General features: G+C 71.0%; 48 protein-coding genes and 1 pseudogene (1 of these 49 running past the window's edge). 18 read left to right on the top strand and 31 right to left on the bottom strand.

From position 1 onward, the window contains the following. Window positions 1-425 precede the first annotated feature (425 nt). Window positions 426-1649 (bottom strand): tyrosine--tRNA ligase, encoded by a 1224-nt coding sequence (gene tyrS, locus G545_RS0111550; protein WP_027070515.1) that lies wholly within the window; start codon window positions 1647-1649, stop codon window positions 426-428. Window positions 1650-1828: 179 nt separating this feature from the next. Here tyrS and G545_RS0111545 point away from each other — a divergent pair, with 179 nt between their 5' ends. Beyond that, window positions 1829-3256 carry a M23 family metallopeptidase gene (locus G545_RS0111545; RefSeq protein ID WP_027070514.1) on the top strand — a complete coding sequence of 476 codons (1428 nt, stop codon included), beginning with the start codon at window positions 1829-1831 and terminating at the stop codon, window positions 3254-3256. 3 nt (window positions 3257-3259) lie between these two features. Continuing rightward, window positions 3260-4420, top strand: a complete 1161-nt coding sequence (locus G545_RS0111540) for an anhydro-N-acetylmuramic acid kinase (RefSeq protein WP_027070513.1) — start codon at window positions 3260-3262, stop codon at window positions 4418-4420. Here the strand turns inward: G545_RS0111540 and G545_RS14610 are convergent. Genes G545_RS14610 through G545_RS0111525 form a run of 3 tightly spaced genes read right to left on the bottom strand, consistent with a single transcriptional unit; the run spans window position 4402 to window position 6894 of the window. Next, a complete protein-coding gene (locus G545_RS14610; RefSeq protein ID WP_052106772.1) occupies window positions 4402-4707 on the bottom strand; it encodes a hypothetical protein in 306 nt (101 codons plus the stop codon). The genes G545_RS0111540 and G545_RS14610 overlap by 19 nt on opposite strands. 35 nt (window positions 4708-4742) lie before the next feature. After that, window positions 4743-6137 carry an MFS transporter gene (locus tag G545_RS14605; protein ID WP_036137231.1) on the bottom strand — a complete coding sequence of 465 codons (1395 nt, stop codon included), beginning with the start codon at window positions 6135-6137 and terminating at the stop codon, window positions 4743-4745. Then, a complete protein-coding gene (locus G545_RS0111525; RefSeq protein ID WP_027070512.1) occupies window positions 6127-6894 on the bottom strand; it encodes an exodeoxyribonuclease III in 768 nt (255 codons plus the stop codon). Before G545_RS0111525 ends, G545_RS14605 begins: the two co-directional genes overlap by 11 nt. Window positions 6895-7022: 128 nt before the next feature. On the opposite strand from G545_RS0111525, the gene pyrE reads away from it, so the two are divergent. Together pyrE and G545_RS0111515 are read left to right on the top strand one after the other, a co-directional pair. Next, window positions 7023-7685 carry an orotate phosphoribosyltransferase gene (pyrE, locus tag G545_RS0111520; protein WP_027070511.1) on the top strand — a complete coding sequence of 221 codons (663 nt, stop codon included), beginning with the start codon at window positions 7023-7025 and terminating at the stop codon, window positions 7683-7685. Window positions 7686-7765: 80 nt separating this feature from the next. Beyond that, a complete protein-coding gene (locus tag G545_RS0111515) occupies window positions 7766-8419 on the top strand; it encodes a hypothetical protein (protein ID WP_036137228.1) in 654 nt (217 codons plus the stop codon). Between the two features lie 21 nt (window positions 8420-8440). Here the strand turns inward: G545_RS0111515 and G545_RS0111510 are convergent, their stop codons facing one another. The 3 genes and pseudogenes from G545_RS0111510 to coaBC form a co-directional block, all read right to left on the bottom strand. After that, on the bottom strand, window positions 8441-10837 hold the full coding sequence (locus G545_RS0111510; protein WP_027070509.1) for a phosphomannomutase/phosphoglucomutase: 2397 nt from the start codon (window positions 10835-10837) through the stop codon (window positions 8441-8443). Between the two features lie 19 nt (window positions 10838-10856). Next, window positions 10857-11315, bottom strand: a complete 459-nt coding sequence (gene dut / locus G545_RS0111505) for a dUTP diphosphatase (RefSeq protein ID WP_027070508.1) — start codon at window positions 11313-11315, stop codon at window positions 10857-10859. 13 nt (window positions 11316-11328) lie between these two features. Continuing rightward, window positions 11329-12581: pseudogene (gene coaBC, locus G545_RS14600) on the bottom strand (bifunctional phosphopantothenoylcysteine decarboxylase/phosphopantothenate--cysteine ligase CoaBC). 99 nt (window positions 12582-12680) lie between these two features. Between coaBC and radC the strand changes: the two are divergent. From radC to G545_RS0111485, 3 genes are all read left to right on the top strand, one after another. After that, on the top strand, window positions 12681-13355 hold the full coding sequence (gene radC / locus G545_RS0111495) for a RadC family protein (protein WP_043711726.1): 675 nt from the start codon (window positions 12681-12683) through the stop codon (window positions 13353-13355). A 66-nt stretch (window positions 13356-13421) separates the two neighbouring features. Then, the gene (gene argS, locus G545_RS0111490) at window positions 13422-15110 is read left to right on the top strand and encodes an arginine--tRNA ligase (RefSeq protein ID WP_027070506.1); all 1689 of its coding nucleotides are present in this window, start codon (window positions 13422-13424) and stop codon (window positions 15108-15110) included. Next, the gene (locus tag G545_RS0111485) at window positions 15111-15890 is read left to right on the top strand and encodes an SPOR domain-containing protein (RefSeq protein ID WP_027070505.1); all 780 of its coding nucleotides are present in this window, start codon (window positions 15111-15113) and stop codon (window positions 15888-15890) included. Window positions 15891-15935: 45 nt separating this feature from the next. Here G545_RS0111485 and G545_RS0111480 read toward each other — a convergent pair whose 3' ends face one another. After that, a complete protein-coding gene (locus tag G545_RS0111480) occupies window positions 15936-16811 on the bottom strand; it encodes an NAD(P)-dependent oxidoreductase (RefSeq protein WP_027070504.1) in 876 nt (291 codons plus the stop codon). Then, the gene (speA, locus tag G545_RS14595; RefSeq protein WP_052106795.1) at window positions 16808-18766 is read right to left on the bottom strand and encodes an arginine decarboxylase; all 1959 of its coding nucleotides are present in this window, start codon (window positions 18764-18766) and stop codon (window positions 16808-16810) included. Before speA ends, G545_RS0111480 begins: the two co-directional genes overlap by 4 nt. Before the next feature lie 153 nt (window positions 18767-18919). Between speA and speE the strand changes: the two genes are divergently transcribed. Both speE and G545_RS0111465 read left to right on the top strand, forming a co-directional pair. Then, a complete protein-coding gene (speE, locus tag G545_RS0111470) occupies window positions 18920-19780 on the top strand; it encodes a polyamine aminopropyltransferase (RefSeq protein WP_027070503.1) in 861 nt (286 codons plus the stop codon). A gap of 143 nt (window positions 19781-19923) precedes the next feature. After that, window positions 19924-20613, top strand: coding sequence for a lipopolysaccharide core heptose(II) kinase RfaY (locus G545_RS0111465; RefSeq protein ID WP_052106794.1), 690 nt, complete (start codon window positions 19924-19926; stop codon window positions 20611-20613). Window positions 20614-20622: 9 nt separating this feature from the next. Here the strand turns inward: G545_RS0111465 and G545_RS0111460 are convergent, their stop codons facing one another. After that, on the bottom strand, window positions 20623-22410 hold the full coding sequence (locus G545_RS0111460) for a DUF4153 domain-containing protein (protein WP_027070501.1): 1788 nt from the start codon (window positions 22408-22410) through the stop codon (window positions 20623-20625). Beyond that, window positions 22394-22732 (bottom strand): P-II family nitrogen regulator, encoded by a 339-nt coding sequence (locus G545_RS0111455; protein ID WP_027070500.1) that lies wholly within the window; start codon window positions 22730-22732, stop codon window positions 22394-22396. Before G545_RS0111455 ends, G545_RS0111460 begins: the two co-directional genes overlap by 17 nt. Before the next feature lie 175 nt (window positions 22733-22907). Here G545_RS0111455 and ubiK point away from each other — a divergent pair, with 175 nt between their 5' ends. After that, window positions 22908-23195: a ubiquinone biosynthesis accessory factor UbiK gene (gene ubiK, locus G545_RS0111450; RefSeq protein WP_027070499.1), complete on the top strand. Its 288-nt coding sequence runs from the start codon at window positions 22908-22910 to the stop codon at window positions 23193-23195. 10 nt (window positions 23196-23205) lie between these two features. Then, on the top strand, window positions 23206-24735 hold the full coding sequence (locus G545_RS0111445; RefSeq protein ID WP_027070498.1) for a YifB family Mg chelatase-like AAA ATPase: 1530 nt from the start codon (window positions 23206-23208) through the stop codon (window positions 24733-24735). Between the two features lie 7 nt (window positions 24736-24742). On the opposite strand, the gene G545_RS0111440 is transcribed toward G545_RS0111445, so the two are convergent. Continuing rightward, window positions 24743-25207 (bottom strand): hypothetical protein, encoded by a 465-nt coding sequence (locus G545_RS0111440; protein ID WP_154656587.1) that lies wholly within the window; start codon window positions 25205-25207, stop codon window positions 24743-24745. Window positions 25208-25267: 60 nt separating this feature from the next. Continuing rightward, window positions 25268-26464: a putative peptide maturation dehydrogenase gene (locus tag G545_RS0111435; RefSeq protein WP_027070496.1), complete on the bottom strand. Its 1197-nt coding sequence runs from the start codon at window positions 26462-26464 to the stop codon at window positions 25268-25270. A 109-nt stretch (window positions 26465-26573) separates the two neighbouring features. Between G545_RS0111435 and G545_RS0111430 the strand changes: the two genes are divergently transcribed. Continuing rightward, window positions 26574-26903, top strand: coding sequence for an NHLP-related RiPP peptide (locus G545_RS0111430; protein WP_027070495.1), 330 nt, complete (start codon window positions 26574-26576; stop codon window positions 26901-26903). 74 nt (window positions 26904-26977) lie between these two features. Continuing rightward, the gene (locus G545_RS15435; RefSeq protein WP_081677867.1) at window positions 26978-27298 is read left to right on the top strand and encodes an NHLP-related RiPP peptide; all 321 of its coding nucleotides are present in this window, start codon (window positions 26978-26980) and stop codon (window positions 27296-27298) included. On the opposite strand, the gene G545_RS14590 is transcribed toward G545_RS15435, so the two are convergent. From G545_RS14590 to aceB, 4 genes are all read right to left on the bottom strand, one after another. Continuing rightward, the gene (locus G545_RS14590) at window positions 27250-29844 is read right to left on the bottom strand and encodes a putative peptide modification system cyclase (protein ID WP_052106785.1); all 2595 of its coding nucleotides are present in this window, start codon (window positions 29842-29844) and stop codon (window positions 27250-27252) included. The two genes, G545_RS15435 and G545_RS14590, sit on opposite strands and share 49 nt — an antisense overlap. Continuing rightward, entirely contained in the window at window positions 29841-30899 is a 1059-nt protein-coding gene (locus G545_RS14585) for a GGDEF domain-containing protein (protein ID WP_081677877.1), read from the bottom strand. Before G545_RS14585 ends, G545_RS14590 begins: the two co-directional genes overlap by 4 nt. A 110-nt stretch (window positions 30900-31009) precedes the next feature. Continuing rightward, complete coding sequence (gene aceA, locus G545_RS0111410) at window positions 31010-32320, bottom strand: isocitrate lyase (RefSeq protein ID WP_027070494.1); 1311 nt, start codon at window positions 32318-32320, stop codon at window positions 31010-31012. 21 nt (window positions 32321-32341) lie between these two features. Beyond that, entirely contained in the window at window positions 32342-33988 is a 1647-nt protein-coding gene (gene aceB / locus G545_RS0111405; protein WP_052347324.1) for a malate synthase A, read from the bottom strand. A 118-nt stretch (window positions 33989-34106) separates the two neighbouring features. Between aceB and G545_RS0111400 the strand changes: the two genes are divergently transcribed. Next, the gene (locus G545_RS0111400; protein WP_027070492.1) at window positions 34107-35060 is read left to right on the top strand and encodes a LysR family transcriptional regulator; all 954 of its coding nucleotides are present in this window, start codon (window positions 34107-34109) and stop codon (window positions 35058-35060) included. On the opposite strand, the gene G545_RS0111395 is transcribed toward G545_RS0111400, so the two are convergent. The 3 genes from G545_RS0111395 to arfB all read right to left on the bottom strand — a co-directional run bounded on the left by G545_RS0111395 (window position 35043) and on the right by arfB (window position 37537). Next, complete coding sequence (locus G545_RS0111395; protein ID WP_154656586.1) at window positions 35043-36395, bottom strand: hypothetical protein; 1353 nt, start codon at window positions 36393-36395, stop codon at window positions 35043-35045. The genes G545_RS0111400 and G545_RS0111395 overlap by 18 nt on opposite strands. Window positions 36396-36463: 68 nt before the next feature. Continuing rightward, a complete protein-coding gene (locus G545_RS0111390; protein ID WP_027070490.1) occupies window positions 36464-37078 on the bottom strand; it encodes a lysophospholipid acyltransferase family protein in 615 nt (204 codons plus the stop codon). A 45-nt stretch (window positions 37079-37123) separates the two neighbouring features. Beyond that, window positions 37124-37537, bottom strand: a complete 414-nt coding sequence (gene arfB / locus G545_RS0111385) for an alternative ribosome rescue aminoacyl-tRNA hydrolase ArfB (protein ID WP_027070489.1) — start codon at window positions 37535-37537, stop codon at window positions 37124-37126. A gap of 99 nt (window positions 37538-37636) precedes the next feature. Here arfB and G545_RS0111380 point away from each other — a divergent pair, with 99 nt between their 5' ends. Further along, window positions 37637-38149 (top strand): DUF2059 domain-containing protein, encoded by a 513-nt coding sequence (locus G545_RS0111380; RefSeq protein WP_027070488.1) that lies wholly within the window; start codon window positions 37637-37639, stop codon window positions 38147-38149. A gap of 18 nt (window positions 38150-38167) precedes the next feature. On the opposite strand, the gene G545_RS0111375 is transcribed toward G545_RS0111380, so the two are convergent. The 7 genes from G545_RS0111375 to G545_RS15685 form a co-directional block, all read right to left on the bottom strand. Then, on the bottom strand, window positions 38168-38923 hold the full coding sequence (locus G545_RS0111375) for a pseudouridine synthase (RefSeq protein WP_231553212.1): 756 nt from the start codon (window positions 38921-38923) through the stop codon (window positions 38168-38170). Beyond that, a complete protein-coding gene (gene ubiB, locus G545_RS0111370) occupies window positions 38920-40593 on the bottom strand; it encodes a ubiquinone biosynthesis regulatory protein kinase UbiB (RefSeq protein WP_027070486.1) in 1674 nt (557 codons plus the stop codon). The genes G545_RS0111375 and ubiB overlap by 4 nt, the downstream gene beginning before the upstream one ends. Beyond that, a complete protein-coding gene (locus tag G545_RS0111365) occupies window positions 40590-41231 on the bottom strand; it encodes a ubiquinone biosynthesis accessory factor UbiJ (RefSeq protein WP_027070485.1) in 642 nt (213 codons plus the stop codon). Before G545_RS0111365 ends, ubiB begins: the two co-directional genes overlap by 4 nt. 10 nt (window positions 41232-41241) lie before the next feature. Continuing rightward, a complete protein-coding gene (oleD, locus tag G545_RS14580) occupies window positions 41242-42264 on the bottom strand; it encodes a 2-alkyl-3-oxoalkanoate reductase (RefSeq protein WP_036136680.1) in 1023 nt (340 codons plus the stop codon). Further along, window positions 42261-43922 carry an olefin beta-lactone synthetase gene (gene oleC / locus G545_RS0111355; protein ID WP_027070484.1) on the bottom strand — a complete coding sequence of 554 codons (1662 nt, stop codon included), beginning with the start codon at window positions 43920-43922 and terminating at the stop codon, window positions 42261-42263. Before oleC ends, oleD begins: the two co-directional genes overlap by 4 nt. Window positions 43923-43951: 29 nt before the next feature. Continuing rightward, entirely contained in the window at window positions 43952-44857 is a 906-nt protein-coding gene (locus tag G545_RS0111350; RefSeq protein WP_027070483.1) for an alpha/beta fold hydrolase, read from the bottom strand. A 615-nt stretch (window positions 44858-45472) separates the two neighbouring features. Further along, window positions 45473-46129 carry a hypothetical protein gene (locus G545_RS15685; RefSeq protein ID WP_154656585.1) on the bottom strand — a complete coding sequence of 219 codons (657 nt, stop codon included), beginning with the start codon at window positions 46127-46129 and terminating at the stop codon, window positions 45473-45475. A 660-nt stretch (window positions 46130-46789) separates the two neighbouring features. Here G545_RS15685 and G545_RS14575 point away from each other — a divergent pair. Further along, on the top strand, window positions 46790-49600 hold the full coding sequence (locus G545_RS14575) for a UvrD-helicase domain-containing protein (RefSeq protein ID WP_081677865.1): 2811 nt from the start codon (window positions 46790-46792) through the stop codon (window positions 49598-49600). 148 nt (window positions 49601-49748) lie between these two features. Next, a complete protein-coding gene (gene csrA / locus G545_RS15430; protein ID WP_407059641.1) occupies window positions 49749-50024 on the top strand; it encodes a carbon storage regulator CsrA in 276 nt (91 codons plus the stop codon). A gap of 118 nt (window positions 50025-50142) precedes the next feature. On the opposite strand, the gene G545_RS0111340 is transcribed toward csrA, so the two are convergent. Then, window positions 50143-51420, bottom strand: a complete 1278-nt coding sequence (locus tag G545_RS0111340) for an acetyl-CoA C-acetyltransferase (protein ID WP_027070482.1) — start codon at window positions 51418-51420, stop codon at window positions 50143-50145. 138 nt (window positions 51421-51558) lie between these two features. Here G545_RS0111340 and G545_RS0111335 point away from each other — a divergent pair, with 138 nt between their 5' ends. After that, window positions 51559-52476, top strand: coding sequence for a hypothetical protein (locus tag G545_RS0111335; protein WP_027070481.1), 918 nt, complete (start codon window positions 51559-51561; stop codon window positions 52474-52476). On the opposite strand, the gene G545_RS0111330 is transcribed toward G545_RS0111335, so the two are convergent. The 3 genes from G545_RS0111330 to ntrC form a co-directional block, all read right to left on the bottom strand. After that, entirely contained in the window at window positions 52473-52973 is a 501-nt protein-coding gene (locus G545_RS0111330; RefSeq protein WP_036136682.1) for a GNAT family N-acetyltransferase, read from the bottom strand. The two genes, G545_RS0111335 and G545_RS0111330, sit on opposite strands and share 4 nt — an antisense overlap. Next, complete coding sequence (locus G545_RS0111325; RefSeq protein ID WP_027070479.1) at window positions 52970-53569, bottom strand: superoxide dismutase family protein; 600 nt, start codon at window positions 53567-53569, stop codon at window positions 52970-52972. The genes G545_RS0111330 and G545_RS0111325 overlap by 4 nt, the downstream gene beginning before the upstream one ends. Before the next feature lie 75 nt (window positions 53570-53644). Further along, a protein-coding gene (gene ntrC, locus G545_RS0111320) for a nitrogen regulation protein NR(I) (protein ID WP_027070478.1) crosses the window boundary here: on the bottom strand, window positions 53645-55025 show its 3' portion. 23 nt of this gene lie beyond the right edge of the window; only the last 1381 of its 1404 coding nucleotides appear in the window; its start codon lies beyond the right edge, outside the window — the gene reads right to left on this strand; it ends in the stop codon at window positions 53645-53647.

Raw genomic sequence — 55025 nt, 5'->3', positions numbered from 1 at the left:
TCAAACTCTTCACTTGAAGTTTTCGACAAATCCCATAAAGAGATCCATCAATGCTTTGAGTGCAGAGCCCGCTCCAGGCATCAAGAACCACTCGCTTGCATCTCTGCAATTGAATTGACTTGTTGCTCTGTTACGAGTCATCTGCTAATGGCAACGGCCACCACCAGACGCCCGCACAAGTCACCTGCGCACACTGTCAAAGATCGTCCGGGGCCGGCCTCAGCGCCTTTCCCGTTTCCCGTCGAGCCAAAGTGCCCGAGGGAGCTGCACATCATACCGCGGTTTTCGTGGCTGTCAACACCTTGTTGACGTCCGTTTGTGCCGCGATCCCCGCCGTTCAGGACCAGTCCGTCGAAGCGGGCCGCGCATTATGCACACCCTTCCGGCGGGTGGGAAGCCACCACGAGGACCCCGAAGGCTTCCGTTCAGGAAGCGACCAGAAGCACCCGTGCGAACGTCCGCTTGCCCACCTGCAGGACGCCCTCGAAGCCCGGGGGCAGCACCCGTTGCGCGTCTTCCACGACGGCGCCGTCTATGCGGACGGCCCGCTCGCGCAACTTGCGGTTCGCCTCGGAATTGCTGGGAGTCAGCCCGGCGGCGGTGAGCGCAGCCGCGATCCGGAGGCCGTCCGCGGGTACGGCGACCTCCTGCAGGGGCAGCGTACTGGTGTCCCCCTCGCCCCGGACCGCGGCGTTCCAGCCGGCGACTGCTGCTTCGGCCGCCGCCGCATCGTGGAAGCGCGCCGCCAGCTCCCGTGCCAGCCGCAGCTTGAGGTCGCGCGGATTGAGCCCGCCCGCGTCGATGGCCTTGCGGGCGTCCGCGGCCTCGGCCGCGCTGATCTCGAAGCTGAGCAGCTCGATCCACTTCCACATCAGCTCGTCGCCGATCTTCATGGTCTTGGTGACGATGTCGATCGCCGGCTCGTCGATGCCGATGTAGTTGCCCAGCGACTTGCTCATCTTCTGGACGCCGTCCAGGCCTTCCAGCAGCGGCATGGTCAGCACCACCTGCGGCTTCTGGCCATGGTGCTCCTGCAACCCGCGCCCCATCAGGAGGTTGAACTTCTGGTCGGTGCCGCCCAGCTCGACGTCCGCCTCCAGCGCGACCGAGTCATAGCCCTGCACCAGTGGATAGAGGAACTCGTGGATGGCGATGGGCTGCTGCGCCGCGTAGCGCTTGGCGAAGTCGTCGCGCTCGAGCATCCGCGCCACGGTGTGCTGGCCGGCGAGCCGGATCAGGTCGTCCGCCCCCATCTTCCCGAACCACTCGCTGTTGAAGCGCACCGTCGTCCGGGCCGGGTCCAGCACCTTGTAGACCTGGTCCGCATAGGTCCGGGCATTCGCGAGTACCTGCTCGCGGTCCAGCGGCTTGCGGGTGGCGCTCTTGCCGGTCGGGTCGCCGATCATCCCGGTGAAGTCGCCGATCAGGAACACCACCTCGTGGCCGAGGTCCTGGAAGGTGCGCATCTTGTTGAGCAGCACCGTGTGGCCGAGGTGCAGGTCCGGGGCGGTCGGATCGAAGCCGGCCTTGACCCGCAGCGGGCGGCCGCTGGCCAGGCGCTCGGCGAGCTCTTCACGCTTGAGGAGTTCGTCCGCGCCGCGCTCGATCAGGGCGAGGGCATCGGCGGGGGAAACTGAATTGGGGGACACGGGCGTACCTGTTAAGAAGATTGAACATTCATGGTCACGACATTGAATCCCGGCTGAGCCAGGACCGGTGTCACGGAATCCAAAAGCCATGACCTTCAAGGGTTTGACGCATAATCCTCGCGTCTCTATCGTACCTTCCGCACGTCGCCTTCACACGGGCGGCCCAGGGGATCTTTTTGATGAAGCCTTCCGGAACCGGTCACGACCGGCGTGAACGCCTGAAGCAACTGCGCGAAGCCGCCCTGCACCGACCGGTGCCTGCAAACGACTACACCCACGGATTCACCGGCCGGTGGTCGAGGCGACAGTGGGCGCAGGCGAGCCTGCTGGCAACCATGGCCGCGCTCACCGCGGCGATCGTGCCCGGCTTCGGTGACCGCCCGACCACGCGCTCGCACTCGGCGCAGATGTCGATGGCCCTGCCGCTGCCTCCGATGCCCGCACCCGGGGAAGCCTCCGCTCCCCAGCAACAGTGGCAGACCGTCGAGATCCGCAAGGGCCAGACGCTCGGCGCGGTATTCCAGCAGATGGGCGTGCCGGCGACGACCATGCACCGCATCCTGGAACAGCCTGGCGCGGAGCAGGCCCTGACGCGGCTGCGCCCCGGCGCCCGCCTGGACTTCGAGATCTCCGCCGACGGCGAGCTGCGCGGCTTCCGCTACCTGCGCGACCGCGACCACCAGGTCGAGGTCACGCTCGCGGACGGTGAGGTCCGGCAGCGCACCATCGAGCTGCCGCGCGAGATCCGCTCCCGCGCGATCACCGGTGAGATCGGTACCTCGCTGTACGCCGCCGCGCGAAAGGCGGGCCTGTCCCCGGCGGCCATCGCCACGATGACCGACGAGATCTTCCAGTACGACATCGACTTCACCACCTCGCAGAAGGGCGACCGCTTCAGCGTCGTCTATGACGAGGTGTGGCGCGACGGCGAGCGGATCGGCACGGGCGAGATCCAGGCCGCGACCTTCACCACCGGCGGCAAGACCTATACCGGGCTGCGCTTCGAGCACGACGGCAAGGCGGGGTACTTCGACCTCGAGGGCCGGCCGCTGAAGAAGGCCTTCATCCGGATGCCGATCCCCTACGCGCGCGTCACCTCCGGCTTCAACCCCTCGCGCAAGCACCCGGTGCTGGGCACCACCCGCGCGCACCGCGGCGTGGACTACGGCGCGCGCACCGGCACGCCGATCATGGCCGCCGGCGACGCGCGGGTGTCGTTCGTGGGCTGGCAGCGCGGCTATGGCCGTACCGTCATCCTCGACCACGGCAAGGGCCACACCACGCTGTACGCGCACATGTCGCGCTTCGGCAACTTCAAGCGCGGGCAACGGGTCAAGCAGGGCCAGACCATCGGCTACGTGGGTTCGAGCGGCCTGGCCACCGGTCCGCACCTGCACTACGAATTCCGCGTCAACGGCGTGCACAAGAACCCGCTCGCCGTGACCCTGCCCCCGCCGGAGCCGCTGAAGGGCCAGGCGCTGGTCGCCTTCCGCGCGGCCACCGCTCCGACCCTGGCACGCCTGCAGCAGGTCGAGGACCGGGCGAACCGCGCTTCGGCCATCGCCCGCACGGAAGACGCCGCCCCGGCGAGCGACAGCAAGGCCTGAGCCATGCCAGCGCGCGCCGGTACCGCGCCCGGCGCGGGCCCGGAGGGCCTGTTCGTCGGCCTGATGTCGGGCACCAGCGCCGACGGGATCGACGCGGCGCTGGTCGAATTCGACGCCGGTGGCCGGTGCCGCCTGGTCCACGCCGCCCACGCGCAGTGGGATCCCTCGGTGCGCGGGCTGCTGCTGGACATCGGGCAACAGCGGATCGAACCCTCGCTGGACCTGCTTGGCACGCTGGACGTCCAGGTGGCCGAGGCTTTCGCCGAAGCGACCCGATCGCTGCTCGAAGAAGCCGGCGTGCCCCGGGGCGCGGTGATGGCGATCGGCTCGCATGGCCAGACGATCCGCCACCGTCCCGCCGGCGCCGCCGGGGACGGACGCCACCCCTTCACGATCCAGATCGGCGACGGCAACGTCATCGCCGAGCGCACCGGCATCGCGACAGTGGCCGATTTCCGCCGCCGCGACGTCGCCGCAGGTGGCCAGGGCGCCCCGCTGCTTCCGGCGCTGCATGCCGCCTTGCTCGCCGACCCCGGCGAAGACCGTGCAGTGCTCAACCTGGGCGGCATCGCGAACCTGACCCTGCTGCCGGCCGGCGACGCGGCGGTCCGGGGCTTCGACACCGGCCCCGCCAACTGCCTGCTCGACGCCTGGTGCGAGCGGCACACCGGGCAGCCCTTCGACCGGGATGCCGCGTGGGCCGCTGGCGGCACCAATGACCCCGGGCTGCTGGAACGCCTGCTGGAAGAGCCGTGGTTCGCGCTGCCGCCTCCCCGCAGCACCGGCCGGGAGCAGTTCCACCTGGAGTGGCTGCAGGCGCGGCTGCGGGGCGAGGATCCTCGCGACGTGCAGGCGACGCTGCTGGAGTTGACCGTCCGGACGGTCGCCGACGCCCTCCGGCGCGAGCAACCGGGGACGCGGCGCGTGCTTGCCTGTGGCGGCGGCGTGCACAACCCGCTGCTGATGGCACGGTTGCAGGCGCTGCTGCCCGGCATGGCGGTGGAGTCCACGGCCGCCGCCGGACTGCACCCGGACTACGTGGAGGCGATGGGCTTCGCCTGGCTGGCGCGGCGCACGATGGCCGGTCTGGCGGGCAACCTGCCCGCGGTCACCGGTGCGCGGGGCGCGCGGGTGCTCGGGGTGGTTTACCCGGCCGCGAGCTGACGCGGCTCCGGTGCCGACTGCGGCTCGTCGCGCGACGCGCCGCCGGCGCGACCGATCAGCGAGAAGCCCGGATCGTCCTGGATCTGCTCCATCGCCGCGATCGCGGCGCGCAGGGCCGCATCATCGCTCGGGTCGAAACGCGGCAACGCCTCGGCCTCGGCGGCCAGCAGCCCGCGCTCGACCAACTGCGCGAGGGCCCGCTCCAGGCTCCACCCCCGTGTCCCGGCGAACCGGCGCACGCGCTCCAGCAGCAGCGGATCCAGTTCCAGTTGAACGTTCCAGCTCATGATCTTCCGCCCTCCTGCCCGCGAGGATAGGCGCGCTACGACCCGTCGCCAACCCGGGGCGTACCCGGGGGTCGTCGGGTCGCCAGCAGTATGCAGAGCAGCACCGCCGGGACGCCCACCGCCGCCGTCCCGGCGAAGAACAGCGAATACGCCTCGAGCAGGCTGCGGCCGGTGGCCTCCAGCTGCTCCACCGCCACCCCCGACAGGCCCTTGAGCAGCTTGCCGAGCAAAGCGTAGAACGAGCTGAGCAGTGCGTACTGGGTCGCCGTGTAGCCGATGTTGGTCAGGCTCGACATGTAGCCCACCAGCGCCACGCCGGCATAGCCGCTGCAGAAGTTGTCGATCACCATCGCCGCGGTGAATACGCCCTCGTCGGCGCCATGCAGGGCCAGGTAGCTGAAGGCCAGGTTCGACCCGGGGCCGAGCACCGCCCCGGCCAGCAGCGTGGCGCCGAAGCCGAAGCGCACCGCGCTCAGCCCCGCGGCGGCCACCCCCAGCACCGTGGCCACCAGCCCGACGGAGCCGCGGACCGCCCCCACGGTTTCCTTGTCGATGCCCAGGTCGGCGTAGAACGGGTTGGCCATCGGACCCATCAGGAAGTCCGGCAGCCGGTAGAGGCTGATGACCAGCAGCATCAGCAGCGCCCAGCGCCCGTGCTGGCGGAAGAAGGCGACGAACGGCCCCACCACGGCATCCAGCATGCCGCGTCCGGAGAGCAACGGGACCGGCGAGGCGATCGCGGCCGCGGAACCGGTGGCCGCCGGCTCCCGGGCATACAGCGTCGCGAAAACGCCGACGCCCATCAGCACCGCCATCAGCGTGTAGGAAACCACCCAGCCGACCTGCGCGGCGATGATCAGGATCAGCGCATCGGTGACCAGCAGCGCGCCGCGGTAGCCCAGGGTCGACGTCGAGGTCAGCAGGCCCTGCTGCTCGGGGCTGTCCGCCGACTCGATGCGCCAGGCATCGATGACGATGTCCTGGGTGGCCGAGGCGAAGGCGACCACCAGGGCGAGTCCCCCGAACACCATCAGCTGGTCGAGCCGCACGCCGGCGAGGACGAGCCCGCCCTCCCCCGGCTGCACCAGCGCCATCCCGACCAGCGCGGCGGCGACCACCAGCTGCGCGAGCATCATCCAGCCGCGCCGCCGTCCCAGCCAGCGCCCGAGGACCGGGGCGTCCAGCTTGTCGACCAGCGGCGCCCACAGGAACTTCAGCGAGTACGCCAGCCCGACCCAGGACAGGAACCCGATGGTCGACAGCTCGATGGCGTTCTCGCGCATCCAGAAGCCGAGCGTGTTGCCGACCAGGTAGATCGGCATGCCGGAGCTGAAGCCCAGCAGCAGCATCGCCAGGACCTTGCGCTGGCGCAGGTTGGCCAGCACGCCTCGCCAGCCGGGCGCCACCGCCCGTGCCGGCTCAGTAGTCATAGTCCACCGTGAACGGCGCATGGTCGGAGAAGCGCGGCTCGCGCAGGATCGACCAGCGCCGCAGGCGCTCGGCCAGTGCCGGGGTCACCAGCTGGTAGTCGATGCGCCAGCCCACGTCCTTGGCGTAGGCCTGGCCGCGGTTGCTCCACCAGGTGTAGTCCTGCCCTTCCGGCTCCAGCGCGCGGTAGGCATCCATCCAGCCATCGCCGCACAGCGCATTGAGCCACTCGCGCTCGGGCGGGGTGCAGCCGGAGTTCTTCTGGTTGGACTTCCAGTTGCGGATGTCCAGCTCGCTGCGGACGATGTTCCAGTCCCCGCACAGCACGTAGTCGCGCCCGCTGGCCAGCCACTGGTCCAGGATCGGCCGCAGCCAGTCCATCACCTCGAACTTGAAGCCCTGGCGCAGGTCGCCCGACGAACCGGACGGGATGTAGAACGAGACCACCGACAGGTTGCCGAAGCGTGCCTCGATGTAGCGCCCCTCGTCGTCGAACGGGGCCCAGCCCAGCCCGGTGCGGATCTCGTCGGGTTCACGGCGGGAGTAGATGGCCACGCCGCTGTAGCCCTTCTTCGTGGTGGCGTCGCGGAAGAAGGCCTTGTAACCGTCGACCACGAACTCCGGCGCGGCCAGCTGGTGCTCCTGGGCCTTGGTCTCCTGCATGCAGAGCAGGTCCGCGTCCTGTTCGCGGAACCAGTCGAAAAAGCCCTTGCGGGCCGCCGAACGGATTCCGTTGGCGTTGAAGCTGATGATGCGCATGTACTGCCGGTCGTCTGCGAGGGGGAAGGCGCGGCGGTGCCGCCGGGGCAGGATAGCGCGGCATCGGGCCGGGCCGGGCGGCGCCGGCCGTTATCATTCCCTGGACCCCACGCCACCGGCCAACTGCCTTGGACGACCACCGCTCACGCTTCCTCCAGCTCGCGATCGAAGCCGACGCCCTGCGCTTCGGCGAGTTCACGCTCAAGTCCGGGCGCACCAGCCCCTATTTCTTCAACGCCGGGCAGTTCAGCTCCGGCGCTACGCTCGCGGGCCTGGCCGGCTGCTACGCCGACGCGCTGGAGGCGGCGGGCCTCGACTTCGACCTGCTGTTCGGCCCGGCCTACAAGGGCATCCCGCTGGCGACCGCCCTTGCCTTCGAGTTCGCGCGGCGCGGCCGCGACCTGCCGGTTGCCTTCAATCGCAAGGAGGCCAAGGCCCATGGCGAAGGCGGTCAGCTGATCGGCGCGTCGCTGCAGGGGCGGCGGGTGCTCGTCGTCGACGACGTGATCACCGCCGGCACCGCCGTGCGCGAGGCACTCGAAACCATCACCGCCGCAGGCGGCGAGGTCGCCGGCGTGGTCATTGCGCTTGACCGCCAGGAGGCGCTGGATCCCTCGCAGGGGCGGCGCTCGGCGGCGCAGGCGCTGGCGGACGAGCGCGGCATCCCGGTCGTCGCGGTGGCGACGCTGGACGACCTGCTTGCATTCGCCAGCGGCATGGCCACGCTGGCCGAATGGCGGCCCGCGCTGGAGGCGTATCGTGACCGGTATGGCAGTTCGGACGGCGGGTGACGCTCCGGCTGGCGCGTTTCTTGCGTGGCTATGACATGCCCCCGCGCATCACCTCCGGAACGTAGACGATCACCAACGCCATGTCCCAGTACCTGCTCCGCCCGCTGCTCCTCGCCGCACTCGCCGGCACCCTGCTGGGGGCCTCGCCCGCCGATGCGCAGCAGCGCGGCGCCGAGAAGCGGATCTATTGCTGGGAGGAGGAAGGCGAGCGGATCTGCGGCGATGCGCTTCCGGCGGACGCGGTGGACAACGCCCGCCGCGAGTTCAGCGCCAGCGGCACCCTCACGCGCACGCTCGGACGCGCCCTGACCGACGAGGAGAAGGCGGCCGCCGAGGCGCTCGCCGAACTGGAGCGGCAGGCCGACGCCGAGGCCGCCGCGCGCGAACGCCAGGAGCGCGCCATGGTGCACGCCTACGACAGCGAGGAGGCGCTGCGGCGGGCCTTCGGTGCCCGCCTGGGACTGGTGGAGGCCGCCGCGCGCAGCTCCGAGCTCGGCATCGAGAGCATCCGTGCCAGCCTGATGGGCCTGCTGCGCCAGGCCGCCGAGGCCGAACTGTCCGGCGAGGCCGTGCCCAAGGCGCTGGCGGCCGGCATCCAGGAGCAGCACCGCGGCCTGCGCCACCAGCAGGCCCTGCTGGAACAGCAGCAGGTCCAGCGCCGGCTCCTCGCCGAGGAACTGGAGCAGTCGCTGGCCCGCTACCGCGAGCTCAAGCAGGCCGCTGCCAACCGTTGAGGCGGGCGGCGGCCGCCCGGGTCAGAACGGGAGCGCCAGTTCCGGGTCCAGCGCCAGCAGCCGGTGCCGGAACTCGCCCTGGATGCGGTCCAGCGCCGCCTGGTCGTCGGCATCGAAGCGCAGCACCAGCACCGGCGTGGTGTTGGATGCACGCACCAGGCCCCAGCCGTCCGGCCAGTCCACCCGCAGCCCGTCGATGGTCGACAGGCGGGCGCCGCTGAAGTCGGCGGCGGCGACGAAGCGTTCGACGAAGCCGTGCGGGTCCTCCCCTGGCGCGACGACCTTGATCTCCGGCGTCGAGATCCCGGCGGGCAGCGCCGCCAGCACCTCGCCAGGGGCTTCCGGCCGGGCCGCGAGGATCTCCAGCAGCCGCGCGGCGGCGTAGATGCCGTCGTCGAAGCCGTACCAGCGCTCCTGGAAGAAGAAGTGCCCGCTCATCTCGCCGGCCAGTTCGGCGCCGGTTTCGCGCATCTTGGCCTTGATCAGCGAGTGCCCGGTCTTCCACATCAACGGGCTGCCGCCATGGCGCAGGATGTAGCCCGGCAGCCGGCCGGTGCACTTCACGTCGAAGATGATCTGGGCGCCCGGGTTGCGCTCGAGCACGTCGGCCGCGAACAGCATCAGCAGCCGGTCGGGGAAGATGTTCTCGCCGTCGCGGGTGACCACGCCCAGGCGGTCGCCGTCGCCGTCGAAGGCGATGCCCAGGTCCGCGTCCAGCCGGCCCACCATCTGCACCAGGTCGGCCAGGTTGTGCGGCTCGCTGGGGTCGGGGTGGTGGTTGGGGAAGGTGCCGTCGATGTCGCAGTACAGCGGGACCACCTCGGCGCCGACCGCCTCCAGCACCTTCGGACCCAGGCCGCCGGCGACGCCGTTGCCGGCATCGACCACGACCTTGAGCGGGCGCTCGAGCTGGACGTCGGTCGCCACGCGCTGGACGTAGTCCTCCCCGATGTCGCGCTTTTCCAGCGTGCCTTCCTGCGGCGCGGCGTGCAGGCGGCCATTGGCGATCCGGTCGTACAGGTCGGTGATGGCATCGCCCGACAGCGTGTGGCCGCCGACCACGACCTTGAAGCCGTTGTAGTCGGGCGGGTTGTGGCTGCCCGTCACCGACACGCAGGACCCGGCACGCAGGTGGAAGGCGCCGAAGTACACCAGCGGGGTGGGTGCCATGCCGATGTCGACGACGTTGCGGCCGGCCCGGCGCAGGCCCTCGATCAGCGACGCCGCCATCTCCGGCCCGGACAGGCGCCCGTCGCGGCCGACCACGATGTCGGACAGCCCCTTCTCGTACATCAGCGAGCCGATCGCCTGGCCGACCAGGACCGCGACCTGGGGCGAAAGGGTGGCTCCGACGATGCCGCGGATGTCATAGGCGCGGAAGATGCCGGGGTCGACGTCGACCGCGGGGGCGACGGCACCCGCCTCGACTTCGGGTGCGGCCTCCTCCGGGGGGCTGTCGCCAGCCGCGGGGGCAACCGAGACCGTGGTCCCGGCCGCCGCCTCCGCGGCTGCCTCCTCCTCGGCTTCGCGCTGCGCCGCCTCGACCAGGGTCGGCGCGTCGGCGCCGGCCTCGGCCTCCTCCGGCCCGGGCGCCACGCCGCGCCGCGCCAGCAGCTTCGGCGCAAGCAGCGCCAGGACCGCGAGGGCGAGCAGGACCAGCGCGGCGATCACCGCCGCGCCGCCCGACAGGCCCCAGGGCGCCGGCGCCACGTACGGCACCGCGGCGGCAATGCGCAGCCCGCTGCCGGGCACGCGGGCACCCAGCGCCTCCGCGCTCGTGCCCAACCGCGTGTCGCCGCGCTCCAGCACGCTGTGCCCGCCCTGCCGCAGCGCCAGGTAGGTGCCGTTCGGGATCGTCGCCCCGGCGACCGGGCCGGTGACCACCTGCAGCGGCAGGTGCACCAGCGCGACCGCCAGCAGGCCGCCGTCCTCGCCACGCACCGGCGCGGCGAGCGCCAGCCGCTCGGCATCGCCCGCGCGAACGACCCACGCCACCGGGGCGTCGGCGGCGAGCGCGGCCTCCATGGCGCCGAGCCGGCCGTAGCCGGCCTCCGGCAGGGCGGCGTAGACCTCGTCGAGGTCCGGCGCCAGCAGCACGCCGTCGACGGCGCCTTCCCAGCCGTCGTCGAGCAGGTCGCCGGCGCGTGCCAGGTCGCCCGCGGCCGCGGCCGCGCGCACCGGCGCCGACGCGACGCGCTCCGCCATTTCCTGCTGCTGCTCGCCGAGGGTGGCGGCCAGGCTGGCCACGACGGCGTCGCGTGCCTCGGTCACCCCTGCCCGCCGTCCGCCGTCCTGTTGCTGCTGCCAGCCGCTCCAGGCCAGCCAGCCCGCGAGCGCGACCAGCAGCACGGCGACCGCGACCAGCAGGGTGCGCAGGCGTGCCGGATCAATGCCGGAGATGTCGATGCTCTTGCTCAATGTCCCGTCCCCCTGTCCCTCAGCGCAGGCCGGTGTGGCCGAAGCCGCCACCGCCCCGGCCACTGGGCGTGAACCCGTCCACCACCTGGACCCGGGCGCGCACCACCGGCAACAGCACCAGCTGCGCGATCCGGTCTCCCGGCTGGATCGTAAAAGGCTGCGTGCCGCGGTTCCACACGCTGACCTGCAGCGGACCCTGGTAATCGGCGTCGATCAGGCCGGTGCCGTTGCCCAGCACGATGCCGTGGCGGTGGCCGAGCCCCGAGCGGGGCAGGATCACCGCGCACATCGACGGATCGCCGATGTGGATGGCCAGCCCGGAGGGGACCAGCTCCACGCCGCCCGGTGCCAGCTCCAGCGGCTGCTCCAGGGCGGCGCGCAGGTCCAGGCCTGCACTGGCCTCGGTGGCATAGGCGGGGAGGTCCCAATCCCGGCCCCAGCGTGGATCCAGGACCTTTACTTCCAGGGTGTGCTGCATCGTTTGTCCTTGCTCACGGGCGCGGGCGCCCGGTCGTGGGGTCCACCAGCCGCCCGGCCACCAGCCCGACCAGTTCGGCCGCGACCGCGGCCTTGGGTGCCGGGCCGATGCGCCGGTGGCCACCGTTCCAGTAGACCTCGAGGGTGTTGTCGCTGGATTCGAAGCCGCTGCCCGGCACGCCGACCCGGTTCGCGCAGACCAGGTCCAGCTTCTTGGCGTCCAGCTTGCCCCGTGCGTTCGCTTCCAGGTTGCCTGTCTCGGCGGCGAAACCGACCACCAGTGCGGGCCGCCGCGGGTGGGCGGCGACGTCGGCGAGGATGTCGCGGGTACGCACCAGCTCCAGTACCAGCCCTGCGTCGCCGGGGCCCTTCTTGATCTTGTGCCCGGACACGGTCGCCGGAGTGAAGTCGGCGACCGCGGCCGCCCCCACGTAGGCGTCCGCAGGGAGCGCCGCCATCACCGCCTCGTGCATTTGCGCCGCCGATCGCACGTCGATCCGTTCCACGCCCGCCGGAGCGTCGAGTGCGACCGGACCGGCCACCAGCGTCACCCGCGCGCCGGCGGCCCGTGCCGCGGCGGCGACGGCGAAGCCCATGCGCCCGCTGCTGCGGTTGCCGAGGAAGCGCACCGGGTCGATGTCCTCGTACGTCGGGCCGGCGGTCACCAGCACGTGGCGGCCGGCAAGCGGAGTGTCCGGCATCAGTCCGCGGCTCCGTCCAGCTCGGCCACGATCTCTTCCGGCTCCAGCATCCGCCCCTCGCCGACCTCGCCACAGGCCTGGCCGCCGGCCGCCGGCCCGAGTACCCGCACGCCCCGGCTGCGGAGCAGTTCGACGTTGGCCCGGGTGGCCGGGTGCGCCCACATCTGCCGGTTCATCGCCGGGGCGACCGCCAGCGGCGCCGAGGTGGCCAGGCACAGGGTGCTGACCAGGTCGTCGGCCAGGCCATGCGCCAGCTTCGCCAGCGTGTTGGCAGTGGCAGGGGCCACCAGCACCTGGTCGGGCCAGCGCGCCAGTTCGATGTGGCCCATCGCGGCCTCGGCGGCCTCGTCCCACAGGCTGGTGCGTACGCTGCGCCCGGACAGGGCCTGGAAGGTCAGCGGGGTCACGAAGCGGGTGGCGGCTTCGGTCATCGCCACCTGCACGCGCGCGCCGGCATCGCCCAGGCGGCGCACCAGCGCCGCGGACTTGTAGGCGGCGATGCCGCCGCAGACACACAACAGGATGTTCCGGTCCCGCACGCGACCCACCAGGAAAACTCCGACGATCCAGGCAGCCGCCAGCTTACCCGACCGGCCGCGCGTGGCCGATTACACGTCCGCGGCGGCACGGCGACAGTGGAGGCCCGCCTGCCTTTCCTTTCCCCAATGCACATCCGTGACTGGCCCGCCGGTGAGCGCCCGCGGGAAAAACTCCTCGCCCGCGGCCCGGGCTCGCTCTCCGACGCCGAGCTGCTGGCCCTGTTCCTGGGCTCCGGGCTGCGTGGCCGCGACGCGGTCACCACCGCGCGCGAGCTGCTGGCCACCCATGGCCCCCTGCGGGCGCTGCTGGACCGTCCGCCGCCGGAGCTGGCGCGCCTGCCGGGACTGGGTCCGGCGCGGGCCTGCACCCTGGCCGCTGCACTGGAGCTGGGCCACCGGCACCTGGAAGCGCAACTGGAACGCGGGGCGACGCTCAGCGACCCGCAGGCAGCCGGTCGCTATTTCGCCCAGCGCCTGCGCGGGCGGCCGCACGAGGTGTTCGCGGCGCTGTTCCTGGACAACCGCCACCGCGCCCTGGGCTTCGAAGAGCTGTTCCGCGGCACCATCGACGGTGCCGAGGTGCACCCGCGCGAGGTGGTCCGCCGCGCGCTGGCGCACAACGCCGCCGCGGTGATCGTCGGCCACAACCACCCCAGCGGGAACCGCGAACCCTCTGCCGCCGACCGGGCGGTCACGGCGCGCCTCAAGCAGGCGCTGGCGCTGGTCGACCTGCGCCTGCTGGACCACTTCGTCGTGGCGGACGGGCCGCCAGTGTCGCTGGCGGCGCGCGGCTGGGTCTGACGCATTCACGCCGGTGCCCGGCCGGAAGCTAGAATGGCCGGTTCCGTGCACCGTGCAGGTCCCTTCGTGAAAGCCTCCCTCCACGCCCTGGTCAGCCGGGCCATCGACGCACTCCGCTCCGCCGGCACCCTGCCGGCCGATGCCGAGGTCCCCGCTTTCGTCATCGAGCGGCCCAAGAACCGGGCCCAGGGTGACTTCTCGACCAACGCGGCGATGCTCCTGGCCAAGCCGGCGCGCAGCAATCCGCGTGCGATCGCCCAGGCCTTGGTGGATGCGCTGCCGGTGAACGCGGACGTGGCCTCGGTGGAGATCGCCGGGCCGGGCTTCATCAACTTCCGCATCAGCGAGGTGGCCTGGCGCCGGCAGCTGGGCGAAGTGCTCGCCCAGGGCAGCGCGTACGGCCGCAACGACACCGGGCTCGGCTGCCGCGCGGGCGTGGAATACGTGTCGGCCAATCCGACCGGGCCGCTGCACGTCGGCCACGGCCGCGCGGCGGTGATCGGCGACTGCATCGCGCGGATCCTGGACGCCAACGGCTGGGAAGTGGTGCGCGAGTACTACTACAACGACGCCGGCGCACAGATCGACAACCTGGCGCGGTCGGTGCAGGCCCGCGCGCGCGGCCTGGGCCCCGACGACGCCTCCTGGCCGGAGGACGGCTACCGCGGCGATTACATCGTCGATGTCGCCCGCGCCTACCTGGACGGCGCCAGCGTGGAGATGGACGGGCAGGTAGTGACCGCGGCCCGCGACGTCGAGGACCTGGACGCGATCCGCCGCTTCGCGGTGGCCTGGCTGCGCCGCGAGCAGGACGAGGACCTGGCCGCCTACGGGGTCGGCTTCGACGTCTACTTCCTGGAGTCCTCGCTGTATGCCGACGGCAAGGTCGAGCAGGCGGTCCGGACCCTGTCGGCCAACGGCCACACCTACGAGGAAGGCGGCGCGCTGTGGCTGCGGACCACGGAGTTCGGCGACGACAAGGACCGCGTGATGCGCAAGTCCGACGGCAGCTACACCTACTTCGTGCCGGACGTCGCCTACCACCTGAGCAAGTGGGAGCGCGGCTACGAGCGCGCGATCACCGAGCTGGGCGCCGACCACCACGGCTCGCTGGCGCGGGTGCGCGCCGGCCTGCAGGCGCTGGACGCCGGCATCCCGCAGGGCTGGCCGGAGTACGTGCTGCACCAGATGGTGACGGTGGTCCGCGGCGGCGAGGAGGTGAAGCTGTCCAAGCGTGCCGGCAGCTACCTCACCCTGCGCGACCTGGTCGAGGAGGCCGGCCGCGACGCCACCCGCTGGTTCCTGGTCGCGCGCAAGCCCGATTCCCAGCTCACCTTCGACATCGACCTGGCCCGCAGCCAGTCGCTCGACAACCCGGTCTACTACGTCCAGGTGTCCCATGCCCGGATGTGCGGCCTGGAGCGCCAGCTGCGCGAGCGTGGCCTGCGCTTCGACCGCGACAACGGCCTGGCCCAGGCGCTGGAGCTGGACGACGAGGCCACCCACGAGCTGGTCGCCGCGATCCTGCGCTACCCCGAGGTGGTGGCCACCGCCGGGCGCGACCTGGAGCCCCACCAGCTGGCCACTTACCTGCTGGAGTTGGCACAGTCCTTCCAGACGTACTACAACGATCACCAGTTCCTGGTCGATGATGCCGATGTGCGCGACGCCCGCCTGGTGCTCGCGGCGGCGACCCGCCAGGTGCTGGCGAACGGTCTTGGCCTGTTGGGCGTGAGCGCCCCCGAGGTGATGTAAGTGGCGGCACGACGTGGCAAGTCCCAGGCGCGGCGCAACACCGGCAGCGGTGGCGGCCTGCCCGGCTGGGCGTGGATGGTCCTGGGGATCCTGCTGACCCTGCTGGCGGTGCTGTTCGTGCCGCGCATGCTGGAGTCCGACGGGGACGGCTTCTTCCGCCCCACCCCCAACCCGGACGCGCAGCCCGCCCCGGCGGCGGTGGACGAGCTGCCGGCCCCGGCGCGGCGGCCGTCCGGCGAAGCCGGCGAGGCAGGCGGCGAGGAACCAAGGCGCGGCTCGCAGTACGACTTCTACACCGTGCTGCCCGGGCGCGAGGTGCCGATGACGGATGCCGAGCTGGCCGCGACCCAGCGCGAGGAGGCCGAGCGGCTGGCGCGCCAGCAGCAGGAAGCCGCCGCGGCCGCCAACAGCGAGGACGCCGCCGAGCTGGCGCTGCCGGCCCCGGTCGCCACCGACAGCCCGACGACGCAGGCCGCCGAGCCGCAGCCCGCGCCCGCCGCGGCCGCGACCGCGACCGCGCCGACCACCGGCCCCGGAATCGGCGACGGCAGCCGATACATCCTGCAGGCCGGCGCCTTCCAGGCCTCCGGCCAGGCCGAGGAGCTCAAGGCCCGCATCGCCCTGCTGGGCCTGACCGCGCGCGTGGAGTCGGCGCGGATCAACGACCGCACCGTCTACCGCGTGCGGATGGGCCCCTACGGCACCGCCGGCGACCTCGCCGAGGCCAAGCAGAAGCTGGCCAATGGCGGCCTCGACGCCATGGCGATCAAGGTCGAGTAAGCCGGCACGCGGAAGCGGTGCCGGCCGGCCCCTTGCGCGGCCCGGCTACTCCGCACCGGCGCGCCTGGCGCCACCACGCTTGAGGTCGATCAGCGAGGAGGTGTCCTCCTCGCCGCGGCGGCGCTCGACCAGTTCCGCGTAGTCGGCCAGTGCCTGCTGCAGGGTGGGCAGCTGCAGGCCCGCGCTGCCGGCGATCGCGCTGGCGATGCGCAGGTCCTTGAGCATGTGCGCGTTCTTGAAGCCGGGTTCGAACCGGCTTTCCAGCATCGTTGCGCCGCGCTTGTCCAGGAACCAGTTTCCGGCGGCGCCTGCCATCAGCGTCGGCAGCAGCACCCGCGGGTCCAGCCCGAGCTTCTCGCCCAGCGCCAGGCCTTCGCACACCGCCTCGTTGATGCCCGCCACCAGCACCTGGTTCACCGCCTTGGTCGCCTGCCCGGCACCGGTGGCACCCATGTGGCTGATGCGCGCGGCATAGGCGTCCAGCACCGGATGCGCCCGCTCGAGCACCTCCGCGTCGCCACCGGCCATCACCGACAGGCGGCCATTGCGTGCGCCCTCGACGCCGCCGGAGACCGGCGCGTCGAGGAAGCCGATGCCCTCGGCGGCAAGCAGCGCGGCGGCACGGTTCGCGGTCTGCACCGACACCGTGGAATGGTCGACCACCACCGCGCCGCGCTTGAGCACCTGCGCCAGGGCGGCCACGTTCTCGAGCACGTCCGCGTCCAGCGACACGCATAGTGCGACCACGACGCAGTCCGCGAAGTTGTCCGCCGAGCGGGCGGCACGGACCCCCAGTTCCGCCGCCAGCGCGTCGGCCTTGGCCTGGGTGCGGTTGCCCACCGCAGTCAGCAGGCCCCGCGCGTGCAGGTGGCGCGCCATCGGGGCGCCCATCGCGCCCAGGCCGATGAAACCGGCCTTCATTTCGCGCCCCCCGCCGGCGCCGTGGCGTCCCGGCGCACCGGCCGGTCCTCCAGATAGGTGTAGCTGGTCAGCCCGGCTTCCAGTGCCTGCTCCAGGCGGGCCGCCTCGTCGGGGGCCAGGTCGGCCTGGGCGATGCGGCCGCGGTAGGCGCGGCGCAGGTCGTCGAGCTTGTAGCCCACGTAGTCGAGCATGACGTCGGCGGTGTCGCCGCGGCGCTGCTGGGTGATCCGCACCCCGTCGCCGTCGATCCGCGCCTCCACCGCGTCGGTGTCGCCGAACAGATTGTGGATGTCGCCCAGGATCTCCTGGTAGGCGCCCACAAGGAAGAAGCCGAGGCAGTACGACTCGCCGTGCGCGATCGAGTGCAGCGGCATCGAGGTGTCCAGCCCCTCGTCCTCGACGTAGACGTCGATGCGGCCGTCGGAGTCGCAGGTCAGATCCTTGATCACACCGCGCCGGTCCGGGCGCCGGTCCAGGCGGTCGATCGGCATGATCGGGAACACCTGCCCGATCGCCCACACGTCGGGCATGGACTCGAACACGCTGAAGTTGACGAAGTACTTGTCGACCAGCCGCTGGTTGAGTTCATCCAGCACGGACTGGTGTCCCTTCTCGCCCGGGTCCAGCCGCGCGCGCACCTCATGGGCGACCAGGTAGAACAGGTCGTCGATCCGCGCGCGGTGCACCAGGTCGATCTGGCCCAGCGCGTAGGCCGCCAGCCCTTCGCTGTGGAAGTGCGCGGCCTCGTGGAACAGTTCCACCGGCGGGCGGTGGCCGAGCTCGGCGTGGATCTCGCGCAGCTGCCGGATGACCTGCGGCTCGTCGTCGTGCACGTCGGGCACCCGGCCGTGCGGCGCCTGCTCGACCTCGCTGACGTTGGCGATCAGCACCGCGTGGTGGGCGGTCATGGCACGCCCGCATTCGGTGACGATGCGCGGCGGTTCCAGCCCGTGCTCGGCACAGGCGGCGGACAGCGGCTGCACGATGTTGAGCGCGTACTGGTCGACGCTGTAGTTGATCGAGCACTCGCTGCGCGAGCGGGTGCCCTCGTAGTCCACGCCCAGGCCGCCGCCCACGTCCATGTAGCGCAGCTTCGCGCCCAGCGCGGACAGCTCGACCAGGTAGCGGGTCGCCTCGCGCATGCCGCCGGCGATGTCGCGCACGTTGGAGATCTGGCTGCCCATGTGGAAGTGCAGCAGCTGCAGGCAGTGGCCCATGCCGCTGTCGCGCAGCTGCTTCCACAGGTCCAGCAGCTGGCGCGGGGACAGGCCGAACTTGGCCTTGTCGCCGCCGCTGTTCTGCCACTTGCCCGCGCCCAGCGTCGCCAGGCGCATGCGCACGCCCAGGCCCGGCTCGACACCCAGCGCGCGCGCTTCCTCCAGCACCAGCGGCAGCTCCGAAGGCTTCTCGATGACGATGAACGTCTCCAGCCCGAGCTTGCGGCCGATCAGCGCCAGCCGGATGTACTCGCGGTCCTTGTAGCCGTTGCAGACGATCAACCCGCCCGGGCGGCTCAGTGCCAGCACCGCCATCAGCTCGGGCTTGCTGCCGGCCTCCAGGCCGAAGGCGGTGCCCGCCGGCGTGGCGGGGGCACCGGCGACCGCGTCATGGCCATGGGCGGCCAGCATCCCGGCCACGCCGGCGTGCTGGTTGACCTTGATCGGGTAGACCGCGGTGTAGCCGCCCGTGTACTCCGACTCCTCCATGGCGTTGGCGAAGGCGCCCTGCAGCCGGCGCAGGCGGTCGCCCAGGACGTCCGGGAAGCGCACCAGCAGCGGCAGCTTGGCGCCGTTGCCGCGCGCGCGCTCGACCACCTCGGCCAGCGCCACCGACGGGCCGCCGTCGCCGCGCGGGCGGACCACCACCCGGCCGGCGTCGTCGACGTCGTAGTAGCCCTCCGACCAGTAGGGCACGGAGTAGGTCTGGCGGGCCTGATCGGGCGACCAGTCGGTCATTCGTCTCACCGGGGCAATGCGTGGGGGATGCGCATTCTATCCGCACCCCCGGGTGCGGCCCGTCAGCACCGGGTCACGGGTGGCGCGCACCGGCTTGGCTACAATCCGCGGCCCCACCCGCCACGCCCGCGTGGCCCCGACGACGGAACACGAATGAACGCTGACACCCAGTGGCACTACGAGGATTTCGAACCGACCGGCTCGGCGATCGGCTATCGGATCACCCGCAAGCTCGACGAGGTGCGCTCGCCGTTCCAGCACATCGAGATCTTCGAGACCACCGACTGGGGCAACCTGATGCTGATCGACGGCGCGGTGATGCTCACCAGCCGCGACAACTTCCTGTACCACGAGATGATGTCGCATCCGGCGCTGTTCACCCACGCCGATCCCAAGGACGTGGTGATCATCGGCGGCGGCGACTGCGGCACCCTGCGCGAGGTGCTCCGGCACCCGGGCGTGCGCAGCGCGGTGCAGTGCGACATCGACGAGCAGGTCACCCGCATGTCGGAGAAGCACTTCCCCGAGCTGTGCGAGTCCAACGGCGACCCGCGCGCGCAGCTGCTGTTCGACGACGGCATCGCCTACATGAAGAACCGGGAGCCGGGCAGCGTCGACATCGTCATCGTCGACTCCACCGATCCGGTCGGGCCGGCCGAGGGGCTGTTCAACAAGGCCTTCTACGAGTCGTGCTTCCGCGCCCTGCGCGAGGACGGCATCCTGGTCCAGCAGTCCGAGTCGCCGCTCGCCCTGCTGGAATTGATCGGCGAGATGCGCGCGGAGATGGGCAAGGCCGGCTTCGGCGCCTTCCAGACCCTGTCGTTCCCGCAGCCCTGCTATCCGACCGGCTGGTGGAGCTGCACGCTGGCGCGCAAGCAGGCCGGCGCGGGCTTCGACTTCCGCGAGCAGGACGCGCGCGGGAAGGAATTCGACACCCTGTACTACAGCGCCGACATCCACCGGGCCGCGGCGGTGCTGCCGCCGTTCGTGCGAAAGGCGCTGAACGAAGGCTGACCCCCGGCTGGAACGATCCGTCGCCGCCGGAGCCATTCTGAAGGGGCCCGGCGGCCGCATCTGGGAGGCTGCAGGCACCAGCACCGTCGCGCGATCCCGCCTGCACCCGGGCATGCGCCCGCTGCGCGGCGCCCGGATCTGCAATGCCACCCCAGACTTCCCTGGTCCATGCGCAGGACCACGCCCCCTCCCCTACCCGCACCCTCAAGCGCGGCACCCGCGTGCTGGAGCCGGACGTCTACGTCGCCAGGCTCAACGGGCGCCGGGCAGTCCTGAAGGACTACCGGCGCTACCGCCGGACCCCGCTGGCGCCGCTCGCCCGGCTGCTGGTCCGGCGCGAGGCCCGGAACCTGGAGCGCCTGCGCGGCTGGGGACACGCACCGCAACCGGTGGCGACCACCGACGCGCTGGTGCTGGGAATGGAGTACATCGACGGCCAGCCGCTCGGCGATGACATGTCGGCAGTGTCTACCGACCTGTTCCAGCAACTCCGCGCCGCGGTCGGCACGCTGCACGCGGCCGGGATCGCCCACAACGACCTGCACCGTTCGAACATCCTGGTGAGCGGAGGCGTACCGAAGGTGGTCGACTTCGCCGCCGCGCTGGCCATGCCGGGGTGGCTGGCACGCAGTGGCTTCGGCCGGCAGCTGCTGCGCAGCGAGCTGGCCAAGGTGGTCAAGCTGCAGACCCGGCTCGCGGGCACGGCGCCCTCACCGGAGGACGCGCGGGTGCTGGTGGATCCGGGCTGGGTGCGCGCGCTGCGTGGCACCTGGACCCGGCTGTACCGCGGAGCCGGCGGACGTGGCTGGGGGCGCCGCCGGCGCACCCGGTAACCAGGTCCGTCAGCGCGGCACGTCGACCGGCGCGCGCTGTCCACCGATCTCCAGGTCCGGCCAACGCCGGCGCACGGTGCCGACCTCGCCCCTGCGCAGGGCCTCGGCCACGCCACCACGCTGCCCGTCCGGCAGCACGACCTGGGCGATGTCGCCCCAGGTGCCGTCCGCGTCGCGCGCATGCAGCTGGCAGTGGGCGGCCCAGTCGCCGGACAGGTTGCACAGCAGCATGTCGGCGGCGCCGTCGCCGTCGAGGTCGCGGGCGATGGCCACGCAGTCGCTGCCGGGTTGCAGGCAGCCGATCGACTCCAGCGGGTCTTCGGAAAGCAGCGCCGGCCACCAGTCCTCGGGTACCGGGGCCGGGGTCGCGACCAGCGCCCGTGCCTGCTCCGCACTGTCAATCGTCGGCTCGGCATCCATCCACGGCTGCCACCGGTGCTGGCGCGCCAGCGCGCGTTCGATCCGGTCGGCCAGCCCGGCGTCGTCCTGCACCCGCGGCTCGTCCACGATCCCGGCCAGTGCCTGATAGCCGGCGCGCCCGGACTGGAAGCGCAGGTAGTCCACGTCGAAGTCCTCCGGGTCGGTCTTGCCGTCCAGCAGCCGCTCGACCTGGCTGTGCGCGGCGATGCGCTGCGGGTCCAGTACCGGCGAGTTCGCCAGCAGCACCAGCGCCACGCCCAAGAGCGCGGCGGTGACGTTGACCGGCTCCAGCTTGGCCAACCACGGGTCCTTCCGCGACAGCGCCGCCCAGGCATAGCCGAACGCATGCACCGCGAGCACGCTCGCCGCCAGCACGCCCCACAGCCGGTCCACGGTCCACCCGTACTGGCCGATGCGCAGCCCCAACGCGACCAGCGCCAGCACCGCGAACACCGGCAGCACGACCAGCCCCGCCGAGGCCAGCAGGCGCAGCGGGCGCGGATACGGCGGCGGCTCGTCGCCGTCCTGGTGGACCGCGTTGGCGAACACCACCATCGCCAGCACCAGCGCCATCAGCACGGTCGCCGCCGAACGCGTGCCCCACAGCGGCTCCAGGCCGGTGAACGGCAGGGTGGCGACGAACAGCAGCGCGATCGCCGCCAGCAGCGGGAACAACCCGGTGAAGATCGCGAACAGCAACCGGCGCATGACCCGCACCGGCTTGGACTGGCTGCGGCCGACCAGCACCCCCAGCCCGACGATGACCCCCGTGCCAAGGTAGGCGAACGGCCTCGAAGTGAAGATGTCGGCGAACAGGTCCACCCCGACCAGCTTGAACAGCCCGGCCCACAGACCGAGCACCGCCCAGCACGCGCCGGTGAACACCGCCGCCACCGCCAGCGTCAGCGCGTTCTGCCAGGCGTGGGCGAACAGCTCCGGGTACGGCGCGCACCAGCGGCCGTGTTCCTGGCGGCACTGCAGGAAGGGTCCGGCGACGAACAGCGCGGCCGCCATGCTGGCCGCGAACGGCGCCAGGATCCGGTCCTCCGCCAGCCCCGGTGCACCGGTGGCCGCGCGCGCGGCCCACAGCGACAGGCCGAGGTAGACGACGCCGATCAGCGCGGCGTGCTGCCAGAAGCGCGCCTCGTCCAGCCGCCGCACCGACAGCGCCATCGCCGTCGGCACGGAGAGCACCAGCGTGTACCAGGACACCCGCGGTCCCAGGCTGTCCAGCAGCGGCCAGCCGTTCTCCCCACCCAGGTGCACCAGCCACAGGGCAAGCCCCTGCAGCAGGGCCAGCAGGACGATGAAGGCGCGGACCTGCGGCTCCAGCCGCGGCGCGGCCTCGTCGTCCAGGGTGTCAGAGCGCGTCGGCATCGAGTTCGCCGGTGCGGATGCGCACCACGCGGTCCAGGTCCCAGACGAAGACCTTGCCGTCGCCGATCTTGCCGGTGCCCGCCGCCTTCATGATCGCCTCGACCACGGTGTCGAGCTGGTCGTCGGTGACCGCGACCTCGAGCTTGATCTTGGGCAGGAAGTCGACCACGTACTCGGCGCCGCGGTAGAGCTCGGTATGGCCCTTCTGGCGGCCGAAGCCCTTGACCTCGGTAGCGGTGATGCCGGCCACGCCGGCCTCCGCCAGCGCCTCGCGCACGTCGTCGAGCTTGAACGGCTTGATCACCGCCATGACCATCTTCATCGGGCTGCCTCCGGCGCGTCGTGACCGCGCGAGGATACGCCAGCACCGGCCGCGCTGCGCTAGAGTGTCGCCACCGGAACCGGACTATCCCGACCCCGCGCCGGGGCGAGCGCCGATGGCGCGCCGCCCCCGCCATGGCGACGCTGGAGGCCGGTCCCGGAGGAGCCCCAAGCAGATGATCGACCTCGCCCACATCGACGACCTCGCCCGCCGCCTGTCCACGCTGGTCCCGCCCGGGCTGCGCGAGGGCCGCGAGGAGATGCAGCAGAACTTCAAGGCCGTGCTGCAGGCCGGCCTGTCGAAGCTCGACCTGGTGACCCGCGAGGAGTTCGAGGTGCAGCGCGCGGTGCTGGCGCGCACCCGCGACAAGCTCGAGCAGCTCGAGCGCGAGCTGGCCACGCTGGAAGCACGGCAGGCGGGCACCACGCCGCCCGCCGCGGGCGACGACCTCCCGCGTCACTGACGTTCCCGCGATGAACCTTGCACTCGTGCACAGCCGTGCACGCGTGGGCGTGCGCGCGCCGGAAGTACGCGTGGAGGTCCACCTCGCCGGCGGACTGCCGTCGATGTCCATTGTCGGCCTGCCGCAGGCGGCGGTCCGGGAGGCCAAGGACCGCGTGCGCGCCGCGATCCAGTGCGCGCAGCTGGAGTTCCCGGCACGCCGCATCACCGTCAACCTGGCACCGGCCGACCTGCCCAAGGGCGGCGGGCGCTTCGACCTGCCGATCGCGCTGGGGATCCTGGCGGCGAGCGGGCAGATCCCGCTACAGGCGCTGGGGGACTGCGAGTTCGTCGGCGAGCTGGCATTGACCGGGCAGCTGCGCGAAGTGGACGGGGTGCTGCCGGTGGCGCTGGCCAGCGCCGCGGCGGGACGGCGGCTGGTGGTTCCGGCCGGCAACGGCCCGGAGGCGGCCCTCGCGGGGGCGGCGCGGGTGAGCGTGGCCCGCACCCTGTCCGAGGTCTGCGCCGGACTCGCGGGCCGCAAGCTCCTTTCGGTTGCGCAGGCCCCGGCCACCGTGGAGGACACGGCCGGACCCGACATGCGCGACGTGCGCGGGCAATTGCATGCCCGGCGCGCGCTGGAGATCGCCGCGGCCGGCGCCCACCACCTGTTGCTCGTCGGTCCCCCGGGTTGCGGCAAGACCCTTCTGGCCTCGCGCCTGCCGGGCCTCTTGCCGCCCGCGAGCGAGGTCGAAGCGCTGGAAACCGCGGCGGTACAGTCCCTCGCCGGCAGCGGCAGCGGCCGCGGGTTCGACCCGGCGCGCTGGCGGCAGCGGCCGTTCCGCGCCCCCCACCACACGGCCAGCGCGGTGGCGCTGGCCGGTGGCGGCGGCGAACCGCGCCCGGGCGAGATCTCGCTGGCGCACAACGGCGTGTTGTTCCTGGACGAGCTGCCCGAGTGGCGGCGCAGCGCGCTGGAAGTGCTGCGCGAGCCCCTGGAAGCCGGGGAGGTGACGGTTTCGCGGGCGGCGCGGAGCATCCGATTCCCGGCCCGGTTCCAGCTGGTGGCGGCGATGAACCCCTGCCCCTGTGGCCTGGCCGGCGACCCGTCCGGGCGGTGCAGCTGCACGCCCGACCAGATCGCGCGCTACCGCGGCCGCGTCTCCGGTCCGCTGCTCGACCGCATCGACCTGCACGTGGACGTCCCCAGGCTGCCGTCGTCGGAACTGCGCGCCGACGCGCCAGCGGGAGAAGACAGCGCCCGCATCCGCGGCCGGGTCATCCGTGCGCGCGCCCGGCAGCTTGACCGCGGCGGACGACCCAATGCCCTGCTGGACGCCGGCGGCACCCATGCCGCCTGCCTGTTGTCACCGGACGACCAGCGACTGCTGGAGCGCGCGGTCGAACAACTCCAGCTGTCGGCGCGCTCGATGCACCGGATCCTGCGGGTTGCACGCACCATTGCCGACCTGGCGGACTGCGACGCCATCGCCACGGCGCACCTCGCGGAGGCGATCGGCTACCGGCGCATGGACCGGCGGCAGGAGCGCGTGCCGTGCTGAGCGTGCTTCAGTTCGAGCAGCCGACACCGCCGTTGCAGACGTTGGTCCGGTCCCACAACCGCTGGGAGTTCTGCAACTCCAGCTCGCGCTCGGCGACGGTCTTGCACACCCGCACATAGCGCTGGCTGCCGGTGCGCTTCTCGCGCTTGCAGACCAGCCGGTTGCGGTCGTCGCCCTGGACCAGGGCATTGATCCGCTCCAGCTCGTTGGTCAGCTGCGTCCTTTGCGCCGGATGGAGCCGGTCGGCATCGGAGTGGCCCTCGAGGATCCCGAAGACGCGTTCCTGGGCGGCCTGCAGCTGCGCGCGTTCGGTTGCCGACAACGCTGCCAGGGACGCGTCGCCCTGCGCCAGCTTCTCATGCAGCTCCAGCTGCTGGGCCCTGATCTCGGCAAGGGTCGGATCGGCCGCACGCACCTGTCCGGTCCCGAGCATCAACGCCACCGCCAACACCCCCGGTAGAACCTGCTTCATCCGCACCCTTCCCCTTTGCCGGTCTTGGCCGAACGCTACCACCAACAGGGCAGGCCTTGCTCATTCCGGGTCGGTGGGCACCCGGGCTACCTCCCACACCTCGCCCGCCGGGTCGAACTCGGCCGTTTCCATCCGCCGGGCGCGCCAGCCGAAGCCGCACACCGCCAGCGGGCTCTCCTCCAGCGGGTCCAGCCCGAAGGCACGCTCGATGTCGACCTCGTTGATCGCCGAGGTCACAAACGCCCCCAGCCCCAACTCGGTGGCCGACAGGTACAGGGTCTGCGACAGGTGCCCGGCGTCCAGCACCAGTGCACGGTAGGCCTTGGGATGGTGGCGGTACTTCCAGTAGCTGCGGGCGAAGCGCGGCACCAGGGCGGCCAGGACCGGGGCGTCGGCGAACCAGTGCTGGCCGGACAGGGCCAGCAGCGCCAGTTCGTCCAGCGGGGCTTCCGGCGCCGGCAGCGGCTCCAGTGCATGCTCCACCGGGTGGTAGTGGTACAGGCCGGGCGCCACGTCCTCGACGTTGCGCACCAGCAGGTAGGCACCGGTCGAATGCAGTCCGCCGCCGGAGGGGCTGCCCTTCTTGAGGAACGTGGCGCCGGTGCCGGCGTCCACGTGGGCACGCGCGCCGAATACCCGCTGCAACATGGTGGCGAAGCGTGCCTGGTCCAGCGGACGCGCGGTGTCGAAGTTGCGGCAGGTGGCGCGCCGCGCCAGCAGGCGGTCGAAGTCGGCATCCGGCGTGCGCGGCAAGGGCTGCCGCGGCGCCCCCGGCCCGGTCCCGGTCTGCGCCACGTGCGGCGGCGGCGGGCCGAAGCGCGACTCCAGCCCCTCGATGGTCAGCAGCCCGGCGCGCTCGCTTTCCCCCGCCCCGTCCACGCCCTGCCAGCGCCCGTGGCGATGCGCCACCGCCGAGGGCGTCCACCAGCACAACTCGCGCAGCCGGGCATCGGCGTCCGATGCGGCCGGATCGGACGGTGCCTCTTCCAGCAGCAGCCCTTCCGCAACCAGGCGCGGCACGGCCGCTGCCAAGACCTCCGGCAATCCATCGGGATCCAGCCATTCCGTGGGGCTGGCCAGGCCAAGCAGCTCGCGCTCGGCGGCGTCGACTTCCACCGGCGCGTCCAGGTGCCCGGCCAGCGCGAGACAGCGCAACGTCCGCCGCAGCCCGTTGCCGCCCGCCAACAGGTCGTCCAGCGCGAAGCGCGCCTCCTCCCGCGGTTCCAGCATCAGGACCGCGCATCGACGAATCCGCATATTCCCTTCCCCCTCGTGCCCGGCACGTCCGCCACGGCTGCATTATGCTCGGCCCAGCCGCACGCCCGTGCGGCCGACCTGGGGAGGGAAACCAATGCACGCACACCAGATGGAAGAGCAGACGCACGAAACGCTGCCGCCGGACATTGCGGACCGGCTGCTGGAACTGCTGTCGACCAGCGATGTGTTCCGCGCGAAGTTCCAGCGGGACCCGGCCGGCGCGCTCCATGACATCGGCCACGAGCCCGCTGCGAGGATGCGGGGCAAGCGGCCTTTCAAGGGCCAGCCGTATTACTGCCTGACGGGGGAGCTGGCTTCAAAGGAAGAGATCCGTCGGTCGCGGGAGGCACTCAAGCAGTATTTGACGCAACGCGCCAACCACACTGTGGTGTTCCATTTCGGTTGCGCCGAAGCGGGTCCGGTACTCCGAGGGAACTGACATTTGCCGCATGGCCGCCCCCGAGGGCGGCCTCCGTTGCTGGGTCTACGCGTGTCAGCTGACAGGGGGAATACATGGATTCGACAAAGAAGCCGCACCATCCGCCATTCGATCCGGTCGTGGCCGACCGCCTTCTTTCGCGGCTGGCTGAGGATGATGACTTTCGCCAGCTGTTCGCCAGCGATCCGCAGGCCGCCCTCCGGGAGGTGGGCCACCCGGACGCCGCGGCCGCACTAGCCAGTGCCAGCTGCATGAAGGTGCAACGACTGGCGTCCAAGGAAGAGATCAGGGCTTGCCAGGAGGCGCTGCAGCGCGACCTCACTTCTGCTGCTGCCTACACGGTCGTCTACTCGTTTGATGCAAACGAACTGGCAGGCAGGCTGCGACGCAAGTAAGCGCCATGCTGTGCAGCCGTCTTCATTGATCGCTCACGAGCGGTCCCAAGGTCAATGACGTTCATGGCCAGGAACACCTGGCCACCGAGGGGCTCTGACCAGGCGCGATGTGCGTTGCGCTCCAGCCATGCCTCTTCGGCCTCGGCAGCAGCGCGTTCGCCTAGGTCCCGAAGCACTGCCGCGCGAACCACATGCCATTGATAAGGTGCGTTTCGTGCGCGCTCAGGTGAAAGCTTTTCGAGGGCTTCAGCCGACTTGCCGGCTGCGCGCAACTGCTCCGCCTCCACGGCGTCGTACAGCCGCTGCAGCGTAGGGTGGCCGCTCCGCTGCGCCGCCGTGCGGAGTTCCTCGATGACTGCTGCGACCCCGGCGTGATCGCCCAAGCGTTGTCCGATTCTCACTGCCGCCAGCGCTATGGCTGTCGTGTCCGCACTCGAAACTGCGGGCCCGGTGCGGGCATCCAGTGCAACCTCTCGTGCGAGTGCCCGGACGGTGAGGGGGTCCGGTTCGTCCGTCCCGAGCCCAGATGCCGCAGTTAAGGCCTGGATCCGCAGAACCCGCTGGACCAGAACCGATGCATCACCGGAACCGGCCACGGCGGAACTCCCAACCCGGGCCGCCTCCTCGAATCTGCCCGCCGCGAGATTGACGGATATGCGCTCCAGATAATTGAGTGGCGCCAAGGTTCCAGGCAGGGGAGGAGCCGCTTCCAGTATCGCGCCCGCTTCTTGCAGCCGACCCAGCGATGCGAGGGCCGACGCAACGCGGCGACCAGGTGCACTTCCACGGAGCTCAGCAGCCAATTGCAGGCTCGCGAGAGCGTCTTCGCTCGCACCTGCTGCGAGTTGAATCAGACCTTTGAGTTCCACTGCCGCGTGGCGCAGTGGATTCTCCGGCACCGTCGCCTTCGAAATGGCCGTGTAGGCCTCACAATAGTCGCCCATCCCGAACTTGATCCACGCGTAGTTGTGGTGCGCGGCGAAGTAATCTGGATACGTCTCTCCCAGTAACCGCCATGCATCCGCTGCGCGCGCCGCGCCGGCGTCGCCATACTCAGCCACCCAGGCGTCCAGGTACAGTGCTTCGCGGGGCGCAAGGCGCTCGCGCAACTCCGCCGCGCGGGCGACATACTCTTCGGCCGCTCCGGCATCGGCCGTGGTCACGAGGGCGCGCACAGCACCCAGGTACGCGAGGGCAAACTCCGGATCCAGTTCGATCGCACGCTCGAAGTGCTGCAGCGCGAGCGCATAGTCGGCGACGCGATACGCCTCCAGCCCCAGTGCATAGGACTTCAACGCGTCGAGGCTTGAGGTGGCCACGCGGGGCAGCGGCTGTGCCGTGTTGGCCAGCATCTGGGCACTCTCTCCGAGTCCGTCCCGCAGCGCCGCCACGATCGTATCGATCGACTGCAAAGTGGACCCGGCGCCCGCGCCGTCGGCATGTCCTACCCACACAACGGCCCCGCTATCAGGGTCGATCATCTCCGCCGTCACTCTGACGCGCCCGTGGACCTCGGCCACGGTAGGCACGATCACGGCCTTCAAGCCTTCACGGACTGCCACTTCGGCGGCGGTAGAGCGGTCCAGCGGGGCATCCGGATCAACACGCATGTTGCCGAGGACCTGGCGCACCTTCATGTCCCCCAGCACGTTCACATGCCGCGACTGTTCCAGGCTCACCCGGAACGCGAGCTCCAGCGAGTCGTCCAGCAGCGGTTCGCCGGTGAGGTTGCGGACGTCGGCCAGCACCACCCAGTCGCGCTCGCCGAAGGCGATCGCCGGCTGCGGGCGGGTGAACAGCCAGGTGGCGGCCGCGATCGCGAGCACCACCACCGCTTGAGCCGCGAGGGCGGTCGGGCGGCGCCACACCGGCAGGTCGCGCCAGGCCTTGGGGCCGTGCACGGGACGGCGCAGCGGGGCGATGCCAGGCTCGCCGGCTTCGAACACCTCCTGCGACGACGGAAAGCCTTTGAGGCGCCAGCGTCCCCAGGATTTCCACGCCAGGTGCAGGCCACGCTCGCCCAGTTCGCGGGCGCTGCGCCGGGCCAGCGGTTCGGCCACCGACGACAGCAGGACCTGCCCGGGCCGGGCCATCCCCAGCAGGCGCGCGGCCAGGGGCTTGGCGAGTCCCTCGACCTCCACCGGCTTGGCCCCCACCCGGACCGCCTCCGGGCTGTTGCGCCAGGTCAGCACCTCGCCCACGTGCATGCCGGCGCGCGCCTTGAGGTCGACCTTGTGCGGCGCGCCGACCTCGCGCAGCCCGCGCACGTAGTCCAGGGCGAAACCGAGGCCGTCGATCGGGCGTTCGAACAGCAGCAGCATGCCGTCGGAGCGGTCGATCAGCCGTCCGCGCCAGCGCTCCTGCAGCTGCAGCACCAGCCGGTCATGGGCGCGGAACAGTTCGGCCGCGGCGCCGTCGCCGATCTTCTCCACCAGCTCGGTGGAGCCGACCAGGTCGGTGAGCAGGATCGTCCGCAGCTGCGGGGTGGCGGCAGGCCCGGTCGCCGGCGTGTCCGCGGCGTTGTCCGGCACGCCCACGACGCTCATTCCGTCGCCACCGTGGCGTCCTGCCATTCCACCCGGTTCCCGCCCAGGCGCTTGGCGCGGTACAGCGCGGTGTCGGCCAGGCCATAGCCGTCGCTCCAGCGGCCGCCCGGCGGCAGCAGGCTGGCCCCGATGCTCAGCGCGCACATGCGCGGCGGCGACTGCGGGATGTCCTGCAGCCCGCGCGCGGTCTCGGCGATGAAGTCGGCGTAGCGCAGCACTTCCGCGCGGCCGCCGTCGGCCCTGAACAGCAGCGCGAACTCGTCGCCGCCCAGGCGGCAGGCGATGTCGTTGGCACCGGACACCGAGCGCAGGATGCTGGCCACCCCCTGCAGTACCCGGTCGCCGGCGACGTGGCCGTGCTCGTCGTTGATCTGCTTGAACCCGTCGCAGTCCACCAGCAGCAGGCCCAGCCCGCCGGTGGCGCCGTTGCGCTCGCGCTCCTGCAGGTGGGCGCGCAGGCCGCGGCGGTTGAACAGGCCGGTCAACTCGTCGCGCAGCATCATCGCCTCGGCGCGGGTGAGCTGGTCGTTGGCCGCGCGCAGGCTGTCGAGCGCGCCCTGCAGCTCGGTATTGCGCCGCCGCAGGCGCCGGATCAGGAACTGCTCGTTGAGCACCACGCGCGCGATCGCCCGGCGCAGGAAGTGCGCCACCACGTCCGGGCGCGCGTCGACCAGGCGCTGGAACTCCTCATGCCGCACTTCCAGCAGTTCGCCGTCCGCACGCGCGCATGCCGTCGCACTGCGCGCGTGGTCGCCGATCAGCAGCCCCAGCTCGCCGAAGAACTCCCGCGGCCCGAGGGTCTTTCCCACCAGGTCCTCGCCGAAGTCGAGCTCCACCTGCCCGCTGGCGATGATGTACATCGTCGTGCCCAGGTCGCCGCGCCCGAACAGCACTTCGCCAGCCCGCATCGACCTGGGCCTTGCGATCCCCGCGAACAGGGCGTACTCCGACACCGAAAGCTCCGGCGTTCCGGGGTCGTCCTGGGGTGCGCCGGCAAGGTCCGCCGGCCACGGTGCGGGGGCGTCCGTCCCCACCTGCGCCGCGAGTGCTGACATGCGCTTCACGCCGTATCCACTAGGCCATGGGAGAGGCAGCATAGCCTGCCCTCCCGTGAACTACGCAGTCGGCGCCCCGGAGCGGCCTTGCCGGTCCGGTCCCGTGCGCGTCAGGCCGCGGCCTGCCGACCCGCGAACTGGGCGGCCTCGGTGGAGCCGTCGAGGGCGACGGTGGACGACTGCTCGCCCTGGATCGCGCGGGTGACCGCGTCGAAGTAGCCGGTGCCGACCTCGCGCTGGTGGCGCACCGCGGTGAAGCCACGCTCCGCGGCCGCGAACTCGGCCTGCTGCAGCTCCACGAACGCGCTCATCTGCCGGCGCGCGTACCCGTGCGCGAGTTCGAACATGCCGTGGTTGAGCGCGTGGAAGCCGGCCAGGGTGATGAACTGGAAGCGGTAGCCCATCGCCGCCAGCTCCTCCTGGAAGCGGCCGATGGTGGCGTCGTCCAGGTTCGCCTTCCAGTTGAAGCTGGGCGAACAGTTGTAGGCCAGCATCTTGCCGGGGAACTTCGCGTGCACCGCCTCGGCGAAGCGGCGAGCGAACTCCAGGTCGGGCGTGCCGGTCTCGCACCACAGCAGGTCGGCGTACGGGGCGTAGGCGAGCGCGCGGCTCACCGCCTGCTCGAAACCGTTGCGGGTACGGTGGAAGCCCTCGGCGGTGCGCTCACCGGTGCAGAACGGCCGGTCATTGGCGTCGACGTCACTGGTCAGCAGGTCCGCGGCCTCCGCGTCGGTGCGGGCGATGAGCACCGTCGGCACGCCCAGCACGTCGGCCGCCAGGCGCGCGGCCACCAGCTTGTCGACCGCCTCGCGGGTCGGCACCAGCACCTTGCCGCCCAGGTGGCCGCACTTCTTCGCGCTGGCCAGCTGGTCCTCGAAGTGCACCCCGGCGGCGCCGGCCTCGATCATGCCCTTCATCAGCTCGAAGGCGTTGAGCACGCCGCCGAACCCGGCCTCGGCGTCGGCCACGATCGGCTGCAGGTAGTCGATATGGTCGTCGCCCGGCTTGCCCCCGGCCTCCGCGCACTGGATCTGGTCGGCGCGCAGCAGGGTGTTGTTGATCCGCCGCACCACCGCCGGCACCGAGTCCGCCGGGTACAGCGACTGGTCGGGGTACATCTGCCCGCCCAGGTTGGCGTCGGCGGCGACCTGCCAGCCCGACAGGTAGATCGCCTTCAGCCCGGCCTTGACCTGCTGCATGGCCTGGTTGCCGGTGAGCGCGCCCAGCGCGTTGACGAAGTCGCGGTCGTGCAGCGACTTCCACAGCTTCCCGGCGCCCAGTCTGGCGAGGCTGTGCTCGATGGCGACGGTGCCGCGCAGGCGCACCACCTCCTCGGCCGGGTACGGGCGGGTGATGCCGGCCCAGCGGGGATTGGTGTTCCAGTCATGGCGGAGCTGGTCGGCGGTGGGCAGTGCGGTCATGTCGGGATCCTCCGGAAGGATTCAGTCGAGGCGCGCGTAGGCGGGGACGGTCAGGAAGTCGGGGAGCACCTCGGCGTGGCAGAGGCGGTCGAGCAGGCCAATCGCCTCGGCGACGCGGTCGGCGCCGGGGATGTGCTCGCCATGCAGCCGGTAGGGCAGCGACAGCAGGGCGCTTTCCAGCAGGTGGAAGTCGATCGGCGTGCCGTCGTCGAGCTCCAGCGGGCCCTGGCCGTGGCGCGGGTGGTTCAGCCATTGCCACAGCTGGGCGCGGGCGATCTCGGCGGTGGCCGCGTCCTCCATCAGGTGGTGGATGGGCACGCAGCCCGTCCCGGCGAGCCAGGCCGCTAGGTAGCGCACGCAGACCTCGACGTTGTCGTCGAACCCGGCGCGGGTGATGGTTCCGCGCGGTGGTTCGGCGAGCATGGCGGCGAGCTGCGCCTCGCTGAAGGCGGCGATGTCGTCCCGGGCGACGTGGTGCTGGTGCGGCCCGGGCATGCGCTCGTCGAACACCCCTCGCGCAACCGGGATCAGCGCCGGGTGCGCGACCCAGGTGCCGTCGTGGCCGGCGATGGCCTCGCGCAGCTTGTCGGCGCGCACCCGCGCCAGGGCCTGTTCGTTCGCCTGCGCGTCGCCGGGGACCGGGATCTGCGCCGCCATGCCGCCCATCGCGTGCACGCCGCGGCGATGGCAGGCGTGGACCAGCAGCTCCGAGTAGGTGCGCAGGAAGGGCTGGTCCATGCCGACCTGCCCACGCTCGGGCAGGACCCGGTCGGGGTGGGCGCGGAAGACCTTGAGGTAGCTGAAGATGTAGTCCCAGCGTCCGCAGTTCAGGCCGGCGGCACGCGAGCGCAGGGCGTACAGGATCTCGTCCATCTGGAACGCCGCCGGCAGCGTCTCGATCAGCACCGTGGTGCGGACCGTGCCCTCCGGCAGGCCGAGGCCGGCCTCCAGGCTGGCCAGCACCTCGTCCCACAGCGCGGCTTCCTCCATCGACTCCAGCTTGGGCAGGTAGAGGCAGGGGACGCGGTCCTGGTCGACCAGCGCACGCGCGTTGTGCAGCAGGTACAGCGCGGCGTCGAACAGGCCCGCCGACACCGGTGCGCCATCGACGAGCAGGTGCTTCTCGTCCAGGTGCCAGCCGCGCGGGCGGACCATGAGCAGCGCCTGCTCGCGGCGGGAGCGCAGGCGGTACCGGCGCCCGGTCTCCGGCGCATCGTGCTCGAGCGTGCCGGCGACGGCGCCGCGCAGCGCCTGCTGGCCGGTGAGCAGGTTGTCCCAGGTGGGGGAGGTCGCGTCCTCGAAGTCGGCCATGTAGCAGTTGGCGCCACTGTTGAGGGCGTTGATCACCGTCTTGGGATCGACCGGGCCGGTGATCTCCACGCGCCGGTCCTGCAGCGCGGGCGGCAGCGGCGCCACCTTCCACGCGCGCTCGCGGATGTCGCGGGTGTCGTCGCGGAAACCGGGCAGTTCCCCGGCGTCGTAGCGCTGCTGCCGCTGTCGGCGCGCTTCCAGGAGCGACTGGCGGCGCGGCTCGAAACGGCGGTGCAGCGCAACCAGGACTTCCAGGACGCGTTCGGGCAAGAGCGCGGCCTGGTCCGGGTGCCGGGCGGTGAGCACGAGTCCGTGCAAGGACCCGGGGTTGGTGTCGTGACGGCGGGACAGCGGCATGGCAGCGGACATGGCGTGGCTCCGTACTGGGTGCCCCGACCATCCCGCGCAGCACGGCTATTTGACAATCAACTTGTTTCAATGCGACCTATAAGCCCTGCTTATACCAGGGCCTGATATGGCCTCGCCGACGCCCCGCTTCGCCTACAAGGGAGACCGGCTCAAGCCGCTCCGGGCCTTCTGCCAGGTGGTCCGGCTGGGTTCGGTGTCACGTGCCGCCGAGGCCCTGTTCCTCAGCCAGCCCGCCGTGACCCAGCAGCTGAAGGCGCTGGAGCGTGATACCGGGACGCGCCTGCTGGAACGCAGCGGCCGGCGGCTGGTGATGACCCGCGAGGGCGAGGCGCTGTACGAACTCGCGCGCCCGCTGGTGGAGGGCATCGACGCGCTCGACGGCACCTTCCGCAAGCGCATCCAGGGCATGGACGGGGGCGAGCTGGACGTCGCGGCGGGCGCCTCGACCATCCTGTACCTGCTCCCGGGGATCGTCCGCCGCTACCGCGAGGCCCATCCGGACGTGCAGCTGCGGCTGCACAACGTCACCGGGGCCGGCGGACTGGACCTGTTGCGTTCGGACGGGGTGGACCTGGCGGTGGGCTCGATGCTCGACGTGCCGCCGGACCTGGACTACACCCCGGTGGTCCGCTACCAGCCGATGCTGATCACCCCGCCCGACCACCCGCTCGCCCGCAAGCGCCGGCTGGAGCTGGCGGACCTGTCGCCCTACGGGCTGATCCTGCCGCCGCAGAGGCTGACGACCTACCGCATGGTGGACGCCGTCTTCCAGCGCCACCGGGTGCCCTACACCGTCGGCCTGGAAGTGGGCGGATGGGAGGTGATCAAGCAGTACGTGGCGATGGGGCTGGGCATCAGCATCGTCACGTCGATCTGCCTGACCCCGGCCGACGAGGGCCGGCTCGCCGCGCGCCCGCTGTCGGCGTGGTTCCCGGAACGCAGCTACGGCGTGGTGATGCGCAAGGGGCGGTACCTGGAGCCGCAGGCACGCGCCTTCGCGGACCTGGTGCGCAGCGGCGAGGACCGCGGGCACGACCCCGCGTCAGCGTCCTCGCGCTGACCGCCGCCGTTCCAACCGGCGCCACCGGAACGCCCGGCCCAGCCACAGCCCCGCGACCATCCGCGCCAGCGCGAGGGGGACCGCCACGACCACGCCCCAGCGCAGCGGCGTGGCGAGGAGTGCATGCACTGCCGTCGCGCCGCGCTCGCGGCGCCCCGCCAGCGCCGGCAACACCAGCGCCACCGCGGCAACCTCGACCAGGGCCAGACCGCCGAGCGCGGCCCATCGGCCCGACAATCCCAGGACCCAGGCCAGCAGCCCCAGGCCGGCCAGCACCACGGCACGGAGCAGCAGCGCCCCGCCCACCGGCCGTCCTTCCAGGCGGGTCACGCGCTCGCCGAAGGGCTCTTCGATGACCTCGTCCCGCGTGGTGTACCTCCCTCCTCCGGATCCCTGCGCGTGTTTGCGGCGGCGATAGCGCGCCAGCCTCCGGAACGGGCTGCGCAGGAGCGGGTCGAACCAGTGCCCAGCCTGCAGCAGCCCCAGCAGCCAGGACCAGGCAAGCGAGGGCCAACGCGCGAGCGGCGGCGGCTGGACCAGCGCTTCCGCCTCGCCTACGCGGACCATCCGGTAGCCCTCGGTGGCGAACGCGTGGGCGATGGCGTGTCCCGGCCACGCGCCCAGGTCGTCGCCACGCACCGGCTCCACGCGGTCGAACAGGTCGCGCAGGTAGCGGCAGCGGTAGGCGACCGCACCGCCGGTCGCGAGCATGATCCCGCCGCAGGTGCGCTCGCCGATGCGGTCGCACAGTCCGGCCCCGAGGTCCTGGACGTGTGCCAGCCAGGCGGCCGACAGCCAGCGGGCCAGCCGGTCCGCCGCGCCGCGCGGGGCCAGCGGATCCAGGTACGGGTCATCGCCGATCCACCGGCGGAACGGTTCGGACTGCTCCACCCGGCTGCGATGCCCGGGTTGCAGCACGGCGGCGCGCCCCGCCGCGCAGGCCACGCCGGGGTCGGCGAACGTCGCCAGGCAGGCGTCGATGTAGTCGGGCGTGTTGAGCACCGTGCCCGGCTGCAGGACCAGCAGGACCTGGGCGCTGGAGTCACGCGCCTGGCGCTTCAGCGTGGCGACGTGGCCGATCGTCCAGCGCCGGGAGATGCACTCGACCTGCAGCCCGTTGGCCCGCCCGAACTCGGCGGCCAGCTGGAGCGAATGGTCGGCCTCGGCGCCCCCGTCGTCGACCAGCACGACCTTGCCGGGCGTGAGGGACTGCAGGAGCAGGGAGGTGAGGCAATGGACCACGAAGGCATGGTCGCCCGGCCGCACCGGCACCACCACGTCGAAGGCGGGGCGCCCGCTGGTGCCCGCGCCTGCCTGGAGCCTGCCTGTCGCCAAAGACGTCCCCCCCGCCGTTCCCTTCCCCGGTTCCACGCAATGCCCGTGCCAATCCGGGCATGGTCCGCTCAGGCGTCGCGGTTGCGCCCCTTGGACACCCGGCGGTACCACTCGCGGATGGCGACGATCTCCGCCTCCATGTCCCCGCCGGTGTGGATCACCGGCGCGACCACGATCCGCCGGTCGGGATAGTGGAAGTACACCGGCAGGATCGGCACCCCGGCGCGATGGGCGATCTTCCAGAAGCCGGTCTTCCAGTGCTCCACGGGCTTGCGCGTGCCCTCCGGCGCCAGCCCGTACCACAGCCGCTCCGAACCGCGGATCATCGCGACGGCCTGGTCCACCACCCCGCGCGGAGCGCTGCGGTCCACCGGGATCACCCCGAGCTTGCGCACCAGCCAGCCCACCACGGGTACCCGGAACAGCGAATCCTTGCCCAGGATGCGCACATCCAGCCCCAATGCGAGCTTGGCGGCGAAGCCCCACACCCCGTCCCAGTTGGACGTGTGCGGCGCGCCGATCAGCACCACCCGCGGCAGGTCCGGGAACTCGCCCACGACCTTCCAGCCGCCCAGCCGCAGCACCGTGCGGCCGAACCAGCGGGCGAACGGGTGATAGGGCACCTGCGGTGCCGACGGCGGAAGTGCCGGCACCACCGCGGTGCCGCGTGCGTGTTCCTGCATGTCCTGCTGTCCCCCTGGTGTTCGCGCCGTGCCCGGACGCCCGGCTCAGTCCCAGTCGCGGACCGTGCGCCGGCGCTTGAGGGTACTGCGTTGCTGCTTGGCTTCCAGCCGCCGCTCGCGCGAGGCCCGCGTCGGCCGGGTCGCGACGCGCTTGCGCGGCGCCTGCCGCCCTGCCTCGATGAAGGCCGCCAGCCGCTCGCGTGCATCCTGGCGATTACGCTCCTGGGTGCGGAAGCGCTGGGCGTTGATGACCAGCACGCCCTCGGCGGTCACCCGCCGGTCGCGGCGGGACAGCAGCCGCTCGCGCACCGGCTCGGGCAAGGACGGCGAGCCGGCGATGTCGAAGCGCAGCTCCACCGCGGTGGCAACCTTGTTTACGTTCTGGCCACCGGGGCCCGCCGCACGCACGAAGCGCTCGGTGATCTCCGACTCCGGGATGTCGATCGCCTGGCCGCCCATCGGCGCGATTGTAGGCACGCTGCCGGCAACGCGGCTTGACGGCGCGCTACACACTTCCGCACCCTGCCCCTCGGGGATCAAAAAGGAAGGAACCGCACCATGAGGGGATTGGGCTTGCTTCTTGCCGGCGCGCTGGCGCTGGGCACCTCCACGTTCGCCCAGGCGGCGGAACCCGCCGCGGCGGATGTCGATCGGCTGATGGACGTCATGCGCATGCAACAGGAGCTGGACGCCATGTGGCTGCAGGTGGAAGCCATGCAGGCGCAGATGCTCGACCGGCTGTACCAGGGGGAGCTCGACGCAGAGGCGAAGGCCGAGGTCCGGGCCAAGGCCGACCGGCACACCGCCCGGATGCGCGAGGCCCTGTCCTGGGAGAAGGTGCAACCGGTCTATCGCGAGGTCTACCGGCAAACCTTCGATGCCACGGACGTACAGGCGATGATCGAGTTCTATTCGAGTCCGGCCGGCCAGCGCGTGCTCGACAAGACCCCGCAACTGATGGCCAACATCGCAACGGAATCGCAACAGTTGCTGGTGCCGCTGCTGCAGGAGATGGCGGAAGACCTGCAGGACGCGATCAGCGCACCCGAAGAACGCGACCTGGCACCGTAAGCCGCGGTCGCAGGCCCTTCAATCCCGCCCCGTCCGTGGGGGCTGGTCGAACAGGTCCAGGGCCTTGCCGAAGGGGCCATCCGGCGGCGCCTCCACCACCATCGGCCGGCCATCACCCGGGTGCTCGAACCCGAGCGCCCGCGCATGCAGCAGCATCCGGTGCACGCCGATCATGCGGAACGCCCGGTTGTGGCGCCCGTCGCCGTGGCTGGTATCGCCGATGAGGTGGTGCGAGGCGTGCTTGAGGTGGCGGCGGATCTGGCGGAAGCGCCCGGTCAGCGGCTGCGCCTCCACCAGCGCGTAGCGCGAGGTCTCGAAGCCGGTGGAAGGCCAGTCGCACTCCGTCCGCGCCAGCACCCGGAACCGGGTGACCGCCGGCTTCTTCTCCGGCTTGCCGGGCCCGCCGTCGAGCGGGTGGTCGACCTCGAAGGCGTCCTCCGCCGGCCAGCCACGGCACACCGCCCAGTAGCGCTTGTCGATCGTGCCGGCCATCAGCTGGCGGCCCAGTGCCCCGGCGGTGTCGCGGTCGAAGGCCAGCAACAGGCATCCACTGGTGGCGCGGTCCAGCCGGTGCACCAGGAACACCTGCCGCCCGAACTGCTGGCGCAGCCGGTCGACCACGAAGTCGGATTCGCCTCGCGCCAGGGCGCTGTCGTGGACCATCAGGCCGGCGGGCTTGTCGATAACGGCGAGGCAGTCGTCCTGGTGCAGGACGCGGAGGGCCAGCGGGTCGGTGGGTTCCCGCGTTCGCGGGAACGACGGCGAAGCGGTCACCGACGCAGCCAGCCGCCCGCCAGCGCGAACAGGCCGATGACGCCCGGCACCCACGCGACCAGCGGGATGTCGAGCCACTCCGGTCCGCCGGCTTCCAGCCCGTGCAGCACCGCGGCCGCGACCAGCAGGCCTGCGCCGGCCAGCACGCCGGCCATGCGGCGCCGCGAGCGCTGCAGTTCCAGCATCAGGGCGCGGATGTCGTCCGAGCGCATCGCCAGCTGGTGGCGGCCCTCGACCTGTTGCTGGAGCCACTCGTGCACCAGCAGCGGCATGTGCGGGGCCTGGGTGACCAGTTCGGGCAGGCGCTTGCGGACCTCGCGCAGCACCCGGCGCGGGCTGTAGCGGCGGGCCAGGATGCGCCCGAGCACCGGCCGCGCCACCGCCCAGATGTCGATCTTCGGATCCAGCTGCCGCCCGACGCCCTCGATGTTGAGCAGGGTCTTCTGCAGCAGGATGAGCTGCGGCTGCAGGGTCAGCTGGTAGCGCCGGGCGGTGTTGAACAGCTTGGCCAGCACCTCGGCCAGGGAGATCTCGCTCAGCGGGCGGGTGAAGTACGGCTCGCAGACCGCGCGCACCGCCGCCTCCAGCTCCTCGACCCGCACCGTGCCGGGCATCCAGCCGGCGGCCACGTGCAGCTCGGCGATGCGGCGGTAGTCGCGGTTGAAGATCGCCATGAAGTTCTCCGCCAGGTAGTACTGGTCCTGGTCGGAGAGCTGGCCGACGATGCCGAAGTCCAGCGCGATGAAGCGCGGGTTGGCGCGCCGCGCCGGGTCGGTGTCGACCCAGATGTTGCCGGCGTGGGCATCGGCGTGGAAGAAGTTGTCGCGGAACACCTGGGTGTAGAACACCCGCACGCCCTTGGCCGCAAGCGCCTTGCGGTCGATGCCGGCGGCGTCCAGCGCGGCGATGTCGTCGGACGGGATGCCGTGCACCCGCTCCAGGGTCAGCACCTGCTCGGCGGTGTGGGTCCAGACCACCTCGGGCACGTACAGGTCGTCGCTGCCGGCCCAGAACCGGCGCAGCACGCTGGCGTTGGCGGCCTCGCGCTGCAGGTCGAGCTCGGCGAGCAGGGTCGACTCGATCTCGGCGACCACCTCGCGCGGCCGGATCTTGGAGGCGTTGGGATGGGTGCGCTCGACCACGCCGGCCAGCGAGCGCAGCAGCTCCAGGTCGGCGTCGATGCGGCGCCGGATGCCCGGGCGCAGGACCTTGACCACGACCTCGCGCGGCGCCGTGGCACCTGGCTCGAGCAGCGTCGCCGCGTGCACCTGGGCGATCGACGCCGAGGCCAGCGGCGTGGTGTCGAAGCTGGCGAAGGCCTCGCCGACCGGCCGGCCCAGCACCTGCTCGACGATGGCGCGCGCCTGTTCGCCGTCGAACGGCTCGACCTCGTCCTGCAGCCGCGCCAGCTCGTCGCCCAGGTCCGGCGGCACCAGGTCGCGGCGGGTCGACAGGATCTGCCCGAACTTGACGAAGATCGGCCCGAGTTCCTGCAGCGCCAGGCGCAGGCGCACGCCGCGCGGCTGGGCCGCGATATCAGCCGGTACCGACGGTGCGAACGGCCGCGCCAACCCCAGCCAACGGCGGGGCGCGGTGCCCTCGAGCAGGTCCTCGAGCCGGTATTTCAGCAGTACCCGGCCGATGCGCCAGGCACGCAGCGCCGCCCTCACCGGCCAGCCCCAACGCGCAGGCGCGAGATGCGAGCCGCCAGCCGTTCGACATCGTCGTGCAACACGTCGACGTCGTCGTTGAAGGCGTCGAGCTCGGCACGCGGCACCAGGTCGCGCGACTCCTCTGTGAGGAACTCGGCGGTGCTGCCGGCCAGTTCGCGACCGGCCTCGCGGGCGCCGCGCAACGCGGCACGGACGGCGTTGGCAATCTGCACGCCCAGCACGTCGCCGAACACGTCGGTGAAGGGCGCATCCCAGTCCGGGTCGAAGCGGTCGGCCAGCTTGCGCAGCCGGCGCGCCAGCTCGGCATCGCCCTCGATGCGCAGCTCGCCCACGGGTGCGGCGTCGTCCCGGCGCAGCATCGGCAGCTGGCCCAGCAGGCCGGCGAGGGTGCCGCGCACCGACAGGTCCGCCGGGGCGTCCGCAGGCGGACCGACGCGCAGGCGCTCGCCGTCGACGCTGACCTGCAGCGCCAGCGGCGGTCGCGCCAGGTGCAGCGCGATCGCGCGGCCGTCCAGGCCCTTGAGCCCCTCGCGGGTGTCCGGGTCGAGCGCCAGGGCGCGGTTAAGTGCGAGTTCCAGCGCGCGGCCGGCGATCGGCTTGAGCATGCCCAGCGGCGAGGGTCGGGTGTCGGCCATGGGCGGCATTCTAAGCGTCCGCGCTGGCGTCCCGGCCGCGTTCGGCCAGCCACGACTCGCGCAACCGCGCCACGCCCTCGTCGAAGCCGACCCGCGGCACGTAGCCGAAGTCGCGCTTCGCCGGCCCCATGTCGTACCAGTGCGTGGTCACCAGCTGCTCGGCCAGGAACCGGGTCATCGGCGGCTCGCCCTTCAGCGGCAGCAGCTTCCAGGCGGCCTCGCACACCGCGCCCAGGCGGTAGGCGAGCTTGAAGGAGATGGACCGATGCACCTGCGGCGCGTCCACCGCGGCCAGCAGCGCGTTGATGGTCGCGCGCATGGTGCGCGGGTCGCCGTTGCTGATGAAGTAGGCCTGCCCGGCGCAGCGCGCGCCCGGCCCGAGCGCCTCGAAGGCGTCGAAGTGCGCCTGCGCGGCGTTGTCGATGTAGGTGGTGTCGACCCGGTTCTCGCCGTCGCCGACCAGCCGCAGCCGGCCCTGGTGGGCGCGCTCGGCCAGGCGCGGCAACAGCTGGTTGTCGCCCGGGCCCCAGATCAGGCGCGGCCGCAGCGCGACCGTGGCCAGGTCCGGGCCGTTGGCGGCCAGCACCATCTTCTCGGCCTCGAGCTTGGTCGCCGCGTACGGCGCCTTCAGGTCCTCGCCGTAGGGGACCTCGTGTGCGCCGCGGCCTTCCACCGGGTGGGTAGCGCGATGGGTGACGCTCGGGGTGGAGGTGTACACCAGGCGGCGGATGCCGTGGTGGGCGCAGGCCTCCAGCACGTGCCGGGTGCCGACCACGTTCGCCTGTTGGTACTCGCGGTACGGCCCGAACGCACCGGCCTTGGCGGCGTTGTGGAAGACCGCGTCGCAGCCATCCGCGGCGGCGAGCAGCGCGTCGCGGTTGGCCAGGTCGCCGCGCACCTGGGCCACGCCCATGCGCGCCAGCGCCGGGTACTCGCCGCGGTTGAAGCTCACCACCTGGTGGCCGCGCTCGCGCAGGCCGCGGCACAGCGCCTGCCCCAGGAAACCACCGCCGCCGGTGACCAGGATCTTCAAGGCGATTCCTCCAGCTTGCGCGCCGCCCAGGCGGCCAGCCGCTCGCGGCCGATCTTGGCGTTGTGGCGGATGTCGACCGGGAAGCCCGGGTGCAGCAGCAGCCGCTCGATCGCATGGGTGCGCGGGTGCGCCGCGGCCATCGCCCGCAGCTCGCCGGCGACCACGGGCCACTCGTTCTCCGGCACGCCGGGCATCAGCTCCACGCACAGCGCGGGCGTCTGCTCGCCGCGCCGGCCCAGGCCGACCAGCGCGGTGCGCAGGACCCGGGGATGGGTGTTGAAGACCGGCTCGACCTGCTCGGTGTACAGCGGCCCGTCCGCGGTCTCGACACGGTGCGACTTGCGGCCGCAGAACCACAGCCGCCCCTTGCCGTCCAGGTAGCCGACATCACCCATGCGGTGGACGATGCGGGTGGTGCCGTCGGACAGGGTCTCGGTGATCTTGGCCGCGCGCGTCTGCGCCTCGCGGTTGAAGTAGGCATCGGTGGCGGTCGGGCCGGCGACGGTGATTTCCCCGACCTGCCCTTCCGGCAGCAGGTCCACGTCCTCCCAGCGCTCGATCGCCTCGTCGGTGATGGCGATGATGCGGACCTCGTTGGGCGGCACCGCGCGGCCGACGCAAGTGCCGGCGCCATCGGCCGTCGCCTCGCGCGTGGACTGCAGCTCGCGCCCCTCGACCACCGAGACCGGCAGGCACTCGGTCGCGCCGTAGGGCGTCCAGAAGCCGGCGTCGTCCGGCAGCAGCGCGCGCAAGCGGGCGACGGTGTCGGCCGGCACCGGGGCGCCGGCGGACATCACCCGCCGGACCGTCGGCAGCGGCTCGCCGTGGTTGGCGAGCACCGCGACCAGCGCCGGCGAGCCGAACAGCATGTCGACGTTGAAGCGGCGGATCGCGTCGTGCAGCTTGCGCGGATCGGCCTTGGCCGGGCGCGTCGGGTCCATGTCCGGGATCACCGAGGTGGTGCCCAGCGCCGGATCGAACAGCGCGAACGGCGGGAAGGTCGGCAGGTTCACGCTGCCCGGCTGGATGCCGAACGCGTCGCGCAGCATTTCGACCTGGGCCACGAAGTGCCGGTGACGGTAGACCACGCCCTTGGGCACGCCGGTGGAGCCGCTGGTGAACAGGATCGCCGCGACCTCGTCCGGGGCGGTGTTGGCCAGCTGCGGGCCCGCGCCGGCGCCGTCGGCTTCGACCTGGGCCAGCGTGACCCCGGCGAGCAGCGCGCGGCGCCCGGTGGTCACCAGCACCCGCGCCCCGCGCGCCCAGCCCAGCAGGCGGCGCGCCAGGTGTGCCAGCGGGATGCCGATGAAGGCCTCCGCCCCGGCCTCGGCCAGGCACTGCCGCAGCGCCGCCTTGTCGATGCCGGGATCCACCAGCACCGGCACCGCGCCGGCCTTGAACAGCGCGAACATCAGCAGGAAGAACTCCGGCGACGGCCGCACCATCACCACCGTGCGGGTGCCGCGGGTGATGCCGTGCTTCGCCAGCCCGGCGGCGATTGCGTCGCTGCGCGAATCCAGGTCCCGGTAGCTCAGCGACACGTCATAGCGGGCGAGCCCGTCGCGGCCCCGGCGGCCGGGGCAGTGCATCGCGACCACCTCCGGTTGCAGCGCCGCCAGCCGCGGCAGGGCCGCGGCGATGTTGCAAGGTTCGGTCATGCCCGCAATTGTAGGCGCCGGGGTGCCGCTCAGCCCGCCAGCGGGTGGCGGTCCAGGAAGTCGCGGATCGCCGGCACCAGCACCTCGTGCCTGTCTTCCAGCACGTAGTGCCCGGCGTCGTCGAAGGCGTGCACCTCCGCCTGGGGCAGCGCCTTGCGGAAGCCGTCCAGGAAGTGGTGGTCGAACACGAAGTCCTTCAGCCCCCAGCCCAGGAACGCCGGACGGTCGGCGTACTCCGGCAGCATGCGCGCGACCTCCTGCAGCAGCGGCCAGGCCCGGTCGCCTTCCGACAGCGGGATGTCCTGCATGAAGCGCAGCGTGCTGATGGCCTGGTCCCAGCCCTGGTAGGGCGCGATGTAGCCACGGCGCACCTCCGCCGGCAGCGAGCGCTGCGTGCCCAGCCACGCCGCCCCGCGGGCGAACAGGTTGAAGCGCCGGATCAGCCAGCCGCCCAGGCGCGAGTCCCGCCCCATCGACAGTTGCCACGGCATCGGCTTGACCTCGGGCAGCGGGAACGCCGCCGTGTTGAGGATCACCAGCCGCTGCACCTGGGCCATGTGCCGCAGCGCCCAGCCAAAACCGATCATCCCGCCCCAGTCGTGCACCGCCAGCGTGACGGGACCCGTGATACCGAGCGAGTCGAGCAGCGTGCCGAGGTCGTCCACCCGCGACTGCAGCGTGTAGTCGTAGTGCGGCCGGGCCGAAGGCGCGTCGTCCGGGCGGTCCGACAGGCCCATGCCCACGTGGTCCGGCACGACGCAGCGATAGCGGTCACGCAGCCCCAGCACCAGATGCCGCCAGTAGAAGCTCCACGACGGGTTGCCGTGGACCATGACGATGACCTCGCCATTGCGCGGGCCTTCGTCGAGGTAGCTCAGGTGGATGCCTGGGCGGACTTCAAGGCGGTGGGGGGTGAAGGAATAGTCGGCGAACATCGAGCAGTAGGTGAGCGGCTTCGTGCCCCGCATTGTGGACGGAGCGCAACCTCGCTGCAGTAGCAGTCTTGGCGCCCCGTGCGCATTGCTGCGCCTGGTCGCCCCAGGCAGAGGGCCTCATCCGCCGCCATGCTTACACATCTACTGGCCCGGTCGCGGCGCATCGGAGCGAAGTTGCCAAGATTGCGTGCGTGTGCATGAAAGCACTGCTCGTCCGGCCGTCGAAATCATAGTCGGTCCGAGAACGACGCCGACTTTGACCTCAGGGCGGCAGGACGTCGCAGTTCGTGAGAACAACTGCGGGGACGCTATGTCCGCCCCTTCGAGTGAGCGCGAGTGCGGCCATTGCCGCCCCTCTCATAGGGCGTGAGATGCCGCGCCGGTCAGCTTCGAATCATCGCAGGCGATGTCCACCCTTCACAAGTCGCCAGGCAGACGGGCAGATCTCAAGAGTCGCCTGGTCCCGCTTGTCAGGCTACGATAATCTGCTCTCCGCCTTGTTTGCGGCAGCGGTGTCCAGCTGCGCACATCCCAGCTACGTTGGAGTCTTTCGAAGTCGCGTGCGCCAAACTTCGAACTCACCGTTCGAGGGTTGTGTACGTTCCACCTGCTCAGCTACCGCGCGAGCGCGTCAGAGTTAGCGCCTTCGTAGATCTTTTGCTGGCGCAAAGCAATCGCGTCCATCTCCTGGAAGCGTGCACCAATTGCACGTCGAAGCTCCGGATCCTGAAGGACAAAACGATCGTCCTCGACCGCCCAGCTCGTATTCGAAGAGAGTAGAGACACTACGGACTCAGCCTCGAGTATCAAGCGATGCTCCAGTGCTAGGGTTTCGTGGCTCGCCTTCGCTCCGCGATCAAAGCTAGAGAGCATCGTTGATCTCTCTCGATCACTGATTTCCAGTGCGTTGATCTGTTGCCTGCTAGTCTCCATTGATGCCAGCACTCCAGCTTCGAATTTCCCTAACGCGGCCTTCGCACGATTTACGATTCTGGAGGTCTCAGCAAGTCCGACATCTTGCTTAATCCTTCCCGCGTCGAACAGCGATTCCCACCCGCCTTCCTGTAGCTCCGACACGTATGTATCCCTTAGTGCCTGCTGCCGTCGCGACGAAGCCAGTTCAAACTTCTCCAATTCGCCGATGAAGTGGGCTAGGTCCTCGGACGCGCTCTTTCTGCTCTCTTCGGCAGCCACTCGGCCAGCCGTGCCCCCGGCGAGCCTTGCCGCTATGATCACTAGCAGTAACAACAGCAAAAAGCCGACAGTTCTCATGAGCCCCCCTCCTGTTGAACCGGCACTCCCATTTTCCGCCCATTGGACTACTTGTTTGCCGACCACGGGCAGGCTCAGTGTACGGCAAACATCGGCTGACACCTCCCTTAGATGTGCTGCTTGGATCCCGGGTGAACTGAAGCGCGCTGCCTAAGGCTACTGGCGCGGACCGCCGGTTTGGGGCCGCCCCTCTGCCCCCTTCAAGAATTTCAGCGCCCCGTACTTGCGGGAAGAACTCTCCCCGCGGTTGCTGGCCGAGGGAATACGTGCGCGTCTAGCGATAAGGACCGACGCACCGTCGCAGGCATGTACTGCCGCGTGCTGCCGTCAAGGAGCGTCGGCCCTGTCGTGAGTCTGATGGCACCAAGGCATGCCGAATCAAAATGGCAAGCGGCCTCTGGCACGAAAGGAATAGCGCGCGCAGCGAACGAAGATAGAGAGCCCGAGCACCCAGTCTGGGGCTCCACTCAGCATGAGCTCCATCTTCCACGCGCGAAGTGCCGCCAACCTGATCCCGGCCGAGCGAAACGCGGGAGACTCGACTCGGGGTGACTCAAGCCCGAGGCGTTCGAGCGCCGGCGTTTCGCCTGACTCCGCTAAGATGGTGCCCGCCCACTGCTCGTCAGAGGGTGGGCTTACCTTGGGGGACGTGTGCTGCGCATGGCAAGAGAGTGGAGCCCATCTTGGTGGGGCCGCACACTGACGGGCTCTCGGGATTGGCGGTTGCGGCTGGACGGCTCGGAACTCACCTTGACCGTGGAGGGCCGCAACCACCGCCTCGAGGTGGAGAACGAAGCCGGCTACCAGCTCCAGCCGGGCACGTTCTGGACGGATTTCACCGCCTACCCCGCCACCGCCGCTGCGGTGAAGGTCGACGGACTGCCAAATAGAGCTGGGAACGAGCTGCGCCAGTCACTGGAGCACGCGTTGGCGGACAAGCGGCTGCGCGAAGCGGCAGCCCTTCTCAACAGTGAACTTGAGGACGTCCGGGCTTGGCTCAGCCAAGTCGATGCCCAAGAGGCTCTTGCGCGTGAGCAGCATCGCTGGTTCACCCACGAAGGTCAGCAAGCCTTGCTGGCAACCCGGCCCCAAGTAGACCTCGCCGGGATGCGCTTGCGCCTGGATCAGCCCGGAGTGCGGACTCGGCTCAAGGATGTGGCCGCCGTGGAACGAGACGTCGCCCGGTGGGATCAGGACTGGCCCCGGCACTGGGCACGCTTTAACGAGACCCACACCGAGCGTGAGCTGGTGGCGTGCAAGGACTTGTTCGATCGGGTGGAAAGTCAGCCACTAACCACAGAGCAGGCCCGGGCGGTGGTGTGTTTCGACAACCGCGTCCAGGTGGTGGCTTCAGCCGGGTCGGGCAAGACATCAACGATGGTGGGCAAGGCGGCTTACGCCATCCACCGCGGATTTGTGGCGCCCGAGCGCATCGTGCTTCTGGCGTTCAACAAGCAGGCGGCGGAAGAGCTCAGGGAGCGTGCCGCCCGGTCCTTTGCTCGGCTGGGTATGGAGGAAGTGAGCGTGGAAGCCTCCACCTTCCACGCCTTGGGCTTGAGCATCATCGGCAAGGCCACGGGGGAGAAGCCGGACATCCCCGACTGGGCGGTCGATACGGCCGCAGGCTTTCGCAAGCTCATGGAGCTGGCCGACGACCTAAAGGACCGGTCCCCAGCCTTCCGCTCCAAGTGGGATCTGTTCCGCTTCGTGTTCGGACGGGACCTGCCTGCCTTCGGCTCCAACGGACCTGCCGACGTGTGGGACGCTGCGGGCAACGCGGGGATGAGAACCACCCGCGGAGAGATGGTTCGAAGCCAGGAAGAGGTGATGATCGCCAACTGGCTGTTCCTCAATGGCGTGGACTACCGCTATGAGGCCCAGTACGAGTTCAGCACGGCCGACAAGGACCATCGCCAATACAAGCCTGACTTCTACTACCCCGGCATATCGCTGTATCACGAGCATTTCGCCCTGGATGCCCACGGCCGTGCGCCGGCGCACTTCAACGGCTACTTGGAAGGCGTGGAGTGGAAGCGGTCCTTGCATGCCCAGAACGGAACGGAGCTCTTCGAGACCACTTCACACGGGCTGCGAAGCGGCGAGGACTTCGATCGCTTGGCCTCGGAGCTGACGTCGCGCGGGCTGGTTCTCGATCCCAACCCCGATCGCCCCATCCCCAATGACGGGCTCAGGCCGATGGACACCCGGGAACTCGCTGCCCTAATCCGCACGTTCTTGAGCCACGCCAAGAGCAACTGCTTGACCCCGGCCGCTCTGTATCAGCGGCTGGAGGTCCAGCACGACGGTGCTTCCGAGCTCCGGCACCGGATGTTCCTGGACTTGGCGGTGCCCGTCATGGAAGCGTGGGACGCCGCGTTGGCGGCCGAAGGTGGGATTGATTTCGAGGACATGCTCAACCTGGCTGCAGAGCACTTGGAAGCCGGCCGCTATGAGGCGCCTTATGAGCTGGTCATGGCCGACGAGTTCCAGGACGCATCACGCGCGCGTGCCCGGTTGTGCCGAGCCTTGGTGAAGCAGCCTGGCCGATTCTTCTTTGCAGTAGGCGATGACTGGCAATCGATCAATCGCTTCGCTGGGGCCGACGTGTCCGTCATGACCGGCTTCCGGGACTGGTTCGGGCACGGCCAAGTACTCAAGCTTGAACAGACCTTCCGCTGTCCCCAGGCGTTGTGCGACGTCTCAAGTGCCTTCGTTTCCAAGAACCCGGCGCAGATCGTGAAGCGCGTTCACTCGGTGGCACCGACAGTGGGGCCCGTGCTCCAAGCTTTCCAGGTCGACCACAAAGACAAGCTGGCTGACGCCGTCGACCAGTTCGTGATGAGCCTGGCCCGTGGGGTGGAAGACGGCAGCATCCCCCCCGCGCGCAATGGCAAGGTTTCGATCTATGTCCTGGGTCGCTACAACGCGGACCGGCAGTACGTGCCGGTTCAACGCGGACGGTTCGAGCGGTTCGTAGACATCTCCTTCCTGACCATCCACCGCTCCAAAGGCAGCGAAGCGGACTACGTCATCCTGCCCGAGATGCTCACCGTCAACCGCGGACGCAGCTTCCCGAGCACGCGAGCCGACGATCCGGTGCTGGCGCTGGCCATGCCCGGCGGTGATGAGTTCCCACTGGGTGAAGAGCGGCGCTTGTTCTATGTCGCGCTCACTCGGGCGCGCCGAGGCGTGGCGATGTTTACGGCGCGCGGCCAGTGTTCGTCATTCGTGCGAGAGCTTGAGGAAGACAATGCCGTGGTGATCACGGACATGGATGGCAAGGCCGTGCGCGAAGAACCCTGCCCCGTATGCCAGCAAGGCGTGATCGTTTTACGCACTGGGCCTTATGGGGAGTTTCGAGCCTGCTCAAACTTCCCTGCCTGCCGGCACAAACCGGAACGGCGAAGAGCTGCCTCCCCCATAACCTTCGTCCGCTCGCGCCCTCAGCCTCGCCCTTCTCTCCGTGCCTGAACAAGCTCAGGACCACGCAACGCCCAGGATCGGCGGCGTCCTGGTTTTGGCTGTGCTTCAGCCCGAGCCTTTAGATCCCGGTTACAGCCGCCCGGTTCTAGCCCCCAAGCAGAGTCAAAGAGTCCGCCGCGGGGGCGAGGTCGCGAAGATGCTGGCGCTGGTGCCTCTCTCCGAATATGGTGAGTCACACATCAAAGGAATGGACTCCAGCATGCTCATCATTAGTCGCCGTCCTGGTGAAGCTGTCACCGTGGGTACTGACATCCGAGTAACTGTCCTAGCGATCAACGGTAAGCAAGTCCGCTTGGGTGTAACGGCGCCGAGGGTCGTCGAGGTACATCGTCAAGAGGTATACGAAGAGATCACCGGGCAACGCGTTGCCGGAGCTACACCAACTCGAAAGCCAACTGGCCTGTCCAATTGAAATGCAGAGTAAGCGCCGGGCGGCAGATCTCATTGTTGCTCGCGCCATGCGTACGGCATCGTGGACGTCCCGCCGACTAGTTGCTGATGACGCCGAAGAGCAGAAACAGATGTGAGACCTAGCGCTCCAGGATCGCCACAACCCCCATCCCCCCCGCAGTACAGATCGACACCAGGCACCGCCCGCCCCCGCGCGCCTTCAGCTCCTTCGCCGCGGTGGCCACGATCCGCGCGCCCGTCGCCGCGAACGGATGCCCGGTCGCCAGCGAGGAGCCGTTGGGGTTGATCTTCTCCGGGTCGATCCGCCCCAGCGGCTGGTCCAGGCCCAGGCGGGTGCGGCAGTACTCCTCGCTCTCCCAGGCGCGCAGGGTGCACAGCACCTGGGCGGCGAAGGCTTCGTGGATCTCGTAGAAGTCGAAGTCCTGCAGGGTCAGGCCGTTGCGCGCGAGCATCTGCGGCACGGCCACGGTCGGGGCCATCAGCAGGCCTTCGCCGTGGACGAAGTCGACCGCGGCCACGTGCACGTCGCGCAGGTGGCACAGCACCTCGTGGCCGTGCTCGGCGGCCCACTCGTCGGTCGCCAGCAGGCAGGCGGCGGCGCCGTCGGTCAGCGGGGTGGAGTTGCCGGCGGTCAGGGTGCCGCGGCCGGAGTTGCGGTCGAAGGCGGGCTTCAGCGTCGCCAGCTTCTCCAGCGAGGTGTCCGGGCGCAGCACGTTGTCGCGCGACACGCCGCGGAAGCTGACCACCAGGTCGTCGAAGAAGCCGCGCTCGTAGGCGGCGGCGAGCTTGAGGTGCGACGCCAGCGCCCACTCGTCCTGCGAGTCGCGGCTGATGTTCCACTGCTTGGCCATGTCCTCGCAGTGCTCGCCCATCGACTTGCCGGTGCGTGGCTCGCCCACGCCGGGGAACTCGGGCTTGAGCTCGCCCAGGCCAAAGCCGCGGAACTGCGCCAGCTTGCCCTTCGGGTCCTTGGCCGCGTTGGCGGCCAGCAGGCGCCGGCGCAGCTCCTTGCCGTAGACGATGGGCACGTCGGAGGTGGTGTCGCTGCCGCCGCCGATGCCGGCCTCGATCTGCCCGGTGGCGATCTTGGCGGCCACGGTGTTGATGGTGTCCAGCGAGGTGCCGCAGGCGCGCTGCATGGTGATGCCCGGCGTCAACGGCGACAGGCCGGACGACAGCGCTGCCTCGCGGCCGAGGTTCCAGTCCGAGGAGTGCTTGATGACCGCGCCCATGGCCACTTCGCCAAGCACCTGGCCGTGCAGCCCGAACTTCTCCACCAGCGCGCCCAGGGTCCGCACCGACATGCCGAGGTTGCCGACGTCCGCGTAGGCGGTGTTCTGCCGGCAGAACGGGATTCGCACGCCGCCAAGGATGGCTACGGGGCGGACTGGACGCATCGGGTCACCTCGCGGTCGGCCAGTGGCCGTATGTGGTCGCCCGGGCCGCGGCGACATGCCCCGGCAGGCATAATGGCCCGAGTGTAGCGCCGCCCCTTTGCGTCACCAAACGCCTGCGTACCGTTTCTTCAGGAATCCATGCCTGCATCCCAGAATTCCCCGTCCGCGGGCACTCCGCGGGTCCTCGGCGCCCTGGCGCTGGAGCTGACCGGGCTGTCCCCGGTGGGCCGCGACGCGCTGGCCCGGACCGAGGTGGAGACCCTCGCCGGGCTGGTCGCACGCGACCTGGCCAAGCTCGCGCCGGACGCCGCCACGCTGGAACTGGTCACCGTCGGCGCGCACTACGACCCCATCGAACTGCTGCGCCCGGCCTGGCCGCTGCACGCCGAACTGGACCAGCTTGCCGCGCGCGCGCCGCGCAGCGGCATCGGTGCCGGCGAGGGCCGGGTGATCGCCTTCGGCAGCCACGAGGGCAAGCTGCCCGGCGCGCTGTCGCCTTCGGCGGAACATGCCGGCGGGCCGCTGCGGCTGGTGCCCTTCGTGCTGTCCGGCCCGGAGCAGGCGACCGCGCGGGTGTCGGCGATCTTCGAGGCCGACCTGCTGGAGACCGGCATGGCCGGCGCCGACACCGCGCTGGCGGCGCAGGACGCGTTCGGCCTGCAGGTCGAGCACGCCCGCTACATGACCGTGCACGACCTGCTGGCGATGACCGCGATGCAGTATGACCACGCCGGCCTGGCCCCGCTGTGGCCGGTGATCGAGACCGCCCTGCTGGCACCCGGCGAGCAGGTTTGGGTCGACGAACTGCCGGAGCCGCTGCTGCACTTCAGCGGCGGCGAGGTACGCATCGCGATGCTGGACCCGGCCGCCTGGTACGACCGCTACGGCGGCGGCGCGGACCACCGCGACGAACAGGAACGCGCGCGCCTGCAGCGGATGCACCAGCACTTCGAGGCGCGCCAGCGCCAGTTCGGCACCGTGCTGGCGGCGCATGGCATCCCGGTCACGTTCGTGCATTGCGCGCGCGGCGAGGACTGCCGGACCGCCCTGGCCTAGCCGGCGGTGTATTCGGCCTCGAGGAGGTCGTAGCCGGCGTCCACCATCCCCAGCGCCTCGTAGGTGCGCCGGGCGTCGGCGTTGTCGCGCTCCACGTACAGGCGCAGCCCGACCACCCCCGCGGTCTCCCGGGCCAGTGCCTCCACGTGCCGGTACAGCGCGCGGAAGACGCCCCTGCGACGCCGGCCCGGCACGACGTAGACGCTCTGGATCCACCACCACTCGCCGTTGCGCCAGTCGCTCCACTCACGGGTGAGCATCAGCGTGCCGACGGGCTCGGACAGGGTCTCGCGCCCGCCGGCCACGGCCTGGCGGGCGGCGACGAAGTAGCGGGCCCGGGCGGGATCGGCGATTCCCGCGCTGACCCCGGCCAGCACGGTCGCGGGATCGAGTTCACGGCCCTCGGTCTCGCGCGCCATGGCCACCGCCCAGGCCGCGAGCAGGTCGGCGTCGTCCGCACCGGCGGCGCGGACGACCAGGCGCGTGGCTTCGGTCACTGCGCGCGGATGATGCCGCAGGCGATGCGGTTCCCTGCATCGCCGGTGGGCTGGCTGGTGTAGTCATCGGCCCCGCCGTGCACGATCACCGCCTTGCCCAGCGCATCGTTGGGCGCTCCGCCGCCGAGCACCACGCCCATCGCATGCACGTCGACCCGCGCCACGCCTTCGGCGTCGGCCACGATGTTGTCCATGTCGCCGCCGTGGTGGGCGCCGTGCCCGGCGCGCCCGTGCGGGTTGCCGTGCGGGTTGAAGTGGCCGCCGGCGCTGGTCGCGTCCGCGGCGCTGCAGTCGCCCTTCTCGTGGATGTGGATCGCGTGGGTGCCGTTGGGGGTCAGCCCACCGATCTCGCCGGTCAGGTGCAGGCCGTCGCCCATGGCCATCACGTCCAGCGTGCCGCTGACCAGGCTGCCGGAGGCGGCGGACAGGTTCACGCGCGCGTTGTGGACGGTCGAGGCGGTGGCCATGGCAGTCGGCGCCTGGGCGGCCGACGTTGCGCCGGTGGTCGCGGTCGTGGCGCTCTCCTGCGGGGTGCTGGCGCAGGCGGCGAGGCCGGCCACGCCGGCGGCGAGGAGCAGGGTACGGATCGGGGTCATCGCGATTCTCCTGTCGGTGATGCGGGGTAGGACAGCCGGAGAACGCTACCGCAACCGCGCGCTGGATGCGGTGAATCACTCCGCCGTGCGCGGGCCGAGCTTGCGCCCGAGGGTGTTGCGGCCGATGCCGAGCCGCGCGGCGGCCTCGCTGCGGTTGCCGCCGGCCTGGGCCAGGGCGGCCTCGAACACGGCCTGCTCGAAGCGCTCCAGCGCGCGGGCGTGGACGTCCGGGGTACCCGCCTCCAGCCGATCGCGTACCCAGTCCGCCAGTCCGCGTGTCCAGTCCTGCCCTGGATCCGGGGCGGCTTCGCCGGGCGCGCCACGACCAAGCAGCGCATCGACCTGCCGGGCGTCGATCGGCACGTCCGGTGCCAGCGTCGCCAGCCGCCAGCACAGGTTCTCCAGCTCGCGCACGTTGCCGGGCCATGGATGCGCCGCCAGCCGTTCGAGCGCGTCCGGGCGCACCCGTCGCGGCGCCGCGCCCAGGCGGGCGGCGGCCTGCTCCAGGAAGCGGGCGGCCAGCTCCGGGATGTCCCCGGGGCGTTCGCGCAGGGGCGGCAGCCGCAGGCGCACCACGTCCAGCCGGTGCAGCAGGTCGGCCCGGAAGCGCCCCTGCTCCACCAAAGATTCGAGGTCCTGGTGGGTGGCGGCGATGACCCGCACGTCCACCCGGACCAGTTCTCGCCCGCCGACCCGGAAGAACTCGCCCTCGGCCAGCACGCGCAGCAGTCGGGTCTGCAGCGCCGCCGGCATGTCGCCGATCTCGTCCAGGAACAGCGTGCCGCCGTTGGCCTGCTCGAACCGCCCGGTCCGGCGTCGCTGCGCGCCGGTGAACGCGCCCGCCTCGTGACCGAACAGCTCGCTTTCCAGCAGGTCGGCAGGAATTGCCGCGGTGTTGATCGCCACGAACGGCCGCGCAGCCCGCGGCGACTCGCGATGCAGCGCGCGGGCGACCAGCTCCTTGCCGGTTCCGGTCTCGCCGGTGACCAGCACCGGCACCGGGGCCTGGGCAAGCCGGCCGATCGCGCGGAACAGCTCGCGCATGGGCGGGGACGTACCAAGCAGGGCGTCGCCGCCGCGGCGGGACGTGGGCGCCGTCTCTGCATCGGTGGCGGCGCCGGCTCCCGCCAGCGTCCGCGCCGCCAGCGCCACGGCATCATCGAGGTCGAACGGCTTGGCCAGGTACTCGTGCGCGCCGCCGCGGAACGCCCCGGCGGTAGTGGCCACGTCGGTGTAGGCGCTCATCACCACCACCGGCAGGCCCGGCGCGATTTCGCGCAGCCGCTGCAGCAGCGCGAGCCCGTCCTCGCCCGGCATCCGGACATCGGTGAACAGCAGGTCCGGGGCGCCCTCGCCGAGCGCCGCCAGCACCGCCGCCGCACGCTCGAACTCCTCGACCTCGTGCCCGGCCTCGCGCAGGGCGGTGGCGAGCACGAAGCGCACCCCGCGGTCGTCG

The organism is Lysobacter defluvii IMMIB APB-9 = DSM 18482 (assembly GCF_000423325.1).
GTDB classification, from domain to species: Bacteria; Pseudomonadota; Gammaproteobacteria; order Xanthomonadales; family Xanthomonadaceae; genus Novilysobacter; species Novilysobacter defluvii.
This window is presented reverse-complemented; position numbering and strand designations above follow the sequence as displayed.

Coding starts and splice junctions, on each gene's coding strand:
- G545_RS14590 (WP_052106785.1), bottom strand. CDS start 29,844: ATGAGCGTCGTGGGCGTGCCGGACAACGCCGCGGACACGCCGGCGACC.
- G545_RS0111380 (WP_027070488.1), top strand. CDS start 37,637: ATGAGGGGATTGGGCTTGCTTCTTGCCGGCGCGCTGGCGCTGGGCACC.
- G545_RS0111445 (WP_027070498.1), top strand. CDS start 23,206: ATGAACCTTGCACTCGTGCACAGCCGTGCACGCGTGGGCGTGCGCGCG.
- G545_RS14585 (WP_081677877.1), bottom strand. CDS start 30,899: ATGTCAGCACTCGCGGCGCAGGTGGGGACGGACGCCCCCGCACCGTGG.
- G545_RS0111335 (WP_027070481.1), top strand. CDS start 51,559: ATGCCTGCATCCCAGAATTCCCCGTCCGCGGGCACTCCGCGGGTCCTC.
- dut (WP_027070508.1), bottom strand. CDS start 11,315: ATGCAGCACACCCTGGAAGTAAAGGTCCTGGATCCACGCTGGGGCCGG.
- G545_RS0111390 (WP_027070490.1), bottom strand. CDS start 37,078: ATGCAGGAACACGCACGCGGCACCGCGGTGGTGCCGGCACTTCCGCCG.
- G545_RS0111455 (WP_027070500.1), bottom strand. CDS start 22,732: ATGAAGATGGTCATGGCGGTGATCAAGCCGTTCAAGCTCGACGACGTG.
- G545_RS0111350 (WP_027070483.1), bottom strand. CDS start 44,857: ATGTTCGCCGACTATTCCTTCACCCCCCACCGCCTTGAAGTCCGCCCA.
- G545_RS15435 (WP_081677867.1), top strand. CDS start 26,978: ATGGATTCGACAAAGAAGCCGCACCATCCGCCATTCGATCCGGTCGTG.
- csrA (WP_407059641.1), top strand. CDS start 49,749: ATGCTGGCGCTGGTGCCTCTCTCCGAATATGGTGAGTCACACATCAAA.
- G545_RS0111430 (WP_027070495.1), top strand. CDS start 26,574: ATGGAAGAGCAGACGCACGAAACGCTGCCGCCGGACATTGCGGACCGG.
- speE (WP_027070503.1), top strand. CDS start 18,920: ATGAACGCTGACACCCAGTGGCACTACGAGGATTTCGAACCGACCGGC.
- speA (WP_052106795.1), bottom strand. CDS start 18,766: ATGACCGACTGGTCGCCCGATCAGGCCCGCCAGACCTACTCCGTGCCC.
- G545_RS0111435 (WP_027070496.1), bottom strand. CDS start 26,464: ATGCGGATTCGTCGATGCGCGGTCCTGATGCTGGAACCGCGGGAGGAG.
- G545_RS0111440 (WP_154656587.1), bottom strand. CDS start 25,207: ATGAAGCAGGTTCTACCGGGGGTGTTGGCGGTGGCGTTGATGCTCGGG.
- G545_RS0111540 (WP_027070513.1), top strand. CDS start 3,260: ATGCCAGCGCGCGCCGGTACCGCGCCCGGCGCGGGCCCGGAGGGCCTG.
- G545_RS0111340 (WP_027070482.1), bottom strand. CDS start 51,420: ATGCGTCCAGTCCGCCCCGTAGCCATCCTTGGCGGCGTGCGAATCCCG.
- G545_RS0111515 (WP_036137228.1), top strand. CDS start 7,766: ATGTCCCAGTACCTGCTCCGCCCGCTGCTCCTCGCCGCACTCGCCGGC.
- G545_RS0111465 (WP_052106794.1), top strand. CDS start 19,924: ATGCCACCCCAGACTTCCCTGGTCCATGCGCAGGACCACGCCCCCTCC.
- G545_RS0111545 (WP_027070514.1), top strand. CDS start 1,829: ATGAAGCCTTCCGGAACCGGTCACGACCGGCGTGAACGCCTGAAGCAA.
- ubiK (WP_027070499.1), top strand. CDS start 22,908: ATGATCGACCTCGCCCACATCGACGACCTCGCCCGCCGCCTGTCCACG.
- aceA (WP_027070494.1), bottom strand. CDS start 32,320: ATGACCGCACTGCCCACCGCCGACCAGCTCCGCCATGACTGGAACACC.
- G545_RS0111480 (WP_027070504.1), bottom strand. CDS start 16,811: ATGAAGGCCGGTTTCATCGGCCTGGGCGCGATGGGCGCCCCGATGGCG.
- G545_RS0111460 (WP_027070501.1), bottom strand. CDS start 22,410: ATGCCGACGCGCTCTGACACCCTGGACGACGAGGCCGCGCCGCGGCTG.
- G545_RS0111400 (WP_027070492.1), top strand. CDS start 34,107: ATGGCCTCGCCGACGCCCCGCTTCGCCTACAAGGGAGACCGGCTCAAG.
- arfB (WP_027070489.1), bottom strand. CDS start 37,537: ATGGGCGGCCAGGCGATCGACATCCCGGAGTCGGAGATCACCGAGCGC.
- radC (WP_043711726.1), top strand. CDS start 12,681: ATGCACATCCGTGACTGGCCCGCCGGTGAGCGCCCGCGGGAAAAACTC.
- aceB (WP_052347324.1), bottom strand. CDS start 33,988: ATGCCGCTGTCCCGCCGTCACGACACCAACCCCGGGTCCTTGCACGGA.
- G545_RS14605 (WP_036137231.1), bottom strand. CDS start 6,137: ATGACTACTGAGCCGGCACGGGCGGTGGCGCCCGGCTGGCGAGGCGTG.
- G545_RS0111525 (WP_027070512.1), bottom strand. CDS start 6,894: ATGCGCATCATCAGCTTCAACGCCAACGGAATCCGTTCGGCGGCCCGC.
- oleC (WP_027070484.1), bottom strand. CDS start 43,922: ATGACCGAACCTTGCAACATCGCCGCGGCCCTGCCGCGGCTGGCGGCG.
- G545_RS15685 (WP_154656585.1), bottom strand. CDS start 46,129: ATGAGAACTGTCGGCTTTTTGCTGTTGTTACTGCTAGTGATCATAGCG.
- G545_RS14610 (WP_052106772.1), bottom strand. CDS start 4,707: ATGAGCTGGAACGTTCAACTGGAACTGGATCCGCTGCTGCTGGAGCGC.
- G545_RS14575 (WP_081677865.1), top strand. CDS start 46,790: ATGGCAAGAGAGTGGAGCCCATCTTGGTGGGGCCGCACACTGACGGGC.
- G545_RS0111365 (WP_027070485.1), bottom strand. CDS start 41,231: ATGGCCGACACCCGACCCTCGCCGCTGGGCATGCTCAAGCCGATCGCC.
- G545_RS0111325 (WP_027070479.1), bottom strand. CDS start 53,569: ATGACCCCGATCCGTACCCTGCTCCTCGCCGCCGGCGTGGCCGGCCTC.